Source organism: Clostridium sp. FS41 (genome assembly GCF_000954015.1).
GTDB classification, from domain to species: Bacteria; Bacillota; Clostridia; order Lachnospirales; family Lachnospiraceae; genus Enterocloster; species Enterocloster citroniae.
The window spans coordinates 1-57,671 of sequence record NZ_JYHN01000059.1 but is presented as its reverse complement, the minus strand read 5'-3'; the positions used below and the strand labels follow the sequence as shown (position 1 = coordinate 57,671).

The window sequence follows — 57,671 nt, the reverse complement described above, 5'->3', positions numbered from 1 at the left end:
GCCGATCCCGTAATCGCAGACCACACAAGCTGTCACAGCAGACAGGCTCCGCTCAATGGCTCCCCCAAGAAGCAGGGCCAGGCTGCACATTTCATGTTCATTCAGCTCCAGGTTTAATTCTTTTTCAAAATAAACCCCCACCGCGTAGATGGCTGCAAATATATTGGGGTATTTCTGCTTTACCTGTTTTAAAAGGGGATTTACAGTCTTTACATTGTATCTGAGCCTGGCGATCATGGAGCGCAGCTGAAGGAACAGGCCTTCGGAAAAGAACAGATCAGGCCTGAGATCCACATTCACAATATCGCTTACCAGGGAGATCAGCCGTATACTGAAATAACACAATTCCATATGATCCGCCTGGCACTCCAGCATCCGGTCCATGTCCTGAAAATTCTGTATATCCGAGATATCGATGATAAATTCAATAAACTCCTGTTCGCAGGGCGGAAGCTTGATCCTGTATCCGCGCTCCAGGGCCTCAATCAGCCTTCCCTTGATCCGGGCGGAAAACCTGCCCTCCACCTTGCACCGTTGCGGCTTTGGCATGGTCACAAACTGCTTTTTCCTGGACCTGACAATGCACAGTGACAGCAAAAAGAACATTTGGATATGTGCCTCATATGCAAAGGAGAAGCCGTAATACTCTTCCAGGGAATAAATTTCCTTATTGATCCCGCTGGTGTCAAAGCCCTTGAGGAAATCTTCAATTAATATGTATTCCCCCGATTGTCCGGCTCCCTGTCCCCTGTTAAACAGTTCTTTCCTGCTCTTTCGCTTCATCATCAGGAACAGGTTCCACATGGCCATACGCCACTGGTATTCCCCGTATTCGATCTGAAACCCCTTTCCCCGCTTTTTTTCAAACAGGATTCCAAATCCCCCAAACCAGTTCTGCAGTTCGGGTATCAGCCTCTCCACCGATGAGCGGCCCGTATACAATTCCTTTTGTATTTCTCCCAGTCCCAGGCTTCCCCTGGTTAAAAGAAAATATATGATCTGGCTTTTGACATCCAGCTGGTCCGTAACAGGGCTCCTGTCCTCCAGCAGCCGCTTGAGCTTTTCCCAGTCCCTGTCCTCCACCAAAAGCCGGACCCCCTCATGGGGCTTTTTTTCTAACCGTCCAAGATTCTCCTGCTCTATCGCCTCCTGTATCACGATCAACTCATTGCGTATTGTTTTTACAGACACCTGAATCACACCGGAGATATCCGAGACAGTCACAAATCCGTCCTGCTCGTGAAGATAATATAAGATATCCATCTGTCTGCTGGTCACATATATCTTCTCCTTTCTCCCATGAATTCTCTGTTTCATATCCACATTATAGCAGTCTGCCATTTTTCCTCCGTTCATCTTTTTGACACATTCCTTTTAAATATTTCTGTTTTTTTGACACATTTCCTAATCCTGATTCACAGGGAGAGCACCACTCCTTATATATCAGGGACAGATGTGAGTATCATACAGGAATCAAGAAATCCGTGCAATGTGGGGGGTCTTGCCAGGAATGGTATATACTGGTAATAGAAAAAAAAGAAGCAGATGTGTGCTGATCCAATCACTGGATCAACCTACATCTGCCTCTTTCGGTTATTGTATTATATCAATGTCTCCCGCTTCAGGGTACGGGGCACTGAACTGCCTAGAATTGTACTACATCCTTTATCTCGTCCGCCGGTTCCACACTCTCAGCATACAAGACCGGTCCCTCGCCGTGGTAATCTTTCTGGTATTCCACACCGATCCTGGCCCGGACTCGGACCCACTGTTTTGTCTTGAAATTTTCGGCATCCTTCCACTTGCACATAAATCCCAGAAAGGTCATATCCGCCTCACAGCACGTCATGGCCATACGCCCGGGCACAAACTGCTCCTTGGGGAACTTGGGTGACTTTAGCACCATGGCGGTGAATTCCACCACCTTGTCCTTATACCGCTCCGGCTGGTCCATACAGTCAATGTACCAGATACCATAATCCTCAGGTTTTATCCGGATCACACTGCTGTTGATATCATAGGGGAGGTCTTCCTCCAGCGTGGCCTGCTCGATCTCACCTTCCTTGTCCTCCAGCACGATCTCACTTTCACGGCTCATGGCGCGGATGGTTCTTCGGTATGCGGTGAGTTTCTCGTCAGGGATATCATCGCACCGGTTCATGATGACCAGCTCGGAACCGCGGAGCATGGCGCCCAACAGCGGCTTCATGTTCTGCACATACAGTTCAAAGGTGGAACCGTCAATGATAGTGATCTGCTGATAAATAGTCCAGTCGACAGGGAGTTTAAGCTCGTCCTGGTTCCACATGCCGTTCCACTCCATCAGCACCCGCTCCGGCTGGTAGATCACCTCCAGTTCATTCAGGTACTGAGGGGTCAGCTGCTCCAGGGAATCCACGTATACCAACGCTGTCTTATTCTTTTTCAGCTTTTTCTCATCATATTCCGTATCCCCTTCCTCGCACACGATAAGAAGGGTCTTTCCCTCTGCCTTAAAATAGTCCTGCTGCATGGTAAAATCCAAAAACTGGGTTTTACCTGCCTCCAGAAATCCGTTGATCAGAAACAACGGCATGATATCGTCTTCAATCTCATATGCCATAATCTTATCCTCAGCCTCTTCCAAACACGATGTTTAGTGCTTCTTCCTCCAGGCTTGCACCGATCACGCAGACCTTGCCTGTGTAATCCGGCCTTCCTTCCCGGATCTCATACTGCTCCGGAACCAGGTCAAAGTATAGCCATTCCCCGGGATTCTCAGTGGGCAGCATACCTTTGGCCCTGAGCACATCACCAAACTCCTTGGTTGTGGACAGCCTCTTTAATACATCCTCCAGCTGGTCGTATGTCACCGGTACAATGGTCTCCATTCCCCAGCTTGTAAACACCTCATCTGCATGGTGGTGATGATCGTGGCCGTGATGATCATGGTGATCGTGGTCATGGTGGTGATGGCCTTCGCATTCCTCATGGTCATGATGGTGATGGCCCCCGCACTCCTCATGGTCATGATGGTGGTGATGGCCCTCGCACTCCTCATGGTCATGATGGCGTTCCGCTCTCACTTCAGCCAAAAGGTCATCCAACATGGTGTCGTGCTTTCCAATGATCTCCAGCAGCTGGTCCCCGCTCAGATCAGACAGAGGTGTGGTAATGATCACAGCTGCGCCATTCTTCTCCCTAAGCATGTCCACATCCTTCTGGACCTTTGCGGCATCTGTGATATCCGTACGGCTGAGCACAATGGTGCCCGCATTTTCTATCTGGTTATTAAAGAACTCGCCGAAATTCTTCATATACATCTTGCACTTGGCAGCATCCACAATGGTCACTGCGCTGTTCAGCTCTACATCCATGTCAGCGGACACATCCACCACAGCCTTCATCACATCGGACAGCTTGCCTACTCCGGAAGGCTCGATGATGATGCGTTCCGGCTTATATTTAGTAAGCACCTCTGCCAGGGAGGTGCCGAAATCCCCTACCAGGGAACAGCAGATACAGCCGGAGTTCATTTCCCTGATCTCAATGCCAGAGTCCTTGAGAAATCCTCCGTCAATTCCAATCTCCCCGAATTCATTTTCAATGAGCACAACCTTTTCTCCGGCAATCGCCTCCTCAAGAAGCTTCTTAATAAACGTGGTCTTTCCCGCTCCCAGGAAACCGGAAATAATATCAATCTTTGTCATTTTCTCTTCCTTCTTTCTAAATATCCGGACCCCTGTTCCGACCGGCGGAAACAGGGCATGATTAAAACCTATCAATTGACTATTGTGGCACAATAGCCGCCTAAAGTCAAGACATCTTGTGATGAATCATTCTCACAAACAGGGCCTGCGCACAACAAAAGAAGACAGGCGGGGTGCGTTCCCCGCCTGTCCAGACAGACTGATCCGTTCAATATCTTAAGGAGGATTCCTTTGATCAGAAATCCAGATACATGTGCATCGGGTAGGACAGATACTCCACGTCCTCCAGCTTTTCAACGGTGATATATCCGGCCGGCGCATTGAGAATGCTAGGAATACGGTTTACAACCGTGGCGCAGGTGTGCTCCACAGTGGCCGGTTTCTTCACAAAGAATGTGGTCTCCGGCTCCCCTATGATCTTCCAGTCGCACAGGTCGCCGTCATCCGGCCCATATACCTTTCCGATGCACTGTGTCTCAATCACAGGTCCCTGGAAGGTCTCGGTGGTTACCACTGCGCTCATACCAATACAGTTGCCCTTTGGAATGGTGTATCCCATGGTCTCGGAATAAAGATCCGTGGGGTAAAAATAGGGTACACATTTCTGGGTCTGGGATTTAATGGTCCATCCCATCTTGTTGCACAGGGCTTCATTGGAGTTCCACACATAGCAGGGCTCCAGCGTCTCAGGATGGGCAATCTTTGCCTCAAACTCCTCCGGTGTCAGACCCACTCCATGGGCCTCTGCCAATGCCAGTCCGTAATCCTCCACATTGTAGCTGGTAGCGCCCTCAATCCGGTCAATGCGGTGCACGCCCCCGGCCACACAACCGATCATGTTGATCCAATATATATCCTGCATACCTGCGCCCACGATGGTGCAGTTATTTTCTTTTGCCAGCTTATCCAGTTTGTTTGTGATGGAGGATGCCGTGGTCCATGGATAGATCGCCTCCTCACAGGTGGTTACCACATTGATGCCCCTGGATACACATTTTTCAAAATGGGGATATACATCCTCCATGAAGCTGAACAGGGTTACCACTGCAATGTCGGCATCACACTCATCCAGGACCGCATCCGCATCATCACGGATGGTCACTCCCAGCTTGCATCCAATGCCCGCAAAATCCCCCACGTCCATTCCCACCACAGCGGGATTCACGTCAATTGCCCCTACGATCTCAGCCCCTTTTTCATACAGATAGCGCAGGATATATTTTGCCATCTTTCCACAGCCATACTGTACCACACGGATTTTTTCGCAATTCATCATGATATTTGACCCCTTTCCTGTATCTTAGCTCTCATTGCCCTCAAAGTCCAAGGGCATCAATAGTTTCTGCCATTATTATAAGGCTTATACAAGGTATGGAGTCAATAGTGGTTTTTATACGTCTTTTGCCCTCAGGGATACAGGCACCTGAAGCCGCAGGAACATCCCCCGCTCCTGCATATCCATGGGCACCTCCGCCACCACCTCGCAGATATAGTCCCCTGTGATCCGGTATTCCCTGGTTCGTATTTCCTCAAGAAGCCGCTCTATATAATCCTTCTCCTTGTCAAAACTGTTGCAGTAAATGCACAGATACGTGCTGGCCGGTATCTGGGTTATGAGACTTTCCTTTACAAATCCCTTATCCACCAGAACAAAGATTTCCGTGGAGCAGAACCGGCCGGCTAACAGGGCTTCTTTTTTCATCACAGTGCCTGCATTATAAAAGTAAATGGGGGACAGCTGGTTGGCGATCAGGTTCTTTTTCAGCTCCCTGAGTATTTTCTCATACACGTCAATCCCATAATCATAGAAGTTTACTCCGGAATCTGTCATGTAGGTCAGCCTGCGGGGAATATATTCCAGCACAATGGTGCCGTCCGGAGGGGCATTTTCATACCACTCATAGCTCTCCAGGGTGCGCTCGATGGCCCTTCTCCGGTACATCAGCTCCTGAGCCTTCTGGTCAATGGCATCCAGGTTCCGGTACAGGATATTCCTCAGCATATCCGGGTCAAAATGCTTCATCTGCTCCCTGATATCCTTAAGGGACATGCCCAGGGCTTTCATGTGCTGGATCATGTCCAGCTGGGCGCTCTGGCGGATATCGTAATAGCGGTATCCATTCTCCCTGTCCCGGTACATGGGTGAAAACAGCCCCACCTTGTCGTAAAGCCGCAATGCCTGTTCCGACACCCCGTTCAGCCTGGCCATCTGTCCTATTGACAGTTCTTTCACACTGATCACCTCTCCATAATTATGTATTATATATAACTCATCCAGACAATACCGCAAATTTATGGAATAATTATACCAAAAAAACCTTATACCAGCAATAAGGTTCTTCCCTTTTTACAGATCATGATTGTATATATTTTAACAATTATAGCGTTAAAAAACCTGCGGCATCTATTCATCAGCCTTAACCGTCCCGGATCAATACCGGCTGAAAACAGATACCGCAGGTTTCACACCGCAGCATGTTTTATGATCGTTGACCGTTTATGATCATTGATGTTTTATGATCGTTGACCGTTTCTAACAGCTGGCCTTAACCTTAACTCAGCTTTTTGACAATCCGCTCCGCATCCTCCTGGTTACCGATCACCATAAGATGAATGCCGTCCTCGATCACATAGTCGGCGCCCGGCATAAATTTCATGTGGCCGCTGCTCTGTTTTAAGGCGATGATGGAAATACCGTAGACCCGCCGTATATTCAGATCCTTGATGGATTTCCCGACCCAGGAATCCAGGGGACGGATCTCAAAGATGGATATGCCGTCAGCCAGCTCCGTATAGTCAAACACATTGTTGCCGCTGTAGCGCACAGCCGTCTTCTCAGCCACATCCCGGTCCGGATAGACCACCTGGTCGGCCCCGTTTTTAAGCAGAAGCCTTGCATGGATATTGCGGTTGGCCTTGCTCACAACGTATTTTGCTCCCATTTCCTTGATCATGCTGGTCACCTCCAGACTGTTCTGGAAATTATTCCCAATGCAGATAAAGCAGATGTCGAAATTCCCAACCCCCAGGCTCTTTAACACCGCCTCATTGGTACAGTCTCCGATCTTGGCGCTGACCACATAGGGCAGGATGGGCTCCAGCTTTTCCTCTGATATATCCACTGCCATGATCTGGTTATCATGCTTTGCCAGATTCTCACACAGATGCTGTCCAAATCTTCCGATTCCAATAATAAGAATTGATTTCATAGATAGATACCTCTCTCTTTTTCTGATGCTCCGTCCCGCCTTTACGGGACCTGTTATCCGATGGTGATCCGCTCGGCAGGCAGCTGCACATGGGGCTTACGGCTGGACCTGGTAAATGCCAGCGCAAAGGACAAACTTCCGATCCGCCCGCAGTACATCAGCAGTATAATGACGATCCTTGAAAATGTATTCAGGCTTCTGGTCACTCCCGTGCTCATGCCGGAAGTGCCGATGGCCGAACATGTCTCAAAAAACACATCGGACATGGGCAGGTTCTGGAACACCATGATCAAAATAGTGGCTGTCAGCATCAGGCTTAAATTAATGGTAAGGATGCAGGCCGACTGCCGGATGGACTCGTCCTGAAGCCTGCGGCCAAATATCTCCACACCGTAGGTCTGGCGGATATTGGAGTGTACATATAAAAGCAGGACTGCCAGCGTACTGGTCTTGATTCCGCCTGCCGTGGACCCCGGGCTTCCTCCGATAAACATCAAAATAGCTGTCATAAACTTGCTGCCGTCTGTGAGCGCAGCCGTGTCCACATTGTTAAAACCCGCTGTCCTGGGCGTTACCGCGCTGAAAAAACAGGCCCAGAACTTCTCAGACCCGCTCATGCCCACAAGGATATTATCCCGCTCCATGAGATAAAACAGCACGGTGCTCACTGCCAGAAGCGTGGCTGTTGTCACCAGAACGATCTTGGTGTGCAGCATGTAGTGGCGGAAATCCCATTTCTTCCTATACAGATCATCCCACACGATAAATCCGATACCGCCAATGATGATCAGGGCCGAGATGGTGCCTATGACCACCCAGTCCCCCGTGTAACCGCACAGGGAGCTGTACTGCTCAGCATGTCCCATCAGGTCAAAACCAGCATTACAGAAGGCTGAGATGGAGTGGAAGATCCCATACCAGATCCCGCGGAACAAGCCGTATTGCGGGATGAACCGCAGTGACAGTATAACAGCACCCGCCCCCTCAAAGATGGCCGTACCCATAATGATCCTTCTGGCCAGCTTGACCATACCGCCGATCTGCAGCGTGTTCACGCTCTCCTCCATCAGCCCCCGCTCCTTCAGGCCGATCTTACGCCTGAGCACAATGGAGAGAAAGATGCCGATACTGATGAATCCAAGTCCTCCCAGCTGGATCATGATCAGCAGCAGTACCTGTCCAAACATGCTCCACTGGGTCCACGTATCCGCCACCACCAGGCCGGTAACGCAGGACGCGCTGGTGGCGGTAAACAGACAGTTAAGAAAAGGCTCGCTCTGTCCATCCCTGCTGGATATGGGCAGCATCAGAAGAAAGGTGCCTGTCATGATGATCAGGAAAAACCCATAGGCGATAAACTGCGTCTGGGATATGTGTTTTTTTAGTCGGTAATGCTTTGGTTTTGATTCAAATAACTTCTCTTTCATGTTCCCCTCATTCAGTCTCCCATGTGCGCGTTTACAGAACATGGCAGAGGCATTTTCATGGAAATCCTTCCCACTGAACAGCATTGTATCACTTGTTCCATGGTATGTCTACCGCCAACTGTTCACACATATTATTTTCTCAGGCCCGCAGCCTGCTCAGGGACTGCCATGCCATAAACAGCATAAACACCAGAAGATTGGCCACCACCACACTGGCGCCCGCAGGTGTTGAGAACTGGTAGGATGCAGTCATCCCTATTAAAAAGCACAGTACGGAAAGGATGCCCGATGACACCACCACGCCCCCGAAGCTTTTAAACACCCGCATGGATGAGAGGCATGGGAATATGATCAGGCTGGAGATCAGCATGGCCCCCATCATACGCATCCCCAGTACAATGGTAACCGCTGTGAGCACGGCAATGACCACATTATAAAAGCCCACATTTACACCAGTGGCTTTTGCAAAATTCTCATCAAACGTCACTGCGAATATCTTGTTATAGCACACCGCAAACAGGATCAGCACCACCAGGGACAGCACTGCGCTGAGCACCACATCCTCCCGGCTCATGGCCAGGATGCTTCCGAACATATAGCTGCTCACATCCGTGGTAAGCCCTGTGGTAAGGGATGTGACGATGATACCGATGGCCAGCGCGCTGGCTGAGATCAGAGCAATGGCCGCGTCACTTTTGATCCTGCTGTTCTCCGTGATCCGAAGGAGGAAGAATGCGGCCAGCACCACCACGGGAATGGACACCTTAAGCGGTGACCAGCCCATGGCCAGGGCAATGGATAAGGCTCCAAAGGACACATGGGAAAGCCCGTCCCCGATCATGGAATACCGCTTCAGCACCAGGCTCACTCCCAAAAGGGAGGCGCACAGGGACACCAGCATTCCGCCCACAAGGGCCCGCACCAGGAAGGGGTAAGATAACATCTCGCTGATCACACTCATGACTCTTCCTCCCTGTGTACGTGAACGTTTAGAACATGGCAGCCCGCCGTGGGCTTGCATTTTCCCTGCTCCTTCTCATGGAAGAAGTGGCCTGCCGCCTTACTGTTCATATAATCATGGGCAGGTCCGTAGAACATGACCCGCTTTTGAAGGTGGAGGATCTTATTGGCCTCCTCCACCGCATTTCTCAAATCATGGGAAACCATGAGAATGGCCACCCCGTCCTCGCGGTTCAGCCTGCGCAGCATTGTATAAAACTCCTGGATCGCCATGGGATCCAGCCCGGTGATGGGTTCATCCAGGATCAGCAGTTCTGTGGTGGCGCAAAGCGCCCTGGCGATCAGCACCCTCTGCTGCTGCCCTCCCGACAATTCCCGGTAACACTGATCCCTAAGAGGGGTAATACCCAGCTTTTCCAGGTTCCGGTCCGCTATATCCTTTTCAGCTCTGGAGTAAAAGGGCAGCCGCCCCCTTTTGCTGAGGCAGCCGCTGAGCACCACCTCATATACCGTGGCCGGAAAATCCTTCTGGGCAGCGGTCTGCTGGGGCAGATAGCCGATCCCCGTGCGTTTTAAGTCATCCGCCACCTCAAGCCTTCCTGCCGTGGGCTTTAAAAGCCCCAGGAGTCCTTTCATCAGGGTACTCTTGCCTGAACCATTTTCCCCCACAATACACAGGTAATCGCCGGGGTTGACTTCCATATTCACGTCCACCACCGCATCCTGGTTATCATATCCAAAATCTACATGTTCACATTTTATCAAAGGTGTCATCTCATACCTCTTTTTTATTTCTTCCGTTGTACTGCCGGGCAGGCAGTCTGCATCCCCATGGCGCAGCTACTCCAGCCCTATGCGGAGATTCTCCACGTTCCGGTTCATCAGCTGGAGATAGGTTACCCCTTCATCAAACTGTCTTCTGGCCACATTGTGGCAGGAATGTAGAAGGAGGGGCGCTGCCCCGGTCTCCTCACTGATGATCTCCGCCGTGCGGTGGCTTGACAGTTCCAGATAGTACACTGCCCCGATCCCCTCTTCCCTCACCTTGTCTATGAGATAGGCAATGGTCTTGGCGCTGGGCTCCGTATCCGTGCTGCAGCCTGAAAATGCAGCCCTGTAGGTGAGTCCGTACTCATCTGCAAAATACCGGAAAGGGAATTTGTCCGCCACCACAATCATATGGTTTCTTGCCTGGGAAACCACCTGCCTGAACCTTCCATCCAGATCCTTCAGATCCTTGACATATGCATCTGTATTTTCCTGGTAAAAGCTGCTCCCCTGCGGATCCGCCTCCTGAAGGGTCTGGCTTATGATCTTTACAATGGCCTGGGCATTCACCGGGGAGGTCCAGATATGCTCATCATACTCTATCTCCATCTCATGGCCATCGGCTTCAAACCGGTGGGCATCCTCCATATGGATGTCTGCCTCATCCCCGTGTTCATGGTCCTCTGCTCCGTGGTCATGGGCGTCCTCCATTCCCTCCACATGCTCCTCTTCCACTGTATCCACATAATCCATCATGGTGAGCAATACCATATTGCTGGTATCCAGGGAGTCCAGGACCTGGTCCACCCAGTGCTCCATCTCCCCGCCGTTAAATACTATAACGTCCGCTTCCTGCATGGCGATCATATCGGCCGGGGTGGGTTCAAAGGAGTGGCTGTCCATGCCGGCCGGGACGATCAGCTTCAGATCCACCCTGTCCCCTGCGATCTGGCGCACAAAATCATAGTAGGGGAAAATGGTGGTGACCACACACAGCCTGTCATCCCTTTTTTCCGCCGCCTGCTCCATCCCTCTCCTGCCCCTTGCCCCCCATATCCCAAGAACTATCTCGGCGATTGTCAAAACTGCCATGATCCAGACCAGCACTTTTAGCCTGCCCGATTTATTCCTGTCCAATCCCGTTCACATCCTTTATAATCTGTATCACCTGGGATGGATGGTCCACAACAAACCTGGGAGCAAACTCCTCCAGTTCCTTCCTGTCCCTGAATCCCCAGGTAACGCCCACTGTGTCCACACCGGCATGTTTCCCGGTACGCATGTCCGTATTGGTATCTCCCAGATACAGCACCTCTTCCCCGGTCACCCCCAGCTCCTTCATAATGGCCCAGACTCCATCCGGGGCCGGTTTTTTCCTGATTCCCTTATCCTCCCTCTCCCCATACACCAGGTCAAAGCAGCCTTTTCCAAACACGCCCTCCACATTGTCCAGCGTCCTGGGGTGGGGTTTGTTGGAAAGCACTGCGGATAGGATGTTATGTTCATTTAAAAATGCCAGCATTTCCCTGATCCCGTCATAGGCGTCCACACGGTACATGCAGCACCCTTTAAAAATATCCGGATATTGTTCCAGGGCCTCCTGGTAATGATCCAGCCCTTCATCCCCGCATGCCTTCAGCGCCCGCTCCAAAAGCTTCTTATATCCATCCCCCACAAAAACCTTGCACTCCTCCACGGATACCGGCCTCATCCCCCACTGTTCCAGGGTGAGATCCACGGATTTTTGTATGGCATATATGGAATTTACCAATGTTCCATCCAGATCAAATATACAGCATTTATACATTATGATTGCCATTCCTTTCCATTCGTATACTCCAGGGTGTCACAACACAAATACGCCCTGTATCACAGCACAAAGTACATCATAGCACAATTTTCCTCGTTTTACCAGTACAAGCCCTGTCCTCTTACACATATCCTGTTTATCCGTCCGCAGCCCGCAGCCAGCTGTATTTATTTGACACTATCCCCTGCACCATGCTATACTTTGTCCATAAAACACGTCAACCATTGACTTATTAAAAGGAGCACATTATGACAACTTCATATGTAATAACCTGCTGTTCCACTGCTGACATGCCTGAGCAATACCTGGCAGAACGGGAGATCCCCTATGCCTGCTTCCATTTCCGGATGGAAGATAAAGAGTACGATGATGATCTGGGAAAGTCCATTGCCATTGAGGATTTTTATCAAAGGATCCGGGATGGCGCCATGCCCACCACCTCCCAGGTAAATCCCGAACAGTATGAGGCCATGTTTGATCCCATCCTTAGGGAGGGGAAGGATATCATCCATCTGACCCTGTCCACCGGAATCTCAGGAACCTATAATTCGGCTGTCATAGCCAGGGATGAGATGCAGGAGCGCTATCCTGACCGGCGGATCGAGGTTATTGATTCACTGCAGGCATCTGTTGGCTATGGCCTCCTTCTGGACACTGCCTGGGAAAAAATGCAGGCAGGGACCGGCTATGAGGAACTGGTCACCTGGATCAAGGAACATAAATTAAGGCTGCAGGGCTGGTTCTTCACCACGGACCTGACCCATTTAAGGAGAGGCGGAAGAATCTCAGTCTCTGCAGCCTTTTTCGGCAACATGTTGAATATCTGCCCCCTGATGAACATAGATCACGAGGGCAAGCTGATCCCCCGGGACAAGTGCCGGGGCAAGAAAAAAGTCATAAAGGAATTGGTGGAACGCATGAAGACCCATGCCCAGGACAAGACAGGTTATTCAGGGAAATGTTTCATCTGCCACTCCTCCTGCCCTGACGATGCCCAGGCCGTGGCTTCCCTGATCAAAGAGACTTTTCCCCATCTGAACGGAGCGCCGCCCATTATGGACATAGGAACCGTGATCGGCTCCCACACCGGTCCCGGAACCGTAGGCGCGTTTTTCTGGGGTGATGAGCGCGTGGACTGATGTTTAGACACGCTTTGGGAACGCGCGGACATTCCTAGGCTTCCTTCCCCGCCATCTTATACAGGGCAGCGAAGCCCAGGGCTGCACACAGGATGCTGTACGCCATATCCGAGCCTGAAGGAATGCCCGGAAACAGTTCGGGCAGGGACCCGAACATAAAACCTAAGATGATCAGATAGGTGGGCTGGGGATGGCGCTCCATCAGCTGTTCCAGCACCTTGGTGGTCAGGAAGATCCCTCCCACCACGCCTGCTCCCAGGGGAATCAGGGGCAATATGTTCAGGGTGCTTATATTTTTAATGATCCCCTCATAGATTCCCAGCATGTAGAGCATCTGGGAAACACTGATCCCGGGCAGCACCAGGCCCACCGCTATGATGATCCCCCCGGCCAGCTGAATGAGCGCTGCGCCTATGCCAAAGCTGCCGTTTGGTTCAAACAGACCGGTAGGAAGCAGGGCCAGTATCACAACGGCCAGGATCCCTATGACAGGATAGGCCACTGCTCCCAAACTGATCCTTTTAATTCCCGCTTCCTTATATATCATGGGCACTCCCCCAGCCACAGCTCCCAGAAAGAAGAACCGAAGAGGCACATCCGCCCTGGTGGTAAAAAGAAAACTGATGAACCGGGAAAATACCACCATCCCGATCCCGGCCCCCAGTACAAACCGCACCAGAAAGGACATGCTCTTTCCCGGATTGCGGAAAAAGGAACTGACCGAGGAAATGAGCCTGTCATACACGCCCATGATCATGGCCATGGAACCTCCGCTGACTCCCGGGACCGTCATGGTGCCGCCGATCCACATTCCTTTTAATATCGTAATCAGATGATCTCTATTCATTCTCAGACTCCTTTTTTTCCATTATCCGGATCATTGTAACCCATGGACCGCCAAATGGGAATTAATTTTCTGTATATATTATGCCGGAAGCCGCGTTCTTATTGCAGAAGGGCAAAAAACCCCCCCGCCGTGAAACAGACACAGGCGGGGAGATTTTATAAGGGAATATGATTATGTAGGTATATTAGTTTTGTTCGTATCTAAGTTTGTAGGTATATATAGTTTGTTGGTTTGCAGGTGTATTCGTTTACAGATACATCAGTTCCACATCAATAAGGATTGCTTAGAATCCCATTCCGTTGGAAAATCCGCTGCAGGAATTACCGGACGGTGCGCTGACACCCATCTGGGACAGAATGCAGTCCAGATCCTGGTTTCCGTGCTGGTAGCATACATTCTGAGGATTGTTGGATCCGTTGTAAAGCCCTGCATTATAATCATTCATGGTTGCCATATTCGTACCGCATGCAGAACCTAACATTGCGGCAACTGCCATTGTTGAAATTGGTAACATAGTTTGTCCTCTCTTTCTGTGCTTGTAATATTCTCTTGAATATTACAAAAGTATTTCTTTTTTGTTACAAAACCATATTATCACATTTATAACCATCTGTGTCAGGGAGTAATTGGGGACATTTCCAGAAAATGGTGACAAATTTCGCACTTCTTTACACTTTTTTAAGTTATATACATTGCGCATCGTGAATATATTTGTATTATTATGTAACCGCCGCCCTGTTTGCTGTTAAGAGGGATTTGGCAGTTAGTATTATATGACAGGGGATATTACATCATGCTAAACAATGTGAAAAAAAACATAAGTACAGCTTTTCCGCTTTTCAGATGCGAGACAACATTCAGACATGTACAGGAACTGTTTGACACGGTCCAGACCATGAACATCAGCCAGACACTGAACTTTTCCGTTCTCCTCATTGTACTGGAACTGGTGAATCTGGTCAGTTACCTGGCCGTGGACATAAGCAACAGGCTGATCTCACCCATCAGCATGGCCATCGTCCTGTTCCTATTGTTCATGGTAAGCAATCTGTTCTACTGTGAACATATATTCAAATTGGAGCGCAACCGGAGGACACGCCGTATGATACAATACCATACCTATGTGTTCACCTCACTGCTTGGCTTATTCTGTCTGTTGATCAATCATTATTGCCTGAAGAGCAGGATGACTGCGGAAAGTGTGCTTATGTTCTATATCTATATTGCAGCAGGGCCCTTCTTTACGTTTACCGAGGCAGCCGCCGCCGTATTCGTCACAGCGGGACTGGCTCTTCCTTCCTTTGTGACACAGCGGGCGCCGGTGGCCCTGTACTCCAACCTGTTCCTTTACAGCTTTATCAGCCTGTTCCTGTCCCAGGTCCGCTGCCGCATTATCGGAAACAACCTGCGTATGCTGCGGGAAGCGCGTGACGAACAGGTCTACCTTCAGAGCAGGGCTGACAATGACCCCCTGACCCATATACCTAACAGAAACGGATTTGCCCTGGGCCTGGAGGCGCTGATGCCCGGGGCCATCCGGCTTCAGATCCCTGTGGCTGTCATTATGGTGGATATTGATTACTTTAAACAGTACAATGACACATTCGGCCACGTGGCGGGGGATGAATGCCTGAAACGGGTGGCGGATGCGCTGGCCACCCACATCCATCAGGAAAAGGATCTGATCTGCCGCTTTGGCGGAGAGGAGTTTGAGATCCTCCTGTATGGGATCAAACCGGAGGACGCCGTCCAGGTGGCGGACCGTCTCAGGTTGTCTGTAACCGACTTAAGGATCCCTTCAGCCAACCACAGCATTTCTCCCTATGTGACCATCAGTGTGGGAATATGCAGCGCCATCCCCACCTCCCTGGAAACATACCCCAATATGGTACAGGCTGCTGATGATGAACTATATTATGCAAAAAACCACGGCAAAAATATGGTCTCCTTCCGCGAGCTGCCCCCTGAACAAAATAAGGACACGGCAGCACCTACTGTGGTCCAGTGTGCCGCCGCATCCTATGAACTGCCCCGTCTCTAAACCCATGGGGCTTTATTTTTGTGTTTTTACCTGACAAAAATGCTCTCCGCATAATTGACAGATGCCATGGCGTCCCGGCAGTACATGTCGGCTCCTATGGTCTGGGCATACTCTTTTGTGAGCACTGCCCCTCCCACCATCACCTTGACGTTTGGCGCTGTTGCCCTGAGCTTTTGGATGGTCTCCTCCATGCTGGGCACCGTGGTGGTCATAAGGGCGCTGAGCCCCACAAGGGGAACCTTTCCCTTTACAGCCTCCTCCACGATCCTCTCCGGAGGCACATCCTTCCCCAGATCCATTACATCATACCCGTAATTTTCCAAAAGCACCTTTACAATGTTTTTTCCGATATCATGGATATCGCCTTTAACGGTTGCCAGAATGACAGTGCCTTTTTTCTCCTGCACCTGACCGCTTTGGTCCATCCTGGTCTTAATGACCTCAAAGGCCGCCTTTGCCGCCTCAGCGCTCATAAGGAGCTGGGGAAGGAAGACGGTTCCCTTTTCAAACCCTTTGCCCACCCGGTCCAGGGCAGGGATCATGTGGTCATTGATAATGTCCAGGGCATCCCTTTTCTCCAGCAGAACACCCACTGCCTGGTGGGCCGCATCCTTCAGTCCCCGCTCAATGGCCGAGGTAAGGAGCGCTCCGGCATCTTCCCCGCCGGACAAAGCCGATGATGCGCCGGACGCCTGGCCGCCGTTGCCTGCCGCCTGGCCCGCGCCGTTCTTTCCTATGGTCCGCCCAAGGCCGGATGCCTGGCCGCTGTAGATGCTTATATACCGGCTGCACTGGGGATCCCTGTCCATCAGGGCATTAAAGCTGTAAAAAGCACGCATCATGGCCTCGGAGTTGGGATTGATAATAGCCGCATTCAGCCCGGCCTCCATGGCCATGGTAAAAAAGGCCCCATTGATGATCTCTCTCTGGGGAAGGCCAAAGGAAATGTTGGACACCCCCAGCACCGATTTGCCCCCCAGTTCATCCCGGATGCGCCGCAGGGTCTCCAGTGTGGTCAGGGCCCCCCTGCTGTCCGAACTCACAGTCATACACAGGCCGTCCAGTATGATATCTTCCGGCCCGATCCCATAATCCGCAGCTGTATCAATGATCTTACGGCCCACTGCAATACGGCCCTCTGCCGTCTCCGGGATCCCGCCCTCATCCAGGCACAATCCCACCACAACGCCGCCGTATTTTGCAACCAGAGGAAACACCTGGCTCATAACCTCCGCCTTTCCGTTGACGGAGTTGATCAGAGGCTTGCCGTTATAAACCCTCATGGCCCGCTCCATGGCTTCGATGTTGGAGGTGTCGATCTGCAGCGGAAGATCGATAATGCTTTGAAGTTCCTTTACCACCTCCTCCATCATGGAAGGCTCATCTATCTCAGGCAGACCCACATTCACATCCAGCACATCGGCTCCGTTGTCCTGCTGGCTCACCCCTTCCCTGAGGATGTATTCCAGGTTATGGTCCCGGAGAGCCTGCTTGAATTTAGATTTGCCCGTGGGGTTGATCCGCTCCCCGATAATGACCGTTTTCCTGTCCACCACCACGGCCTGGGCATAGGAGGAAATAACCGTGCGCCTTTTTTTCTCAGGCCATCTTACGGGGATGTCCTTACAGAGCTTAACAGTCTCCCGTATGTGGTCCGGAGTGGTGCCGCAGCATCCTCCCACCACGGCGGCTCCCATGTCTACGATCTCCCTCATGACCTGGGCAAACTGGTCTTCGTTGATATCATAGACCGTTTTCCCGTTCTCGCTTCTTGGAAGTCCGGCATTGGGATTCACCATAACAGGAAGGGAAGTCACTTCAAGGATATCCTTCAGGATCCCCTTCATCTGCTCCGGTCCCAGTCCGCAGTTGATTCCCAGGGCATCCACCCGCAGGCCTTCTAACAGCGCCACCGTGGATTCCACATTTCCTCCTGTGAGAAGCTTTCCCTTCTCATCAAAGGTCACTGAGGTAAACACGGGAATATTTTCACCTGTCACCGGATCCACCCCGGCTTCCTTTGCAGCCAGCACCGCCGCTTTCAGCTCATAGCTGTCGCTCATTGTGGCAATGAACACCAGGTCGGCCCCGGCCTTAACACCGTAAGCCACCACTTCCTTGTACAGACTTACCGCATCCTCAAAGTCCAGGTCTCCCAGGGGCTTTAACAGTTTTCCCGTGGGCCCCACGTCCAGGGCAACATAGCCATGTCCCGCTTCCTCCACTGCCGCCTTTGCGTGTCCCACCGCCGCAGTAATGATCTCCTCCAGGTTGTCCTTATATTTAAGCCCATTGGCTCCAAAGGTGTTGGTTTCCATGATATCAGCCCCTGCCTTCAGGTACTGCCTGTGGATATCCCTTACAATCTCAGGATGGGTCAGGTTCCACATCTCAGGCATTTCCCCTGCCTGAAGTCCCCGGGCCTGAAGCATGCTTCCCATTCCGCCGTCACAGAACAGGCGGCGTACTTTCATTTCCTCTAATAGTCTCATTGTCATTCCTCCCAAGCAGTATCCATCCCGGAGCATGTTCCAAATACACTCCAGGTGTTAGCTGTTTAATATATCCTTTACCAGGGCATCCACATGCTCCTCGCTGGTAACCCAGCTGGTACAAAGCCGGATGGCCGTGTGGGTCTCATCCACCCGGCCCTGGTTGGTATAGCTGTATTTATCCTTCCATTGCTCCAACAGGGCATCAGGCATAATGGGAAATACCTGGTTGGTGGTATTGGTCACCAGGAAGGGAATCTCTTTGTCCCGGCATGCCTTTCTGATCTTATCCGCCATCCTGTCCCCATGGCGTCCCAGTTCCATGTACAGACCGTCCCGCAGCAGTTCTCCAAACTGGATCCCCAGAAGCCTTCCCTTTGCCAGCATTCCGCCTCTCTGCTTAATGTGGTAGCGGAAATCCTTTTTCAGCTCCTCATTGGTGATCACCACCGCTTCACCGAACAGGGCGCCCACCTTGGTTCCCCCAATGTAGAACACGTCACAGTTGGAAGCCAGAACCTTAAGATCCACATCATTGCCCTCTGCCGCCAGTCCGTATGCCAGACGGGCGCCGTCCACAAACAGGTACAGGCCCCATGTTCTGCACACCCTGTAAAGAGCTTCCAGCTCAGCCCTTGTGTAGATGGTCCCCAGCTCCGTGGGATTGGATATATATACCATTCCCGGCTGCACCATATGCTCAAAGCTTTCATCGTTAATATGGGCCAGGTACAGTTCCTCCACCTGGGACGCAGTGATCTTGCCGTCAGCGGAGGGCAGCGAAAGGACCTTATGCCCGGTTGCCTCTACTGCCCCCGTCTCATGTACATTGATGTGGGCGGTCACGGCTCCCGCCACACCCTGGTGGGGTCTGAGGGCGGATGCGATTACTGTGGCATTAGCCTGGGTGCCGCCCACCAGAAAGTGGACGCCGGCATCTTCCTTTTGACAAAGCTCCCTGATGATCGCGGCAGCCTCCTCACAATAGGGGTCTTCCCCGTATCCCGGAGTCTGCTCCAGGTTTGTCTCCATCAGTTTGTTTAAAATGCGCTCATGTGCGCCCTCGCTGTAATCACAGTTAAAACGTATCATTATAATATCCCCTTTGCCTGATTCAATCTTCATGATTCCCATTCGTCCCCGGCTCACCGCCTGTAAAGACAATCCCTTTTCCCGCAGGATTCGCAGCCCTTCACATCGCAGCGGTAAGGCTTCTTGCTGACTCCCATCACTGCTGTCACTGATTTGGACGGCATCATAAGAAGGCTGTCCGTCAGCTTGATCCCGATCCTTTTGCCTGCCTCCAGGCTGTCCAACAGCCTCTGCTGGCAGTCCAGGGGAAAGTCCCCGTACCCGGGGCTGAATCTGGGCCGCAGATACCGGTCCCCGGATTCATACTCCTCCCTAATGCCCGTACACACCTGGTCGCAGTATTCCTCTATCATGGCCGTGGCAGTCGCCTGCATGATCACCGCCTTGCTCATCTGAAGTTTGTTGTATTTCTGGATCAGATGGTCCGCTCCCGTACCCAGGGTGGCGGCAAACACAATGATCTGGCCGCAGTCCCTCAGATTCCTTGACAGATTCCTGCTCACGGTCTGGAAACAGCCGCCGTCCACCGCGCCCTCCGGCCCCAGGATCAAAGGATACTCCCTGTACAGACAGCGTGGCTGGGCTTCCTTTAACAGCTGTGCGATACACTCCTCCACCAGACCCATCACGGCCTGATCCGCCTCATGTCTCCCATAACCCAGATACCGGAGCACTTCCCCCCGGTCAATGTCTTCTGTATTCATCGTTCCCTCCGACTAAAACTCCCTGCCTCTACAGTATCTCAGAAAGATTTTCCCTGATCTTCATGGCCACATCCGGCTTATTCATAGAGTAAACGTGGATTCCCCTGACGCCGTTGGCGATCAGGTCAATGATCTGGTCCGTGGCATATGCGATCCCTGCCTGCTTCATGGCTGCAGGGTTATCTCCGAATTTGTCCACAATGGCCAGGAACCTGGAAGGCAGGTAAGTGCCCGACATCTGGGTAATGCGTTTGATCTGTTTGGCGCTGGTCACCGGCATGATCCCCGCGATCACAGGAACCGTGATCCCCTTTTCCCTGATGCGGTACAGATAGCTGTAAAGGATGCTGTTGTCAAAAAACATCTGGGTGGTCACAAAATCGCAGCCGGCCTCCACCTTCTCCTTGAGATAATCCATGTCCACGGATTTGTTGGCTGATTCCACATGGCCCTCCGGGTAACAGGCGGCCCCAATACAGAAATCCCCCGACTGCTTGATCTCATGGATCAGTTCCGAAGCGTAATGGTATTCCCGCGGAGTCCGGCCGTCAGCCGGAATGTCTCCCCTCAGGGCCAGTACATTTTCAATGCCGTGGTTTTTCAGTTCCTCCAGCACGGAGTGTACCTTATCCCGCGTGGATGACACACAGGTGAGATGGGCCAGGGGTGTCACCCCTGATTTTTGTATATCGGAAGCGATCCCCACCGTATAATCGCTGGTCCCTCCGCCTGCCCCGTATGTAACACTCATAAAATCAGGCTTCAGCGTTGCAATCTTTGCAGCTGCCCGCTCCACCGTATCATAGGCATCCTCTGTTTTGGGAGGAAACACCTCAAAAGACAGGGTGGGCCTTCCCTGAGCCAGTATATCGCGTATCTTCATTTTTATCGTCCTCTCCTTCCCGTATCCTGCTTTTACAGAAATGCCCCGGCTGCCTCCATGTTTCAGGCTTGCCGGAGCATATTCAGTACCGCACAGCAGCACCGGAATGTATTACATTTCCACTGTCACCTTTTCAAGGTGCCAGATATCCCTTACATACTCCTCAATGGTTCTGTCCGAGGTAAACTTACCGCTGCCTGAAATGTTGAGGATCGCTGCCTTTGCCCACCACTTCTCGTTCCTGAATGCCTGATCCACCCTTTCGTGGGCCTGGGCGTAGGAACGGAAATCCTTCAGGATAAAGTAGGTGTCCGCCTTGTCGCTGCTCTTTGTATTCAGAAGGGAATTGTAGATATCCCGGAACAGTTCTGGGTTGTCAGGCGCATAGTAGCCGTTGATCAGCTGCATCAGCACCCTGCGGATCTCCTGGTCATTGTTGAAAATATCCATGGGGTAATATCCGCCGTTATTCTCGTAATTGATCACCTCATCTGAGGACATGCCGAAGATAAAGGCATATTCCTGGCCCACTTCCTCCACGATCTCCACATTGGCTCCGTCCATGGTGCCCAGGGTCAGGGCACCGTTGAGCATAAACTTCATGTTGCCCGTGCCGGATGCCTCCTTACTGGCCGTGGAGATCTGCTCACTTACATCAGCTGCCGCAAAGATGAGTTCTGCGTTGGATACGCGGTAATTCTCGATAAACACCACCTTGATCTTGCCCCCGATGGATTTGTCATTGTTGATCACATCCGCCACGGAGTTGATCAGCTTGATGGTGAGTTTGGCCCGCTTATAACCGGCGGCGGCCTTTGCGCCAAAGATAAAGGTCCTGGGTACCATATCCATCTCCGGGTTATCCTTTAGCTGGTTATACAGGTACATCACATGAAGTATGTTCATCAGCTGGCGCTTATACTCATGAAGTCTCTTTACCTGCACATCAAAGATGGAGCGCGGATCCACATCGATCCCGTTGTGCTCCTTGATGTATTTCGCAAGGCGTATTTTATTCTGGTACTTGATATTCAGGAATTCCTGCTGGCACTTCTCATCATCGGCATAGATCTCCAGCTTCTTGATATGCGGAAGGTCTGTGATCCACTCATCCCCGATCTTGGAGGTGACCCAGTCGGCCAGAAGGGGATTGCCGTGAAGCAGGAACCTTCTCTGTGTAATGCCGTTTGTCTTGTTATTAAACTTTTCAGGCATCATCTGGTAAAAATCCTTCAGTTCCTGGTTCTTTAAGATCTCTGTATGCAGTCTGGCAACACCGTTCACGGAAAAGCTGGCCGCAATGGCCATGTATGCCATCTTCACCTGACCGTCATAAATGATGGACATGCTGCGCAGTTTATCCTGGTTGCCCGGGTACATGGACTGGATCTGGTTCTGGAACCTGCGGTTGATCTCCTCCACGATCTGGTAAATACGCGGAAGCAGGCGTGAGAACAGCTCAATGGGCCACTTCTCCAGGGCCTCCGACATAATGGTGTGGTTGGTATAGGCACATGTCCTGGTGGTTACATCCCATGCCTCCTCCCATGTCAGCCCTTCCTCGTCCAAAAGGATACGCATCAGTTCCGGTATGGCAACTGTGGGGTGGGTATCGTTCAGCTGGAACACCACCTTTTCATGGAACTTGCGGATGTCCTCGTGTTTCTCCTTATATTTTGTAATTGCCCGCTGTACACTGGCGGAAATAAAGAAATACTGCTGTTTCAGGCGCAGCTCCTTGCCCGCGTAGTGGTTGTCATTGGGGTAGAGGACCTCCACAATGGTTTTTGCCAGATTTTCCTGCTCCACTGCCTTCTGGTAATCTCCCCGGTCAAAGGAATCCAGGTTAAATGTATTCACCGGTTCCGCATCCCAGATACGAAGGGTATTCACCACATTGTTGCCATAGCCGATCACCGGCAGGTCATAGGGCACCGCACGCACGGTCTGGTAACCGTCCTGCACAAAATGGTTCACGCCTCCCACATTCTCAATGCGCACATATCCCCCGAACTTGACCTCCTGGGCGTATTCCGGGCGGCGGATCTCAAAGGGGTTGCCGTCCTTCAGCCACTCATCCGGCACCTCGATCTGGTACCCATTCTCAATCTTCTGTTTAAACATACCGTAACGGTAACGGATCCCGCACCCGTAAGCCGGATAACCCAGAGTTGCAAGGGAATCCAGGAAACATGCGGCCAGGCGGCCCAGACCGCCGTTGCCAAGGGCTGCATCCGGTTCCTGGTCCTCGATCATATTCAGATCAAATCCCAGTTCATCCAATACTTCCTTGATTTCATCATGGGCACAGATATTGATAATATTGTTGCCCAGGGCCCGGCCCATCAAAAACTCCATGGACAGATAATACACTGTCTTAACGTCCTTTTTCTCGTATTCCTTGTGGGATGCGATCCACTCGTCTATAATGACGTCCTTTACTGCAAACGCAACCGCCTGGAACACCTGCTGCGGCGTGGCTTCATCAATGGTCCTGCGGAACATGTTCTTAACATTGTCTATGACGCTCCGCTTGAATGTGGCCTTATCGAATCCTTTATTCATCAGCATTATCCTCCATCCTCATATAGGCGGGGTGCTTAAACCCCGCCTCCCATATTACCATTATTTCATGGTCTTTTCAACACCGAGCATTACTTTTTCACCGTTAATGCTCCACTCCTTGGCATAACCTCCCATGCCTCCCAGGAAGATGGTATCGGCCATAACTTCCGCCTTTATCTCATCTGCATGGGCCTTTAAAAGCTCTGCGATCTTGTCATTGTCGTCCTGGTACACGGCGATATGATCCATCACCTCAAAGCCTGCCTCCTTGCGCATGGTCTGTACCTTGCTGATGATCTCACGGACAAAGCCCTCCTCGATCAGCTCCGGTGTCAGATTGGTATCCAGCACAACGGTCACGTAGTTGTCTTCCTCCGTCACATACCCGTCCTTTTGGGACACATCGATCAGAAGGTCATCCTTGGTAAGGACCACTTCCTGTCCGTCAAAGTCAAAGGTCAGGGCGCCTTTTTCATTCAGTGTGTCCATGGCAGCGCTGCCGTCAATGTCTGTCAGGGTCTGGCGGATCCTGTTCAGCAGTTTGCCGTACTTGGGTCCCACGGTCTTAAGCTGCGGTTTAAATGTGTAGGAGGTAAATGCCCTCACATCATCAGAGAAGATCACCTGCTTTACATTCAGTTCATCTTCTATGATCTCCACATAGAACTTAGACAGCGCATGGTCGGCCTTTACATACATTTGACCAATGGGCTGACGGTTCTTTATATTAGCCGTATTCCTTGCCGCACGGCCCATGACAACCGTCTTTAACACCTCGTCCATGTCCGCCTCCAGGCTGGCATCGATCCAGTCCTCCTTCACCTCCGGGAAATCACACAGGTGAATGCTCTCAGGCGCGTCTCCATCGATCTTTCTCACAATGTTCTGATAGATCTGCTCTGTCATAAACGGGATCATGGGAGCCGCTGCTTTGGCAGTTGTCACAAGGGCGGTATACAGTGTCATATAGGCATTGATCTTATCCTGCTCCATTCCCTTTGCCCAGAAACGCTCGCGGCTTCTGCGCACATACCAGTTGCTCATGTCATCCACAAACTCCTGGAGAGACCTTGCAGCCTCAGGGATCTGGTAGTTCATCAGGTTCTCATCCACGCATTTTACCATGGAATTCATCTTGGACAGCAGCCATTTGTCCATGACCGGCAGCTTGTCGTACTCAAGGTTGTACTTGGTGGCGTCAAAATTGTCAATGTTGGCATAGAGCACCCAGAATGCATAGGTGTTCCACAGAGTGCCCATAAATTTGCGCTGTCCCTCTGTCACAGCCTTATCCTGGTATCTCTTTGGAAGCCAGGGAGCGCTGCAGGTGTAGAAGAACCAACGGATCGCATCCGCGCCGTGGGCTGCCAGGGTATCAAAGGGATCCACCGCATTGCCCTTGGACTTGCTCATCTTCTGTCCGTTCTCATCCAGCACAAGACCCATAACAACTACATTTTCATAAGGCGCCTTGTTAAACAGCAGGGTGGATTCCGCCAGAAGGGAGTAGAACCATCCTCTTGTCTGGTCCACCGCCTCGGAGATAAACTGGGCCGGGAACTGGGACTCGAATAATTCCTTGTTCTCAAATGGATAATGATGCTGGGCAAATGGCATGGCTCCTGAGTCAAACCAGCAGTCGATCACCTCCGGCACACGCTTCATGGACTTGCCGCACTTGGGGCACCGGATGTTTACATTGTCAATGTAAGGACGGTGAAGCTCAATATCCTCCGGGCAGTTGTCGGACATGCTCTTTAACTCTTCAATGCTGCCAATGGAGTGCTGGTATCCGCACTGGCACTCCCAGATGTTAAGAGGCGTGCCCCAGTACCTGTTCCTGGAAATACCCCAGTCCTGGATGTTCTCCAGCCAGTCGCCGAAACGGCCCTTGCCAATGGAATCAGGCACCCAGTTGATCGTATTATTGTTGCGGATCAGGTCGTCCTTTACCGCCGTCATCTTGATAAACCAGGATTCTCTCGCATAGTAGATCAGAGGAGTCCCGCATCTCCAGCAATGGGGATAGCTGTGCTCAAATGCAGGAGCTGCCAGCAGAAGTCCCCTGGACTCCAGATCCTTTAACACCAGGGGATCCGCATCCTTTACAAAGGTTCCTGCAAAGGGTGTCTCAGCCGTCATATCGCCCTTGGCATCCACCAGCTGTACAAAGGGAAGGCCGTATTTGCGTCCCACATTGGCGTCATCTTCACCAAACGCAGGGGCAATGTGTACGATTCCCGTACCGTCTGTAAGGGTGACATAGGTATCGCACACCACATAGTATGCTTTCTTGTGCTGCTTCTCACACAGAGGCACCGAGCAGTCGTACAAAGGCTCATACTCCTTAAATTCCAGATCCTTGCCCTTGTAGGTTTCCAGCACTTCGTAATCCTCGCCCAACACCTGGGTTGCCAGGGCCTGGGCAATATAGTAGGTATAACCGTCACCTGTCTTAACCTTGACGTAATCCTCCACCGGATTCACGCACAGCGCCAGGTTGCTGGGAAGGGTCCACGGCGTGGTGGTCCATGCCAGGATATAGGCATCCTCCCCCTTTACCTTAAAGCGTGCAATGGCGGAGCGTTCCTTTACATCCTTATATCCCTGTGCCACCTCGTGGGAGGACAGAGGGGTGCCGCAGCGGGGACAGTAGGGAACTACCTTAAAGCCCTTGTACAAAAGGCCCTTGTCCCAGATCTGCTTTAATGCCCACCACTCGGACTCGATAAAATTATTCTCATAGGTCACATAAGGGTCATCCATGTCGGCCCAGAAACCAACGGTGTTGGAGAAATCCTCCCACATGCCCTTGTATTTCCAGACACTTTCCTTACACTGCTTAATAAAGGGCTCCAGTCCGTACTGCTCGATCTGGTCCTTGCCGTCCAGCCCCAGCTTCTTCTCCACTTCCAGCTCCACCGGAAGTCCATGGGTATCCCATCCCGCCTTGCGTGGCACCATATAGCCCTTCATAGCGCGGTATCTGGGGATCATATCCTTAATAACACGTGTTTCCACATGGCCGATATGAGGTTTGCCGTTGGCAGTTGGCGGCCCGTCATAAAACACGTAAGGCTTGCATCCCTCGCGCATCTGAATGCTCTTTTCAAAGATATGCTCATCTTCCCAAAATTTTTCTACTTCTTTTTCCCTTTCCACAAACTTCAGGTCTGTGGAGACTTTGTCATACATCTTTGTATTCCTCCGTTCCTAAATTGATCCATTTGTTCTTTGATCCAGTGATTCCGGTATGTGTTATGATGACTGAGGTCCCATGGAAGTGATATACCCATAGAACAAAAAAGCTCCCGTCCTTAACAGGACGAAAGCCATAAAACTTCCTTCGTTTAACCACCTATTACTGCATACCATCATATGAGTTCCCTTAACGCAGGAAATGCGATCCGGCTTACCAAAGGGCGGGCGCCGCAAATATCTCGGCCGGACAGCTCCGGAGTGATCTTCAGTTCTGCGCTACTTGTACCGGGATCCCACCCTCCCCGGCTCTCTGAAACGTTCCTGCAGGCCTACTGTCTCCATCACAGCTTTTGTTATTTAACTTCTTTATTATAATAATGGGCGTGAAAAATGTCAACTGAAACCGTATAACAAATAAAAATGTTATAAAACAGAAGTTTCCATCATATACTATAATATTCCCAATTCATATTTTAATCATACCGCGAGGTGCGAGTCATGACGAATCAACTGCATTAACTGGTTTGAATATTCTGTTTATCTGAATTGTTGTGTCTAATAATACATTTATAAATTACTCCCAGGCAGGAAAAACTTCTATCCCGCAATTGTATAACTCTTTATCATATTGATAATACTGTTGTTGTATTCTTTTCAATTCATCAACTGTTTTGGTAAATTTATATCCATAAGTACATCATCTGTCTTTATTTTTATATTGGCATTGGCAACACTGCCGTCTTCATTTTTGGTACGCATACCTTCTCTTTTCCAACTTGAATTCACTAATACTTTTTATACTGTCCTCATCAACTTTTTCTTCTATTAAATATTTCTTCCAGTGGTTTATTATAATTCTGCTCCAAAATGGTCAATATCTCCGATTTCAATAGATTAATCTTTTTACCTTCCGCCAAAACCATTCTCATCCTCTCTTCTCTATTATAACAGAAATTAATTTTTGTTCATAATTTTTTTACTCATTCGATTATCCTGATTCCACATAATTCATAAGGGGATCCGGTATAGTTTTTACCGTACTGCAAAAACTAAAACCAGGCGCGCATATGGGTGAAATAATCATCCCGCGGTGCTAAAATGCAATACAGGAGGTAACGTCATGGCAAAAGCAGGTATGAGAAGGCCTGATCCTTATGATCCCAAAAATCACGGCACGGAAAATCACCAGAACATGCATCACCCGGAAAACAAACAGGCCCAGGTTCCTGAGATACAGGGTGCGGCTAAAAACGGGAACGCCAAGGCCGGCCCGATCAATGCCCCCAACTGGGCCAGGGAGGATTACAAAACCGGAAACTGATCTGAGAGCAGGGAGATCCATTCCCTGCTTTTATTTTATAGATTGTTAAGAATTTAACATTTCATTTGCCTTTTGTAAAATTTGTGCTATACTACTAACCAACATACAAGCGCAGCCGCCAAAATCCAGCCGGACCGCACCAAATGCGGACAGCTCCCGGCCACGCACCAGGGAGGAACCTATATGGAACAGAGAAATCTTACATTACTTACAGACCTGTATGAGCTGACTATGATGCAGGGCTATTTTAAGGAAAAGGACGCCAACGAGACCGTTATCTTTGACATGTTCTACCGTACCAATCCCCATGGCAACGGGTTTGCCATCTGTGCAGGCCTTGAGCAGGTGATCGAATATATCCGAGACCTGCATTTTGATGAAAGCGATATCGCTTATCTGGGCAGCCTGGGGATCTTTGAGGAGGACTTCCTGGACTATCTGAGGGACTTCCGTTTTACAGGTGATATTTACGCCATTCCCGAGGGGACCATCATCTTCCCAAGAGAACCCCTTGTAAAAGTCATTGCCCCCATCATGCAGGCACAGCTGGTGGAGACAGCCCTTCTTAATATTATCAACCACCAGAGCCTGATCGCCACCAAGACGGAACGGATCGTATACGCTGCCAAGGGAGACGGGGTCATGGAGTTCGGCCTGCGCCGCGCCCAGGGGCCTGACGCAGGAACCTACGGCGCCAGGGCGGCCATGATCGCAGGGTGTATCGGCACCTCCAACGTGCTCTGCGGCAAGATGTTCGATGTTCCTGTAAAAGGCACCCATGCCCACAGCTGGATCATGAGTTTCCCGGACGAACTCACGGCCTTCCGCACCTACGCGAAGCTGTATCCAACCGCCTGCATCCTGTTGGTGGACACCTACGACACCTTAAACTCCGGCGTCCCAAATGCGATCAAGGTATTTAAGGAAATGCGCCAGGCCGGTATCCCCCTGACTTTTTACGGCATACGCCTGGACAGCGGCGATCTCGCCTACCTTTCCAAAAAGGCCAAAAAAATGCTGGATAATGCCGGCTTCCCGGACGCGGTGATCTCCGCCTCCAACGACCTGGACGAGAACCTGATCAACTCCCTGAAGATGCAGGGCGCCACCATCAACTCCTGGGGTGTGGGCACCAACCTGATCACGGCAAAGGACTGCCCCTCCTTCGGCGGTGTATACAAACTGGCGGCAGTAAAGGACAAGGCCACCGGCCAGTTTATTCCCAAGATCAAGCTTTCGGAAAATGCAGAAAAGATCACCAATCCGGGCAATAAAACCATCCAGCGCATTTACGACAAGGCCACGGGCAAGATCATAGCCGATCTGATCTGCCTGGTCGGCGAAGAGTTTAACACAGGCAACTCCCTCCTTCTCTTTGACCCCATTGAGACCTGGAAAAAGACCATGCTGGCACCGGATTCCTATACGCTCAGGGAACTGCTGGTCCCTGTGTTCCTGGAGGGCAAATGCGTCTATGATTCACCCAAGGTAATGGACATCCAGGCCTACTGCAGACGGGAGCTGGAAACCCTGTGGGATGAGTCCAAACGTCTGATCAATCCTCACGAAGTCCATGTGGACCTGTCCAATGAGCTGTGGCACATAAAAAACCAGCTGCTGGATTCCTACCACAGGAACTGAGACAGCGCAACGAACAGCAAAGCCGCAGGCCAATTGATTTACTGGCCTGCGGCTTTGTTCCTGTCCGGATTTGATTTTCAGCTTTTATCTTTTATTCTTCCTCCACCAGCAGAGGCAGTATATTCTGGGGAAGGTCATAGACCACCATGTCGGCTTTCTCATCCAGGGGCCTGGGCGCCCTGTGGATGATGATCATCTTCTTTCCCTGAAAATACCGTATGTAATGACTGTACACCTCGGATCGGAGGGATGTTCCCAGTACCAGAAGCACCTCGGCCCTGGATATCTCCTCCGCGGTCCGGCTCATCAGCCCGCTGTCCACCATCTCCCCGTAAAGGAAGGTGCCCGGGCGTATGATGTGCCCGCAGTCCTCACAAAGGGGAATGTGTTTTGAATTCTTCATGTATTCCATGGAATATTTTTTGCCGCAATGGGTACATGTGTTATCATAGATCCCTCCGTGGAGGTAGATCACATTTTCCACTCCGGCCGCCTTTGGAAGATCAAAAATACTGGTGGTCACAACACACTGAAGCCTGCCCTGCCGTTCCATCTCGGCCATGGCTTCCACTGACGGTGTCATGCTGGGAACCTTTTCCAGGATCTCCTTTTTATAAAAATCATAAAAGATTTCCGGCCTCCTGGAAAAACAGGATATGTGGAACAATTCCTCCGGGGACTCGCCATACGTTTGTTCAATCTCGTATGCCCTCCCCTCCTCCTTCAGTCCCAGTATGCCGCCCTCTTCCATCATACCGGACCCACAGACAGCCACCGTATAACTGCTGTCAGCCAATGTCTGTTTCAGGAGTTTCAATGTCTCTTTACCTATCATACAAATGCTCCCCCCTCTATCATTTTCTGACCTTATTATACCCTATTATCCTGCTGTCCGCCACCATATTTTTGGGGAAAGCAGACCCGCATCATCCCATATGGTCATTGATACAGATCGCCCCGTATGGACGGATGCTCATACGAAAAGCACTGCCCTTTCCCGTACAGTTTTCAATGTATTCAACATACTCATCCACCAGTTCATTGGGAAGCATGGCCATGATCACACCGGCAAACCCTCCGCCGTGGACACGGCAGGCGCCCTTTTGTTTCCCGGCAATAAACAATTCGGTCAATGCCAGGGTCACTGTGATGCCCTGTTCCTGGTAATTGCTGTTGGTAAAGCAGTTCTGAAGCCATTTCCAGGAAGAGTTTCCCGATGCTGTGATGTTGGCCAGAAAATCCCCAAAGCGGTTCTCCTTCAGCGCAGCCACCTCTGCTTCCACCCTCTTGTTTTCCTCAAAGAAATGAAGGGCGCGAAGCACGGAACGATCCCCCGCAAACTCCCGCACCGCTGCCAGGCTGCGGATCACCTCTTCCTCCGACACCTGGGCCAGCACTTCCTTGCCAAAATACTGGGCCACCTTCTTCATCTCGCTGGGAACGGATGAGTAGTCCGCGCTCAGGTCAGCGTGGCCCTTGCCGGTCTGGACAATGATCAGGCTGTGGTTCTGGGATCCGAAATCAAACTCGATTTTCTCCACTACCGGCGCTGAAGGCTCCACAAAATCAATGGTGATCAGGCCACCCACCGCGCAGGCCATCTGGTCCAGAAGGCCTGACGCCTTATCCCAGTAGTTGTTCTCTGAATATTTTCCAATATGGGCGTATGCCACATTGTCCATGCGTCCCTCATTAAAGAATGTGTTGAGCATGGAGCACAAAAGCATCTCAAAAGCAGCCGAGGAGCTGACGCCTGCCGCACTGATCACATTGCTGGTAATGTATGCATTAAAGCCTCCCACATCATAACCCGACTCCTCAAATCCCTTTAACAGCCCCTTTACCAGGTCCACGGTCCCTGCCTTTTTATCGCTGGGCTCCAGATGGTTTAAGTCAATGGTAAAGTCCTGATTATACGTCTCACTGACAATATGTACATAGTTGGAGCTGTTCTTTGCAGCCACTCCCACACAGTCCAGGTTAATGCTTCCCGCAAGGACCTTTCCATGGTTATGGTCCGTGTGGTTTCCGCTGATCTCCGTGCGTCCCGGTGATGAAAACAAAAGCACATCCCCGCTGTCTCCAAATGTTTTCTCATATCCTTTCAGCAGTTCCTGGTACCGTGCCATGTTCTCAGCCACTGCGTCCTCTCCGTACAGCTTAGCCAGAAGTTTTTTTGCGTTTTCACTTTCCATCAACCGGATGGTATCATTTACCTTCATGCCTTACCTCTCCTTTAATCATACACAAAATCAGGGGCTGTCCCCTGTCTGTGATCAGTTTAACACAACAGCAGCCCGGACCACAATAGAATATTTTACTGCATTGTATGAATTTTTATGGAAATGCTTTCTGCTCCCGCCTACTGCCTATTTTGATGGCCTCCAGCCACTGTCCGGCTGCGTGTGATCCTCGTTCTTCTCTTCGGAGATGATCAGGCTGCGCAGATCATGGTGCAATAGTCCCCGGTGGGCCAATAGGGCTGATCGTCATATACCGTAAGGGCATATTCCGAGAGCAGGCGCGAAAGACTGTCAAGCTGGGTTGGGTATCATTTCTGACTACCTGATTTCACAGGTTCCTAACAGTTTTTATGGAAATACTCCCTCTTTCCTGGTATAATCCAAAAAGAAAATAACCGGAAAGGCGGCGCCCTATGGACTGGAACGGTAAACCTTATCATTCCCTGGATTATGAACTGAAACAACAATTTGGACAAAAGGTATATAAGCTCTCCCTGAACGGAGGCATGACCTGTCCCAACCGGGACGGGACGCTGGGCACGGGCGGATGTATTTTCTGCAGCGCGGGGGGATCAGGGGATTTTGCATCCCCTGCCATGGAATCCGTTACAGCACAGATCGAGGCCGCCAAAGCCCAGGTACGGAGAAAAATGACGGGCAAGGGCGCATATATCGCCTACTTCCAGTCCTACACCAATACCTATGGGCCTGTCTCCCGCCTGCGCTCTGTCTTCACGGAAGCCATCTGTCATCCGGAGATCGCGGCCCTGTCCATTGCAACCCGGCCGGACTGTCTGGAACCGGAGGTGGTGGAACTGTTAAAAGAACTTGCCGCCATCAAGCCCGTGTGGGTGGAATTGGGCCTGCAGACCATCCACCAGTCCACGGCGCAGTTCATCCGCCGCGGCTATCCCCTGCCCGTGTTTGAATCAGCGGTGGACCGGCTCAAAAAGGCGGGGTTAACGGTCATTGTCCATGTGATCCTGGGACTGCCGGGCGAGACAAGGGAAATGATGCTGGACACGGTCAGATATCTGGCTGAAGGGATAACAGGCGCCGGCCAGGCCAATTCCGGGCTGGCAGGCATTGGTCCAGCCGTTTCCGGGCGGCCAGGCGCCGGCCAGGCCGCCGCCATTGACGGCATCAAACTACAGCTGCTCCACATACTGGAGGGCACGGACCTGTCCCAGCTTTACCGCAGCGCCCCCTTTCCGGTCCTGGAAATGAGTGAATATATTGATCTTGTCATAGACTGCGTGGAACTTCTTCCGCCTGAGATGACCATACACCGCATCACCGGTGACGGCCCGAAAAAGCTTTTGATCGCCCCGTTGTGGAGCGGCAACAAGCGCCTTGTGCTCAACACCCTTCATCAGCGTTTTAGGGAAAGGGACACATGGCAGGGGAAAAACAGGTGAAAACAAGCTTAAAAATTTTAGAGTTTTAAACTTGTTCTAACCTGTAATTCGTTGTATACTATAACATAATGCAAAAAATCAGGAGGACATAGTATGGACAAAATTAAGATGACCACCCCCATTGTAGAGATGGACGGCGATGAGATGACGAGGATTCTCTGGCAGATGATCAAAGACAACCTGATCCTGCCGTACATAGATCTGAAGACAGAGTACTACGACCTGGGTTTGGAATACAGGGATGAGACAAATGATCAGGTAACCATCGATTCCGCCAACGCCACCAAAAAGTACGGTGTGGCTGTCAAGTGTGCTACCATCACCCCCAACGCAGCCCGCGTGGAGGAGTATCATCTGAAGGATATGTGGAAAAGCCCCAATGCCACCATTCGTGCCATCCTGGACGGGACCGTGTTCCGCGCCCCCATTGTGGTAAAAGGGATCGAGCCCTGTGTAAAATGCTGGAAAAAGCCCATCACCATTGCAAGACATGCCTACGGTGACGTGTATAAGGCTTCTGAAATGAAAATCCCCGGCCCCGGCAAGGTGGAACTGGTATACACGGCAGAGGACGGGACTGAAAGCCGCGAGCTGATCCACAGCTTTAACTGCCCCGGAATCGTACAGGGTATGCACAATGTTAACAAGTCCATTGAAAGCTTTGCCAGAAGCTGCTTTAACTATGCCCTTGATACCAAGCAGGATCTTTGGTTTGCCACCAAGGATACCATTTCCAAACAGTATGACCATACCTTTAAGGACATTTTCCAGGAGATCTTTGACAGTGAATATACAAAGAAGTTTGAGGATGCGGACATTACTTACTTCTACACTCTGATCGATGATGCCGTTGCCCGCGTTATGAAATCTGAGGGCGGCTATATCTGGGCCTGCAAGAACTATGACGGTGATGTGATGAGCGACATGATCTCCTCGGCCTTTGGTTCCCTGGCCATGATGACCTCTGTTCTGGTATCCCCGGACGGTAACTTCGAGTACGAAGCAGCCCACGGAACAGTACAGCGCCATTACTATAAGCACTTAAAGGGCGAGGAAACCTCCACCAACTCAGTGGCAACCATCTTTGCATGGACCGGCGCACTGAGGAAACGGGGCGAACTGGACGGCAATCAAGATCTGATGGAATTTGCCGACAAACTGGAGAAGGCCACCCTGGATACCATTGAGGGCGGCGAAATGACCAAGGATCTGGCCCTTATCACTTCCCTGCCGGATCCGGTTGTGTTAAACAGCGAGGACTTTATCAAGGCCATTGCACGCAGGCTTTAATACTAAAATAAGCATATATACAAAAACACCGCCCGGCCGCTGGAATCCAGTGACCGGGCGGTATTCTTAAGCCCCGTATATCGCTTTTTACAGTTTAACTGATAAATATGTGCCGTCCCCTGTCTCCACATGGATTACTTCCAGGCCCTTGCTTTCTTTGATCACATCCAGGCATTCTTCCAGCACCATAAGGATATGATCTTTTGTAACCAGGCCGCCATATGGCTCCGGTATATTGGCCCTGATATCCTCCATGATCCTTTCAGGCATCCATCTCATGGCCAAACCCATAAATTTCACCGGCACAGGCAGAAACAGGCGCATCCCCTTTGTCCTGATCTTAACAATCATATCTTCGGCCCCTATTTGTCAACATATACCCTTACAGTGGAGCCGTCCGCAGCCTCCACATTGACAAAGTCCCCTTCCAGCTCATCATCCAGACATTCGGAAATGGCTTCCATCATACTGGCAAGATCCACACCCTGAAGATCCTTTTCCGGTATGGGAAGTTTGCCCGTTGCCTTCAGTACCTTCTTAATGGCTCCAACAGGAAACTGGACCTTGACCTTGTCCCCGGAAACGCTGTCCACAATAATGCGAAACATCTTCTTATCATAGTTGATCCGTTCGATCCCTGTCTCCGGTGCCTGTGAATCCAGATTCATGGCCGCGATCAGCTCCGCTCCCTGCTCCGCCGTGATGGTGCCTTCCTCTATCATCTTTAATATTCTTAGTTTTTCATCCATAATGAATGCTCCTTATTCTTGAAATCGTGGTTTCTGGCTGCTACTTTAATTGGGCAATGGCCTGTTCTGCTGTTATCTCCCCATTCTCCAGCGCCCTTAGGATCTCTTCCTTTCTGGCCGCCTGATCATCGGTTCCCGTCTCATATCCCAGCTTCTTGATCACTGCTTCCAGCTTGGAGCGTACCGTGGGATACGATATCCCCATGGCCTTTTCCACTTCCTTGATATTCCCCCTGCACCGGATAAATGTCTCTGTAAAATACAGTTCCTCATCGGAGAGATAATCAAATTTACTGAGTTTAAAATTGTTCTCAATCACCGTATCGCAGGAATCACACTTAAGCCTTGCCACGGTCAGCTCACTGTTGCATACCGGACAACGGCTGATAACCTTTTTCATCTCATCACTTCCCTTCTTTTCCCTGCTGCCTGATGTCAGTATACTACCACAATCTCATAAATGTCAATATAAATATTAATATTTTTAATTATTTTATTGATTATATTAATATTTATACTGAATTTCATTCACTCTTGGTTTTATTTATTTATAATCTGCTCTCAATCTTATCCATCTATAATTTCCTTTACCAAGGCCCTGACATGTATCTTCATGGTGTCCAGGCAGGGAACAGGGGAAATATGGTCATTAAGGATCAACGGCAGCTCCGTACATCCAAGAACGATAGCCTGGATCCCATCCTCCTCCTTCATTCTGCGCACAATGGACAAAAATTCCTGCCGGGTATCCTCCCTGACATCTGCAAATTCCAGCTCGGTATAGATTTTTCTGTTTATGTACTCCATCTCATCTTCCCTGGGAATTGCGATCTGGATCCCCTTATCTGTAAATGGCTTTTTAAAAAAGTCCTCCTCCATGGTAAATATGGTTCCCATTAAACCGATTTTCGTCAGATTCCGCCTGACCGCCTCCCCGCAGGCAGCCCCCACAATACTGATCAACGGAATGGGCGACTGCTTTTGTACCTGGTCAAATACAATATGAGGCGTATTGGCTGACAGGGCGGCAAAGTCAGCCCCTGCCGCGGCCAGGTTCCCGATCGCCTTTGACAGATATTCAGCCAGGTCATCATATCGCTTCTCCCTGCAGAATACCAGGATATCAAACACGTTTACACTTTCCATGGACAAAAACGGCATTACATTTTCCCCCATCCGTTCACGGACGCCATAGACGATCCCACGGTAATAAGGGATCGTGGACTCCGGCCCCATGCCCCCTACCAGACCCAGTTTTTTCATATAAAAACACCTCCTGAAAATGATTTTTTAAAATGTTTCCCTGAATATCAGGATACTACAAATAATATGGATTGAAAAGCCCGTCCATTAAAGATATAATGGGATTCATAACGATTTGAAAAAGGAGAAATTTATGGACTACAGAACATACCTAAAAAACTATCCGGACAAAGACGGGCGTTTTGGCGCTTACGGCGGCGCCTACCTGACCCCGGAACTGATTCCCGCATTTGAGGAAATTGCAGACGCCTACCAGACCATCTGCCATTCTTCCCAGTTTATCAATGAACTGCGCAGGATCCGCAGGGAATTCCAGGGAAGGCCTACCCCTGTGTACCATTGCGAGCGTCTCTCCAAGAAGATCGGCAACTGCCAGATCTATCTGAAACGCGAGGATCTAAACCACACCGGGGCCCACAAGCTGAATCACTGTATGGGCGAGGGACTTCTGGCAAAGTTCATGGGAAAGAAGCGCCTGATCGCGGAAACAGGAGCCGGACAGCACGGGGTGGCCCTGGCTACCGCCGCCGCGTTTTTCGGACTGGAGTGCGAGATCCACATGGGTGAAGTGGATATTGCAAAACAGGCCCCCAATGTGACCAGGATGAAGATACTGGGCGCCAAGGTGGTTCCGGTTACCCATGGGCTTAAGACTCTGAAGGAGGCAGTGGATTCCGCATTTGAATCCTATGCAAAAAACTATAAGGACTCTATCTACTGCATCGGCTCTGCCCTGGGTCCCCATCCGTTCCCACTGATGGTGCGGGATTTTCAATCCGTGATGGGCTATGAGGCAAGGGACCAGTTCTACGAGATGACAGGAATGTTCCCGGATGAGGTCTGCGCCTGTGTGGGAGGAGGAAGCAACTCCATCGGGATGTTCATACCCTTCTTAGATGACCCGGTGGACATCACCGGAGTGGAACCCCTTGGCAAGGGAGAACATCTGGGTGACCACGCGGCATCCATGAAGTTTGGTGAAAAAGGCGTCATGCATGGATTTGAGAGCATTATGCTCAAGGATGAAAATGGTGAGCCGGCCCCGGTCTACTCCATTGCCAGCGGCCTGGACTATCCTTCCGTGGGCCCGGAGCACGCCTTCCTTCATGATCTTGGAAGGGTCAAATACGATACGGTCAGCGATGAGGAAGCCATGGACGCCTTCTTTAAGCTGTCCCGGTATGAGGGGATCATCCCTGCCATTGAGAGTGCGCATGCGGTTGCTTATGCCATGCGCAGGGCCAGGGAAATGCGCCAGGGTGCCATCCTGGTCTGCTTAAGCGGCAGAGGCGATAAGGATATCGACTATGTGGTTGAGCATTACGGCTATGGGGAGCAGTTTGTGGATTGATCCTGATCGGACTCAGGATACCGCACCGGCCATCTATGACAAAAGGGCGTGCACACGATGGGATTCGTGCTGCACGCCCTTAATATATCCATATATGATCAAATCTTTTTACTCCTGCCTGCACCCTTCCCCATCGATCACTACCCCATAAGAGAGTCCCGTGAGATACTGGTAAAATGCCTGTTTTTCATCTTCTCCCGTCAATGGGCGCGTGTAGCCGCCCGAGGATGTCCCGGGTACGAACGCAAGGGACAGGTTCTCTCCATCCCAGTCAGCTGTGAGAAGGGCTGTCTTAGGGATGCTGCTTCCAAATACAAAATTGCCCAGGCTGTACACAATGGGTTTACTATTGTAGTATTCCATGCCCTGAAGCACATGGGGATGGCTGCCGATCACCATGTCCGCCCCCGCGTCAATATACTGCTTTCCCATGGTGCGCTGGTAATCCTGGGGATACTCGTCCCGCTCAATTCCCCAATGCACGTACACAATCACAAAATCACATGTTTCCTTTGCGCTCTTGATATCCTCTAGCAGCATGGCGGGATCGTAGGTGGTCAGCATGCCCGGGCTTGTGGCCGTGGCGTTCCAGGAACCCACGGGTATCACCCTGGATGCGCCCAGAAATCCTATGGTCTTTCCCTTGATCTCCATGATCACAGGTTTCCTGGCTTCCTCCAGGTTTGCGCCTGCCCCTACCCGGTATATTCCCGCCTCATCCAGCGTGTCGCAGGTGTCCAGCAGGGCATCCGTACCAAAATCCAGGGCATGGTTATTGGCAAGGGTTACAATGTCAATCCCCATCTCCTTTAGCAGGGACACCTTCTCCGGAGGCAGGCGGAAGGTAAACTGCTTATCTGCGGCAGCGCTTCCCCTGTTGCTGAACGGAAACTCCTGGTTTGCCATAAACACATCGCTGCCATCGATCACGTCCCTCAAGCCCTGGTCCACAACACTGCCAATGGTCCCGGTTTTGTTATAGGCTGCCAGCACATGGTCTGATAAAAGGATATCGCCGGCAAACACAAAACGGATGGTGGAATCCTCCGGCTCTGGATCCGCTCCGCCATCCTCTGTCATACTGCCTTCTTCACCACCATTGTCAAGGCCTTCCACTCCCTGTCCGGCGTCCTGCCGGCCATCCTGAAAACCTTCCGGTCCGCCGAGGCCCCGGGATCCTTCTCCCTGTCCGCCCGCGCCCTGGTTGCCGTGAAGGCCGGCGCTGTCCTGGCCGGCGCCGTCCTGACCGGCGCCGTCTGCCGGACCGGCATTGCCTGATGCCCCCGGACCGCCATCCATCACTTCGGCCTTCACATAGCTGTTATGCACCGTATGCCATATCAGGTATCCTGTTATTCCCGACAGCAGCACTCCCAGTACAAGCACCACTGCCAATATCCAGCTTCTTCTCATTCACAACTTCCTGTCATCTCAAGTTATATTGCCAGGATAATGCCGCCGTCATTGGCATACACAGTAGCCACTCCGGCTGCTGTGGTAATCACAATATCCTTAAAAGTCCCTCGCTTCTCCAGCTCTGATTTCATGTACTCTGCCCGCTGGGGGTGGTTTACATGACATACCACTGCGATCTTATCCACGGTGTTCCCGGCTTCCTTCACCGCAATATCGCACATTCTCTGAATCGCCTTATTGATTCCTCTGGCCTGGTCCAGCTTGATGATAGTTCCTGAATCAGCGCCCATCACAGGCTTAATGTTCAGGGCCGTGGCAAAAAATGCCTGAAGCCCTGAAAGCCTTCCGTTCTTGCGGAGCGTATCCAGGCTTTCCAGAACAAAATATGTTTTCATACTGTCCCTGTACGCAAGAGCCTTTTCCAGCACCTGGTCAAATTCCAGACCAGCTTCGCACAGGGCCTGGATATACATGGCAATGTTCAGTTCACCTGAGGATGCGGACAGTGAATCGATCACAGCCACCCTCTTCTCCTGATCCCCATGACCCTTTTCAGCCCGCTCCTCCTCAAACAGCTTCCTGGCCAGCTCCGCCGAATTATAGCTTCCGCTGAGATGGCCTGAAAGAGTGATCACAAACACTCCCTCTGCATCTGCTTCCTCATATGCTTCCTTAAATGTCTCCGGTGAAGGGCATGCCGTCTTCGGGCATTCCGGGCAGGCCTTTACCAAATCTATAAATTTCTTCTGGTCAAATGTCTCGTCATCCACTACCAGCGCGCTTCCAACCTGCAATGTCAGCGGTATCATCTGGAATCTTGGATCCTTCTTTAACTCATCAGTCAAATCAAGACAACTGTCCCCAATAATCTTGTAGGTCATACAAAAGTCCTCCGGTTTCTTATCCATGCATTTTAACATGTAGTATTGATTACTACTTATTATAACAGTATGTATTATAAAATGCAATCCTTAATATATGTAATCAGAGACCGGAGCACGGACAGGACAGCTGCCGGATCCTTGCGGCCCGGAGGAACCCTGCGCCATCCCTGTTCCAGCGTTATATAGGCTGCGCCGGAGAGTGTGGACTCATGGCAGACCCGAAAGCCATGTGCGTCCATCTGGACCATCCAGGATGTGCCGTGGCACCAGCAGTTGATGTCCGGCAGGCAGATATGGTCCGTGCCGTCTGTGAGGAACAGGCGGCAGAAAGGATACCGCTCCATGCGGCCGGCTAATTCCTCCAGCCCCCTGGCACAGTGGATCGGGGAGATCACCACCTGCTTTTTGCAAATCAGCGACAGGCTGGTGCTTATATAGCGGGTGCGGATCCGGCGCTGCATCTCATCCAGCTGCAGGATCTGTATGATCTCCTCCCCTGCCGCCAGATGCCGCTCCGTCATTGCCCTGAGAAGCCGGTTGATCTCCCTGCACCGGGAAGCTGCCTGGCCTGTGACTTCATTTTCCTGCAGGATATCATTTAACAGCGTTTCCTCCACTGTCATAAATGCAGGCGCCGGCAGATAGGAAAGAAGCTTTTCGCCCTGGCGCACAGAACTGTTTAACCTGCTTACAGCCTCCCGTCCCATATCGGTGGAGAGATCCATGAACATGGGCCGGCAGCTGGTCAGCACCATATGGAACACATTCCTGTGCTGGAGTATGGAATACGCATCCGTGTAGACCGTGGTGGAGGTCTGTTCCGTGGACATGGACATCCCAGAAACGCTCATGGCATGTTCCAGGATAAAAAAGGAAAACCAGTATATATTTTCATCATAATACTGGTGGTAAAACCAGCGGGCATTGCGGTGGAAGATCAGAGGGCTGCACAGGTGGAAAAATGATACAAATCCGTCCACTGACACGGAAAAGTGAAGGGCCGCCCGGAAGATAAATCCCCGGTCCAAAAGCCCCAGCATCCGCCCGACCCACTCCTGTGCATAGACCGGATCCTCCAGCAGCCACCTGCTCTGCTCGGAATCCACATAAAGCATCTCTCCCGGCATCTCCATGGCCTCAGCCACATCCAACAGGTCTGATATGGCCTGCCGCCGCCCTTCGCCGCTGGTATACACTGCGATCTCCGCCGTACACACCGCCTCTGTCCTCAGGGTAAATGCCCTGGGAACCGTAAAATGCCGGTCGGTGAGGACCCGCCGAAGGAGCACCGCGGTGTCCGGGGAATCCTCACTGTCCTTAAGCAGGACCAGGGAATGCAGGGCATCATCTAAGGCCGTGCCGTCCTGCTCTAAAAGCATGGCGCATATCTCCTCAAAATATACGGACTTCACATTGAGGCGGCGGCTGCCGCTGCGCCATTTGCTCACCAGGCTGGCATCCACATGGAGCCTGCGGGCCAGTCCCGCTGTGGAAAGGCCCAGCCTGTCCATAAGATAACCCAGGGTGGACAGCTTCTTCTCTGTCATGGCAGATCTCCTTCCAATCATTAAATGCTTGTTTCACATGACAGGCAGCTGTCACGGTACAGTATCTGACAAAGGTCCAAAATCCCTTTTCAAATTGAAATGACATTGTTATACTATAGTTACGACAGCAAAGTGCACAAAAACATTATGATAATAGGCTTATTATTGGTTATCTTCACTATTTCATGGATCTGATCCGGAACAGATTCCATACCCGTCAGCGTTTCGTTAAGAAAGGAGTACATATTTCATGGCAGAGAACAAGGATTATAAATTTGTGGATCATTATGAGTTTGATGAGGAACTTCTTAAAAAAGCATTTGCAGAGGCGCGCAAGATCTATAAAGAACGCGGATTCATGCGTAAAATGGGTTTTGGAAAAGCTCCGGCCATCACCACCGTGGATATGGCCAAGGCATGGATGAGTGAAGGACACCCCTTTACCTGTGACCATTCCGAGGAAGTATGCGCCAATGCCCTGAAGGTGCTGGAAGCAGGCCGCAAGGCAGGGGTTCCTATTTTCCATACCACCACAGGATATGTAGGCAAGCAGCAGTGGGATCTTCCCCGCTGGGATGAAAAGATCCCTATGAGCGCCCTGGATATCAACTCTGAGTGGCTGGAGATCGATCCAAAGCTGAAACCACTTCCGGAGGAGCCGGTCATCCATAAAAAATATGCGTCCAATTTCTTTGGAACCCATCTTGCCCAGACCCTGAATTTCCTGGGTGTGGATACCCTCATTGTCATGGGCGCCACCTCCTGTGCATGTGTACGCCATACGGTCATGGATTCCACCGGTTACGGGTTTAAGACCATCGTACCCGAGGGTACTGTGGGCGACCGTGTACCGGGCGTGATCGAGTGGAACCTGTTTGATATGGAAGCCAAGTTTGCCGATGTGGTTCCTGTAGATGAAGTGGTTGAATATCTGGAAGGGATCGATTCTAACGTTTACACCAAGCATGAAAGGTCCATGGATCAGTAATCATCCAATCCGGCCAAGTAAGCTGTCTGATCATGATACGCCGGTCCCGCGCCTGGGACCCGGGCGCATCATGTATCCATGAAAGGAGTTATCATGAGCCTTCTGATTAAAAATGGAACGATTCTCACAGCTACCAGTGAATTCACCGGCGACCTCTACATTGAAGGAGAGACCATCCGCCAGATTGGATCCAATCTTAATATGGATGCAGACCGTACCGTGGACGCCGCGGGCAAATACATCCTGCCGGGAGGCGTGGATGAGCACGTCCATTACGGCTCCTTCGGAGGCCGGCTTTTTGAAACCGCTGAAGCTGCGGCCGTGGGCGGGACCACAACCATTGTGGACTTTGCCCCCCAGGAAAAAGACGTGCCCCTGCTAGATGCCATCCGCCAACAGGCCGCCAAGGCAGAAGACATTTCCTCTGTGGATTTTGCATTCCATGCAGTGATCATGGACCCCAAGGAATCCGTATTTGAGGAAGTCAGGCATCTGCCTGAAGTGGGGGTGGCCACCCTGAAGCTTTTCATGGCATATAAGGGAACTGCTTTTTACTGTGATGACGAGGCGATCTTAAACGCCATGATGAACGCCAAAGAGGCAGGCGTTACCATGATGGTCCATGCGGAAAATGCAGATATCATAACCATCCTGACTAACCATTATCTGAGCCAGGGAAAGACCGCCCCAGTGTATCACTACCATGCCCGTCCTCCCATTGCCGAGGAGGAGGCCACCGGCCGCGCCATCGCCCTGGCCAAGGCCGCGGACTGCCCTCTTTTTGTGGTCCATGTGAGCGCAAAGGAAGCCATGGAGGCGATCCGCAAAGCGCACAGCCAGGGATGGCCTGTCTTTGGCGAAACATGCACCCATTACCTGACCCTTACCACCGACTATCTTGACCAGCCCGGTTTTGAGGGAGCCAAGTACATTTGCTCGCCGCCGCTGAGGCCCCAGGAACACGTGGACGCCCTGTGGCAGGCGGTGCGGGAAGGATGGCTCACTGCCGTGGGTTCCGACCACTGCGCCCTGGACGGCGGGTTTGAAGGAGCCAAAAAGAAAGGAACCAACTTTTCCAACATACCCAACGGCTGCCCCGGCGTCCAGGACCGTCTGGCCCTGCTGTGGACCTACGGCGTGTGCACGGGAACGATCACCCGGCAGAAATTTGTGGAACTGTTTGCCACCAATCCTGCCAAGGTGGTGGGCCTGCCCGGCAAAGGGGAACTGCGCATTGGCGCTGATGCGGATATTGTCATATTCGACCCTGAGTGGAAAGGTGTCATTACCAACAAGGACAGCCTTCATGGAATTGATTACGAACCATTTGAAGGATTTAAGATCCAGGGGCGCCCGGAACAGGTATACCTGCGCGGCCGCCTGGTAGCTGAAAACGGTGTTTTCGTAGGCGAGCGCGGCAAGGGAAAATGGCAGAAATGCCAGCCTTACGGATTGTGTTACGATTATTACCACAAATAAACGACCCCTGCATAAATCCATATGTCTAAAATAGGGTGTTGCAAAACGCGGCTTCCCACACTGCGCAGTATCTGCCGTTTCGCTGGTAAATATTCCGCTGTGGAGTCCGTCATCCTGCAACACCCCGTTTTATGTCCTGTGATCATCCTCCCCTTTCCCGTATTATGTTATCGCGTTCACATTCAACTGTATCCATTATAGCAAATATCCTGTACTGCTGCAACCATAATCGGAAATACGTTGTTTTTCCCCTTGTTTTTATGGACATCCCCCTGCTGCGGTGCTATAATGATACTGGTTTTTTGCGTCTCCACATTCAACTAAAAACAGATCATTCTATGATCAAAATCTCACGAGGTGCTTAAAATGACAGATACAAACCAAACAGCAAAATCACTTCCGCACTATCACATTGACCATACCTTATATCAGGGCCGCCCGTCTGATCTCACCGGCAGGCTCGCGAAGGAGATCCGCACATACGACCTGCTGGATTCCCTGGGGGTGTCCTATACCCGGGTGGACCACGATGCCCTTCCCACCATTGAAGCCTGCCTGGAAGTGGACCGGCTTTTAGGCTCCGAGATCTGCAAGAACCTTTTTCTGCGCAATGCGCAGAAAACGGACTTTTACCTGCTTCTCATGCCTGGAAATAAAAAGTTCAAGACAGCCCTGCTCTCCAAACAGATCGGAAGCGCCCGGCTTTCCTTTGGTGAGCCTGAATTCATGGAGGAATTTATGGACCTCACCCCCGGCTCCGTCACAGTCATGGGACTGATGAATGACAAGGCAGGCAGGGTCAGGCTTTTGATCGACAAGGATATACTGGACGGCAAATCCTTTGGCTGCCATCCCTGTATAAATACCTCCAGCCTGATGTTCTCCGTCAGGGATCTGATCGATAAAATACTGCCCGCCATGGGCCACCCCTATACGGTGGTGGATCTGCCTTATGCGGAGTGACCGATCTGTGTGATACAAAATAAAAATGACCGGCAGATACGATTCCTGATCAGCCCGTCATTTTTTATGGATCATGTTCTTTTTTCATGGACCATGTTCTTAAATCAGATACGTTCCCATGGTCTGATAGCCCAGTTCCTGAACTCCCATGAGTTCCAGGATCCTTTTCCGCCATCCCTCAGGCATGCTCCAGGACAGGCCGCAGCCCGCTGAAATCTGTCGTGGGACCGGGATCAGACGCCCGGGGATCTCCATTTTACGGCACACCGTCTCCATGGCTATGGCTTCCGCTGTTGTATGAAAGGTTATCACCAGTTTCAGTTCTTTTTTCCTCATAGCATCCTTTCCCGCTCCCTACTCAATGGTAAGCCTGATAGATATTTGTTATACGGCCAGCTCCCTCACTGCCTGTACTGCCTGGTCTATCTCTTCTTCCGTGTTGTAGTAGGACATGGAAAACCGGACCGCCCCCTGGCCGACAGTGCCCAGGGCCTGGTGCATCAGAGGCGCGCAGTGGGCTCCCGCTCTGGTATAGATCCCATAGTTTGCCGCCAGTTCATCTGATACCTCCCCGGAATCATAATTCCCTATATTCAGGGCCACCACCGGCGCATGGCGGTCCATATCGGAAAAATCACCGTATACAGTAACTCCGGGGATACCCAAAACCCCTTCATAAAAACGTCTCATGAGCATCAGCTCCCGGCAGCGGATGGTCTCCATCCCGGTGCTCCGTATAAACTCCAGGGCCGCATGAAGCCCCGCTATGCCGTGGCCGTTGACCGTGCCCGCCTCCAGGGCTTCCGGCATTTCCCCGGGATGGAATTCCTGATAGCTGTGGGTTCCGCTTCCCCCGGCCATCAGAGGCCGTACGGCAACGCCCTCCCTCAGGCATATCCCCCCTGTCCCCTGAGGTCCCATAAGGCTTTTGTGGCCGGTAAAGCAGAGGACGTCAATACCCATGTGTTCCATATGGATGTCAAATACCCCCGCTGTCTGGGACGCATCCAGGACAAACAGCAGGGATGCCTTTGTGCAGATCCGTCCCACCCGTTCAATATCCACCACATTTCCCGTAAGGTTGGATGCATGGGTACATACGATCCCCTTTGTGTTGGGCCTGATGGCTCTTTCCAGGTCCTCATACCGTATATTCCCCCGGCCATCGGCCCTGACAATGGTCAGCTCCACTCCCCTCTCCCTCATCATATACAGGGGGCGGAGGACGGAATTGTGCTCCATCATGGTGGTGATCACATGATCACCAGGTGAAAAGAGCCCCTGTATGGCCATGTTAAGGCTTGTTGTGGAGTTTGCAGTAAATGCAGCCCGGCAGGGATTTCCCAGGCCAAACAGGTCCGACACCAGGACCCTTGTGTCATAAATGGTCCTGGCAGCCCCCAGGGATGCCTCATGGCTCCCTCTCCCGGAGTTGCCCATATGTCGCATGGCATCAGCCACTGCCTGTATCACTGCCTCCGGCTTATGGAAGGTCGTGGCCCCGTTATCCAGATAGATCATATTCTTTTCCCCTTTCAATGCAGATGTTATAAGGTGTTTCAAAGACCATGCTCCCTTTGGTATGTCAGTGGATCAGGACCCGCTTATCTCCCACCATTTTCGTAATCTTTTTCTTATCCATGAACTCCAGCAGCTGTACCGCGTATTTGCGGGAAGTGCCGCACAGATCCCTGAACTCTCCCAGTGAGATCTCCCCGTGCACGGCCAGGTAACCCTTCAGGTCTGCAAGTACCTGATCATAGGCCCGGCTGTCCATGTAGGAGGCCGGATTCAGTTTGATCAGTCTGCCGTTTTTATGCATGTCGGCAATGATCTGCCTGGCCCTGTTCTTATCCTTAAACCGGTCCGCCACCTCTGCGGTGAGAGGAGCCTCGATCCCCGCCCGGGCATACAGGGTCCCTATCTGTTCCAGCATGCCCTTAAGTTCCCGGGAATACGTGGTGGAAAAATCCTTTCCCGACACATACGCCCCCTGGGTCCTGACCACCATCCGCTTCACCAGCTCCGCCAGAAGAGCGGCGCCCTTCCTTATATCCTTTATACGGAATTGCTCGCTGAGCCTGGATTTAAACTCCTCCTTGTCCATGCCCTCGTTGATGGGGTTTTCCCTGTGGTATTCTGCCAGCAGTGCCTCCCCATAATCAGATATCTTCTTCCAGTGATCCATATGGATCACCGAGTCATCGGACAGGATCAGGATCCGCTTGCTTTCCTTTAATGAGTCCATAAGCTGGACAACCCGGGATTTGGGCAGATCCATATTTGCCGCGATCCGGCCTGCGCATGGAAAGTTCCTGCTCTCCTCCTTTATCATCAGCTCCATGACTTCCAGGTCCGTCCCCTTCTCCTTGATGCCCAGGGATTCCATCACCTGCGGATCCCCCCGCCTGTGTTTGCAGGGAGATGCGTCCAGCACAATGCCTCCCCCAAAGGTTTCAACCGGCGAGAGGAAACGGATGATGAACCGGTCGTTCCTTTTAAGCACAACGGGTTCGTCAAACCTGAGCTGGGCGTAAGCGCTCTCGCCGCGGGCGATGCGGTCCTGGTCCATGAGCACTGCCTTTGCAATGGTCTGGGCGGAACCGTAGTTGAGATGGATCCTGTCCCCGGACTTAAGTTCCCTGTCACTGGTCTGAAAAATGGACAGTTTCACATCCACCAGGGCGGATGGGACAAGGGAGCCTGGATATGCCAGAACGTCCCCTCGTTTCAGGTCCTCCTTTTTTACATTCAAAAGGTTCAGGGCCGTGCGCTGTCCTGCAATCGCCGCATCCTCCTTCCGTCCGTGGGACTGGATGCCCCTTATCTTAATGGGGCGCTCCCGTGGATATACCATGACTTCCGCTCCTGCCTGAACCATTCCTTCCTGCAGGGTTCCTGTGATCACGGTGCCAAACCCTTCTGTTGTAAATACCCGGTCCACCGGAAGCCGGAACAGTTCCGGCTCCTCACACCTGGTTCCCAGATCGGAAACCATCTGGATGATCCTGTCATGGAGAAGATCTATGTTTTCGCCCGTGAAGGAAGATACGCGGATCACCGGCGCATGCTCCAGGAAACTGCCCTGCACCAGGTCCTCCACATCCGCCTCCACCAGTTGTGCCCACTCCTCATCCACCAGATCGCTTTTTGTCAGCACCAGGATCCCCTGCCTGATGTGAAGCATTTTTAGGATCTCAAAATGTTCCGTGGTCTGGGGCATGACCCCCTCATCCAGCGCAATGACCATCAGTACCAGGTCTATGCCCCCTATGCCCGCAAGCATGTTCTTCACAAACTTTTCATGTCCCGGCACATCGATGATCCCTATGTGCAGTCCGGCATCATTGGGCAAATTGGCAAATCCCAGATCAATGGTGATCCCCCTCTTTTTCTCCTCCTTCAGACGGTCTGTGTCAAAACCGGAAAGCGCTTTGATCAGGCAGGTCTTTCCGTGGTCCACGTGGCCCGCTGTTCCCACAATGATATTCTGCATCAGGACTCACCGCCTTCCATGCCGGAAAATGCCTCCACTGCCGGCAGGAATTCCTCGTCTGAAAGGGTCCTCACATCCACCAGGACCCGGTCATGGTTTACCCGCACGATCAGCGGGACCGGCGCCTTTCTCAGCTTCCGCTCCATCCTCTGCGCGGACAGCCCTTCCTTCCACACCGCAACCCCGTACCCCTCCAGCTCACAGGTAGGCGCGCTTCCCCCGCCCACCTGGTCCCTGCAGGACTCTACCTGTACCCTCAGATCCGGGCAGGCAGCTTTCAGCATAACACCCAGCATTTCGGCCCTTTCCTTCAGTTCCAGGGGACTAGCGCAGATCATCTTCAGCACCGGTATCTCCTTTAAGGCCGCCTCCTGGTCAATGTACTGTAAAAATGTCGCTTCCAGCGCCGCCAGGGTCATCTTATCCACCCGGAACGCCCTGGCCAGGGGGTGCTCTTTCATTTTGTCTATATATTCCTTTTTTCCTATGAGGATACCGGCCTGGGGGCCGCCAAGCAGCTTGTCGCCGGAAAACAGGACCACATCAGCCCCTGATTTCAGGGCGTCTGTCACAGTCGGTTCATCCAGCCCATACCGTTTTAGGTCCGCCATGAGCCCATTTCCCATATCATAGATCACAGGCAGGCCCAGTTCCCTGCCCAACTGTGCCATCTGCTCCAGCTTCACATCCTCGGTAAATCCCACAATGCGGTAATTGGATGTGTGGACCTTCATAAAACAGCCCGTCATCCCTTCCTTATACGCACTTCGGTAGTCGGAGATCCTGGTCTTATTGGTGGTTCCCACCTCCTTTAAAAAGGCTCCGGACTCGCTCATCACATCCGGGATCCGGAAGGATCCTCCCACTTCCACCAGTTCCCCCCTGGAGACCACCACCTCTTTTCCCCTGGCCAGTGCTGCCAGGGCCAGCATTGTGGCGGCGGCATTGTTGTTCACTGCCATGGCAGCCTCGGCCCCTGTCACCTTTTTTATGATGCCCTCCACAATGGCATGGCGGCTTCCCCTGGTCCCTGACTTCAGATCGTATTCCAGGGTACAGTATGCGTCCATGATCTCCCAAACCGCGCCGGATGCATTGCTGCTGAGCCTGGCCCGCCCTAAATTGGTATGGAGCACCACCCCGGTGGCATTGAGTACCCTTCTCATTGTTCTTTTCTTTTTTTCACTTAAAATACCGGTTATCCTGTCCATGATCTCATCCCGGGACAATCCCCTGTCCACGGTACCTTCCAGGATCCCGTTCCTTACATCCCCCACTGCTTCCCTTACCGTGTCCACGATCAGCGGTCTGGGCATGGTTTCATAAAATAAAACGAGGCGCTCATCCTGCAGCACCTCGTCCACTTTAGGAAGCCCGCGCAGAAGCACCTGTTTGTCTCCCATTGGTCTACCTCCTTGTTTGTACCGAAAGGCAGGCTCACTGCCTGGCCTTTCACAATACTTGCCGCATCATTCACAAAACGGAGGTGGTGGGAATCGAACCCACCCGTGAAGCTCTTAACTCCACACAACGGTTTTGAAGACCGCGGGGCGCACCAGCTACCCAGCTCCCTCCCGATTATAAAGCGAAACGATTCAATTGTATGTGTTCGCCGAAACGGAGATGGTGGGAATCGAACCCACCCGTGAAGCTCCTAACCCCACACAACGGTTTTGAAGACCGCGGGGCGCACCAGCTGCCCAACTCTCTCCCTGATATTCCATATTCAGTGCCGGATCCCTTTCAGTGCCGGATCCCTTTTACCGCCGCCGGACAGATACCGGCGGCAGGTTTGCTTAAACTTGACTTGCGTTTATTGATCAGCCGGTGTATCCGGCTTTTTTCAAAATCTCGGCTGCCTTTTCCAGATTGGCTTCCGATATCTGGACAATGGGGCCAGTGCATCCCATGCCGCTTTCCGCGTAGATGCCTTCCTTCCAAAGCGTTTTAACCGCCTCGTCCAGGTCCATGACTTCGATCCCGGGAATGGCTGCTGTCACCACTTCCTTGGGGGGACAGGTAACTTCTTCCGCTGTCTCCTGCCCGGCAGGGGTATTCTTTGCCAGAAGCTCATCCAGGCCCGCCCTTCGGGCTGCCTCGTATTCCTTTGCCGCAACCGCCTTCCAGTCTCCTGCGATCAGGCTGGCCGCATATTCCATGGCTCCTGCGATCACAGGCGCTCCCGAAGCCCTGGACACGATCATCACCAGTTTGTCATATCCTTCGCCGATCCCCGGCCCGTATCCGTACCCTGTGGCCTCGTACTGGCCGCCGGTAGTGTAGGAGGAGAATAGTTTCATCATCAGGTTTCCTGTAAGGGAATCCATCACCACCACATCCGCGGTGCCCATTAACAGGTCATTGCCCCTCATCTCCACGCCTTTGTCCGCTCTGGCAGATTCCGCAAAGGTTATGTCATATCCGTTTTCCTTCAGGGCTTTCAGGATCTTTTCACAGGACCTGGCCCCGTCTATGTTGGCAATCCCCACCGTGGGGTTTAATACCCCGTCAGCCTTGGCGGCAATGATCCCTGCAATGGCATTCTTCACCAGGGCGGATACCCTGTCCGTATGGGAAGTGCCCGTGGTGTTGGCAATGTACATGGCCTTTCCCCTGGCAGGTGTGATCACCTTGCCCACGGTGGATACCCCGATGGGGAATGGATAATGCATGGTCACTCCTGCCTGGGCGCTCCCGGATTCCAGGGCAAACTCCATGGCCCTGTGGGCATCTGCCCCATGGCATACGTTTACCTCGATCCCCTTTCTGGCAGCCAGTCCAAGGGCCAGATCCGTATCCTCCTGTCCCTGCTCGCTTCCCTCCAGGGCAAATACGATCCTGGCTCCATGACAGGGCGCTGTGACCATTGGATGGGAGGGGCTGTGTTCCGGTATCACATGCGCTGTCTGCTGACCTGCATCCGGCCCTGCGTCCTGACCTGCATCCTGGTATACATCCGGCCCTGCATCCTGACCTGCCTTTCCTCCTGTCTTTCTTTCTCCCTCATTGGCCTCCACCACAAAGGATACTCCATCGAACAGGTTGGTCATACGTCCCAGGAACAGTGAGCCTTTGCCCACGATCATGGCCCGTTTGGTCTTTCCCTCCATACATTCTTTTACAAGCGGCCCCAGATAAGGGACGCCGGAAGGAATATGGCCCTGGGTGGGAGCCCAGCCGGTCATTCCATGCTCTTTAACAAAGGATGGGATATCCGCCCGCTGGATCTGCTTTTTCATCACGGCCAGGGCCGCGATCATCTTATAATTGGCTTCCGGCACATCTCCCGCTCCCGCGGGTTTGGTAATGTCCGGGTTCTGAAGCTCCGGCGCGTACTTGTCAATGTCCGTAAACGTAAGCCCTGCTTTTTCAAGAGGCTCCGCCACCAGGGAACTGATCACCATCTGAGGGGCTGAACCGGTCCCGATCTTATGGCATCCCACAATATCCGTGCGGATCATGGGATGGATGCCGTCATCCTCAGAGACCAGGACTGAAAATCCTGCAATACAGTCTTCCAGCACCGGAAGTCCTTTCTTTACATGGTCCTTGCCGTTCATTCCCAGTTTGGCCGTACAGCCTCCGGCCGTGACGATCACATGTTTAAATGTTCCTGACTTCACCAGGGCCGCCGCATGGATCATGGCATGGGCCGGGCCTGCACAGAAACCGCGCACGTCAGAACCGGTGGCGTTTTTATAACCGGCTATCTCAGCCGATGCCTTGGCAAAATTGCCTCCGCCCCTCTGGTTCATGTCCCCGCAGGCTTCCTCACAGCAGTCGATCACATATTCCACCTCATCGGGATCAAAGTTGTTCTTTCGTTTCAGTTCGATCAGCGAGATGACATTGGATGCCTTGGATACCAGATTTTCCAGCATCACATGGGCCGACAGGTTCACATCCACATCATGGGCGCGTTTTACCACTCCCACCAGCTCATCCCGGCGGATGTAAAGCCCCTCGGAATGCTCCTGGGTCACAAGGCGCTCCAGCTCCTCCCCTGTCCCGTTATTCTTCAGAAGTCCTTCCAGCTGCTGCTGTGTGAACATTCCGCGCTTCTCCAGCTTATCCTTAACGGTCTGCGCAAAACCATGTTCCAGCATCACCAGCTCGAACACGTCACAGATGTGCATAACCCCGTAAAATTCATCTTCAGGAAGGATACATCCAAAGGGTCCTTCTTCCTTTGGCTCTTTCCATTTTTTGTCATAGTATGGGAATTGTGTATCCCTCAGTTCCTCGTGGGTGGCATTCCCTATGTAAACCTGGTTTGGGATATAGGAAAGCACATCCTCATATCCCCTCAGGTGTCCCGGCAGTTCCACCAGGTAATCGGAATCCGGGTTTACAACCCGCTCCGTTGTCTGTGTGGTGCCGTTATATAAAACCATATCCGGGGTGGCAGCCAATGTGTAGCTGGTCCCCTTGATTACCGGATAACCTTTCATTCTGTTGATCTCCCAATATTCGTGAATGACATGTGTCTTGTGCTGCAGATCCCGAGAAGGGGAACAGGAGGGGCTTAAGATGGTTTCACCCGCCCCAGCCTGTTTGGATCCTCACCCGGACCATGCTCTAGAGTGTGTTTGAAAATTGCTTTCTGGCAGCTGTACGTTGCACTTTGTGGGAGATTTGGCCCCGATGAAGGAGGCGTAGTGGGCTACGCTGACTGAATTGGGGCCAAATATGCCGCGAAGTGGGGCGTGCTTTGTCCTAAGGGGTACCGGGCAGAGCCTGGGGGATTCCTTAGGGCAGATGGCGGGAATGAATTTTCAAACATGCTCTAATACTTGCCGTAGTCCTTGCGGATCTTCTCCACTTCCTCATGGATGGCCGGAACATCCATGACCATCTCCATCATTCCCACCTGTTCATCATAAACAGAAGGGTCTGCCTCTGCCTTTACTTCATCTTCGCAAATGTGATATACATTTAGTCCCAACTGGACTCCTGCTAAAGGACCTGCGTAAGTAGGATCCCCTGCTGTCACGGTTTCTGCGGCCAGGCCGGCGGCTTCCGCTTCAGCAGCTCCCAGAAGAACAACGATGTTCTCCGGTCCGTACTCCTTACTTAACTTTAAAACCCTTTTCTGGTTTTCCAGATCCATAGCACCCGCGGACGTTCAGACAAAGCATTCCGTTGAGGAGTAAGCTATCTTTGCGCCGGCTGTCTTTGCGCACTCTTCTATGGCCGGTCCCGGTACGCCGTCACGGTCACCGATAATGATCGCATACTTGTCTTTTAAAACTGCCATATCATTTCCTCCTATTCCATTTTATTTATGCGTAAGCGCTTATGGCTTTAAGCATACGTTTTGATCATTTCCTCACATGCGTCAGGTGTGGCGTCCTCTTTCACCCTGGAATCGATCATTAAACCGTCTTTGTAAACGGCAATGACCGGAAGCCCCAGAACCTTCTGGGAAATGGCAAGCCTTCTTGCCTTTGTAGTGTTTAAGGAGCAGAACTTCATTGTCTTTCCATACACCTCTTCAAAACCATGGATATGGGGCGTAAGGGCTGCGCAGGGCACACATCCGTCACCGTAAAAATCCACCAGGATATATCCCTGGGCCTTCAGCACTTCTTCCTCAAAGTTTTCCTTTGTCAAATCGATCACTTTTATGTCCTCCTGTCTCACATAACATATTTATAAATAAAACCAACCTCTGTTTCCCGTAATGTAATCGCGATAACTTTTGTCTATATTATACATGGTAATCCCGATTTAATCAAGCGCTATCTTATAATATTTACCAATTCCCTGACGGTACACCGACATTTTTTTAATCACTGCAGATCAGCCACATAATGCTCGGCCTGGCACGCGGCAATGGCTCCGTCAGCAGCAGCCGTCACCACCTGGCGCAGGGATTTGACCCTGACATCACCGGCCGCATACACGCCTGATATATTGGTGCGCATGTCTTCATCTGTCCTTATGTACCCGCCCTCCATGGCAAGGCCGGTGCCCTCAAGCAGGCCGGTATTAGGCAGGTATCCGATAAACCCAAAGAGTCCGAACATGCCGTCATCCGGGTCAGCGTTCACCTGGGTCAGTTCCCCTGTCTTAACATTTCTCACAACCATGGCGTCCAGTATTCCGTCACCCCTTACCTCATCCACCACGCTGTCCCACATAAAATGCAGTTTTTCATTTCTGAACGCCTTTTCCTGGATGGACTGGGCCGCCCTTAACTGGTCCCTTCTGTGGATCACCGTTACCTTTCTGGCAAATTTGGTGAGATAAATGGCTTCCTCTATGGCGGAGTCCCCGCCTCCCACCACATAGACCTCCATGTCCTCATAGAAATTGGCGTCACAGGTGGCGCAAAAGGAAATGCCTCTGCCCAGAAACTCCTTTTCATTTTTACATCCAATGGGTCTTGGATGGGCGCCCGTGGCTATGATCACGGTCTTTCCCTCATAAACATTGCCCTTTGTGTCCGTAAGCCGTTTCACCGGGCCTTCCAGCTCCACCTTTTCAATGGAGGCACTTACCCGGTGTACGCCGAACTTATCCACCTGCTTTGTCATGCGGGCAATGAGGGTGGCGCCGGATTCCTCCGCCTCCACCATCTGGCCCGGATAATTCTCAATATCCGAGGTGATGGCGATCTGCCCGCCATCCTGTCCTCTCTCGACCAAAAGGGTGTTCAAACGGTACCTGCCTCCGTAAAGTCCTGCTGCAAGCCCTGCCGGTCCCGCCCCCAGAATGATCAGATCATATATGGTTTCCATTTTCTCCGCCTCCTGAAACTTAATGTAATCTCCGCACAAGTATCCTTGATCAACTGCGGAATTAAATATGATAAAAATAGAATCTGCCAATTTTTTACAATGCCAATGCCGCCCTACACTTCCCGGCAGCAGTCCAGCAGGCCTCCAAGGAAGTTCTTGATCCGCACATTTCCGTGCTTCTCACTTCTGCCCCGTATAAAGTTCATTTCCTTTTTCATCTGTTCAAAGCTGTAAAGCCTGCCCCCATATTCGTTAAACACAGGATCCGCATAGTCATCCAGGCCTCTGGCAGCCAGATGATACATGCCGTCCGAGGCCGCCCTCCGGATACGCTGCTCCACACTCTTGGGATTTTGTTTCATCCTCCTGCACAGTTCCCGCACCGTAATGTCGCTCAGATCCAGCTCCTGTTCAATGAGATAACTGATGATCCGGATAATATCCTTGCTTCCGGCCTCATTGAGGATCCCGATCTCCTGCAGGATCCCCTTAAGGTGCCTGATGGACAGGCTGAGGCTTACGCTGTTATCCATCTCCTCGTCCCGGTTTTGGCTTACTTCCCGGTCCGGTGTACCCATGGTCCCGCTCCTGGCCTGTTTCAGGATCCACTGCATGTTTTGAACCATTTCCATGCTGCGCAGGACGTTCCTGATCTCCGTCATGTTCACAGGCTTGTGAAGGAGCAGCTGTGCTCCCCCCTCATACGCCCTCTGTACCGTTTCCGTATCGTGGGCCGGGGACAGCATGATGATGGATGACTCCGGCAGCTTCTCCTTGATCCTGCGTATGCAGGTGATGACCTTGAGCTCCGGAAGGGGCAGGTCCGCCAGGATCACATCCGGGCGTATGCCGGGAATCCGCCTGCAGGCATCGTCCCATCCGGCCGACACCCCGGATACCTCACCCAGTTCCTCTGCTTCGATCATGCCAGTCAGTTCTGTGCGTGAGATACTGTCACAATCTATGAGATAGATTTTCATTTTTTATGTATAAACGTATCCTTTATATTCTTCCACAACATAAATAAGATCAATACGGCTCCCACATATCCGTTGAGCACATAGATCACATTGACCAGGACCCTGAAGGGAAGGAATAGTCCCACCAAAAGCCCCGCAATGCCTAAAACAACGGTTAAGATCTTAAACCGGGGGGTTCCCTCTTTGGCAAACCTGGCACAGGGATTGTACAAAAGAGGCACTGCCGTTGTGTAGATGCCTGCAAATACCACCACCGCAAATATAGATGCAAATGGTTTCCATATACGCTCTGCCAGGATCAGGTTGGGTATATCTGCATTCCACACAAAGATCCCGTTGTTGCTGACACCGGCCGTATTGATATTGGCGATCTGGGCAAGCATGATTAATATTATGGCCACGCACACAGCCACTGTTCCCAGATAAACTCCATATTCCACGTCTTTTTTCCGATTATTAGCTCCCAATGCTGCTGTAAAGCTGGCAAACCACAGCAGCACGAATCCCGCATAGGACAAACTGGAGATCACCCAGTTGGGTCCTGCATTTTTTATGGTCTCACTGCCTGCCTGTGCGAATGCGCCGCTGTGTATGATCTCCAGCCCCGCGCCGATCTGTCCGCCGTCCCTTGCCAGGGTCACCGCACCGATTCCAATGCACAGTATTACAATGGCAGGCCCTACCAGACCGATCTTATCTACCAGTGAATTCAGCCCGCCTACCACGGTTAGGATGGCAAGGGCTGCCAGGATCACGCCTCCCACCACAAAGGGAAGGCCGTACTGCTGGTTTAAGGTGGATGCTGCTCCCCCTACCATGACAAAGAATGACATATAGCAGAACACGGTTGAATAATAGTCCATAAATGTTCCGATATAGGTTCCGCAGTAGAACTTGTAAACGTCATTCCCCTTTTCAAAATGTTCCTCTGCGCCTGCTTTGGCAAAATTGTAATTGTAGTAGATAAAGCAGACCGCAAACAGTAATATTGTCAGGATCCCCTGCACGCCATATGCATCAGGATCCCCTGCACGCCATATGCAGTAAAATATTGAATAATTTCCTGTCCTGT

Annotated in this window: 49 protein-coding genes and 1 tRNA gene (1 of these 50 running past the window's edge); 10 read left to right on the top strand and 40 right to left on the bottom strand. The window is 51.6% G+C overall.

Annotated elements, in window-relative coordinates; all coding sequences use genetic code 11:
• From CLFS41_RS12390 to CLFS41_RS12340, 11 genes are all read right to left on the bottom strand, one after another.
• Positions 1-1,341: the 5' portion of a PTS sugar transporter subunit IIA gene (locus CLFS41_RS12390; protein WP_007858756.1), read on the bottom strand. 750 nt of this gene lie to the left of the window's left edge; only the first 1,341 of its 2,091 coding nucleotides appear in the window; its start codon is at positions 1,339-1,341; the stop codon falls past the left edge of the window.
• Positions 1,342-1,645: 304 nt separating this feature from the next.
• Positions 1,646-2,602 (bottom strand): GTP-binding protein, encoded by a 957-nt coding sequence (locus CLFS41_RS12385; RefSeq protein WP_045092655.1) that lies wholly within the window; start codon positions 2,600-2,602, stop codon positions 1,646-1,648.
• 10 nt (positions 2,603-2,612) lie between these two features.
• Positions 2,613-3,689, bottom strand: a complete 1,077-nt coding sequence (locus CLFS41_RS12380; RefSeq protein WP_045092465.1) for a CobW family GTP-binding protein — start codon at positions 3,687-3,689, stop codon at positions 2,613-2,615.
• Between the two features lie 235 nt (positions 3,690-3,924).
• On the bottom strand, positions 3,925-4,962 hold the full coding sequence (locus tag CLFS41_RS12375) for a dihydrodipicolinate reductase (RefSeq protein ID WP_347468428.1): 1,038 nt from the start codon (positions 4,960-4,962) through the stop codon (positions 3,925-3,927).
• A gap of 117 nt (positions 4,963-5,079) precedes the next feature.
• Positions 5,080-5,922 carry a helix-turn-helix domain-containing protein gene (locus CLFS41_RS12370; protein ID WP_007858773.1) on the bottom strand — a complete coding sequence of 281 codons (843 nt, stop codon included), beginning with the start codon at positions 5,920-5,922 and terminating at the stop codon, positions 5,080-5,082.
• Between the two features lie 319 nt (positions 5,923-6,241).
• The gene (locus tag CLFS41_RS12365) at positions 6,242-6,898 is read right to left on the bottom strand and encodes a TrkA family potassium uptake protein (RefSeq protein WP_007858776.1); all 657 of its coding nucleotides are present in this window, start codon (positions 6,896-6,898) and stop codon (positions 6,242-6,244) included.
• A 53-nt stretch (positions 6,899-6,951) separates the two neighbouring features.
• On the bottom strand, positions 6,952-8,325 hold the full coding sequence (locus tag CLFS41_RS12360) for a TrkH family potassium uptake protein (RefSeq protein ID WP_045092654.1): 1,374 nt from the start codon (positions 8,323-8,325) through the stop codon (positions 6,952-6,954).
• A gap of 139 nt (positions 8,326-8,464) precedes the next feature.
• A complete protein-coding gene (locus CLFS41_RS12355; protein ID WP_045092463.1) occupies positions 8,465-9,286 on the bottom strand; it encodes a metal ABC transporter permease in 822 nt (273 codons plus the stop codon).
• Positions 9,283-10,059 carry a metal ABC transporter ATP-binding protein gene (locus tag CLFS41_RS12350; protein ID WP_007858782.1) on the bottom strand — a complete coding sequence of 259 codons (777 nt, stop codon included), beginning with the start codon at positions 10,057-10,059 and terminating at the stop codon, positions 9,283-9,285. Before CLFS41_RS12350 ends, CLFS41_RS12355 begins: the two co-directional genes overlap by 4 nt.
• Before the next feature lie 66 nt (positions 10,060-10,125).
• On the bottom strand, positions 10,126-11,190 hold the full coding sequence (locus CLFS41_RS12345; RefSeq protein WP_007858783.1) for a metal ABC transporter substrate-binding protein: 1,065 nt from the start codon (positions 11,188-11,190) through the stop codon (positions 10,126-10,128).
• Complete coding sequence (locus CLFS41_RS12340; protein ID WP_330363637.1) at positions 11,177-11,872, bottom strand: HAD family hydrolase; 696 nt, start codon at positions 11,870-11,872, stop codon at positions 11,177-11,179. Before CLFS41_RS12340 ends, CLFS41_RS12345 begins: the two co-directional genes overlap by 14 nt.
• Before the next feature lie 239 nt (positions 11,873-12,111).
• On the opposite strand from CLFS41_RS12340, the gene CLFS41_RS12335 reads away from it, so the two are divergent.
• Positions 12,112-13,002 (top strand): DegV family protein, encoded by an 891-nt coding sequence (locus tag CLFS41_RS12335; protein WP_045092462.1) that lies wholly within the window; start codon positions 12,112-12,114, stop codon positions 13,000-13,002.
• 34 nt (positions 13,003-13,036) lie between these two features.
• Here CLFS41_RS12335 and CLFS41_RS12330 read toward each other — a convergent pair whose 3' ends face one another.
• Positions 13,037-13,849 carry a DUF368 domain-containing protein gene (locus CLFS41_RS12330; RefSeq protein ID WP_045092461.1) on the bottom strand — a complete coding sequence of 271 codons (813 nt, stop codon included), beginning with the start codon at positions 13,847-13,849 and terminating at the stop codon, positions 13,037-13,039.
• Between the two features lie 283 nt (positions 13,850-14,132).
• Positions 14,133-14,363, bottom strand: coding sequence for a hypothetical protein (locus tag CLFS41_RS12325; protein WP_007858791.1), 231 nt, complete (start codon positions 14,361-14,363; stop codon positions 14,133-14,135).
• Positions 14,364-14,642: 279 nt separating this feature from the next.
• Between CLFS41_RS12325 and CLFS41_RS12320 the strand changes: the two genes are divergently transcribed.
• Complete coding sequence (locus CLFS41_RS12320) at positions 14,643-15,890, top strand: diguanylate cyclase (protein ID WP_045092460.1); 1,248 nt, start codon at positions 14,643-14,645, stop codon at positions 15,888-15,890.
• A 26-nt stretch (positions 15,891-15,916) separates the two neighbouring features.
• On the opposite strand, the gene CLFS41_RS12315 is transcribed toward CLFS41_RS12320, so the two are convergent.
• From CLFS41_RS12315 to ileS, 6 genes are all read right to left on the bottom strand, one after another.
• Positions 15,917-18,382 (bottom strand): homocysteine S-methyltransferase family protein, encoded by a 2,466-nt coding sequence (locus tag CLFS41_RS12315; RefSeq protein ID WP_045092459.1) that lies wholly within the window; start codon positions 18,380-18,382, stop codon positions 15,917-15,919.
• A 57-nt stretch (positions 18,383-18,439) separates the two neighbouring features.
• The gene (locus CLFS41_RS12310) at positions 18,440-19,474 is read right to left on the bottom strand and encodes an aminotransferase class I/II-fold pyridoxal phosphate-dependent enzyme (RefSeq protein WP_040415384.1); all 1,035 of its coding nucleotides are present in this window, start codon (positions 19,472-19,474) and stop codon (positions 18,440-18,442) included.
• Between the two features lie 53 nt (positions 19,475-19,527).
• A complete protein-coding gene (locus CLFS41_RS12305) occupies positions 19,528-20,178 on the bottom strand; it encodes a vitamin B12 dependent-methionine synthase activation domain-containing protein (RefSeq protein WP_045092458.1) in 651 nt (216 codons plus the stop codon).
• Positions 20,179-20,206: 28 nt separating this feature from the next.
• The gene (gene metF, locus CLFS41_RS12300; RefSeq protein WP_007858801.1) at positions 20,207-21,061 is read right to left on the bottom strand and encodes a methylenetetrahydrofolate reductase [NAD(P)H]; all 855 of its coding nucleotides are present in this window, start codon (positions 21,059-21,061) and stop codon (positions 20,207-20,209) included.
• A 111-nt stretch (positions 21,062-21,172) separates the two neighbouring features.
• The gene (locus tag CLFS41_RS12295) at positions 21,173-23,626 is read right to left on the bottom strand and encodes a glycogen/starch/alpha-glucan phosphorylase (protein ID WP_007858803.1); all 2,454 of its coding nucleotides are present in this window, start codon (positions 23,624-23,626) and stop codon (positions 21,173-21,175) included.
• Between the two features lie 60 nt (positions 23,627-23,686).
• Positions 23,687-26,821 carry an isoleucine--tRNA ligase gene (gene ileS / locus CLFS41_RS12290; protein ID WP_007858805.1) on the bottom strand — a complete coding sequence of 1,045 codons (3,135 nt, stop codon included), beginning with the start codon at positions 26,819-26,821 and terminating at the stop codon, positions 23,687-23,689.
• A gap of 1,126 nt (positions 26,822-27,947) precedes the next feature.
• Between ileS and CLFS41_RS12285 the strand changes: the two genes are divergently transcribed.
• Together CLFS41_RS12285 and CLFS41_RS12280 are read left to right on the top strand one after the other, a co-directional pair.
• Positions 27,948-28,148 (top strand): hypothetical protein, encoded by a 201-nt coding sequence (locus tag CLFS41_RS12285; protein WP_007858809.1) that lies wholly within the window; start codon positions 27,948-27,950, stop codon positions 28,146-28,148.
• A gap of 183 nt (positions 28,149-28,331) precedes the next feature.
• The gene (locus tag CLFS41_RS12280; RefSeq protein ID WP_045092457.1) at positions 28,332-29,789 is read left to right on the top strand and encodes a nicotinate phosphoribosyltransferase; all 1,458 of its coding nucleotides are present in this window, start codon (positions 28,332-28,334) and stop codon (positions 29,787-29,789) included.
• A 91-nt stretch (positions 29,790-29,880) separates the two neighbouring features.
• Here CLFS41_RS12280 and CLFS41_RS12275 read toward each other — a convergent pair whose 3' ends face one another.
• A complete protein-coding gene (locus CLFS41_RS12275) occupies positions 29,881-30,624 on the bottom strand; it encodes a Sir2 family NAD-dependent protein deacetylase (RefSeq protein WP_007858811.1) in 744 nt (247 codons plus the stop codon).
• A gap of 91 nt (positions 30,625-30,715) precedes the next feature.
• On the bottom strand, positions 30,716-32,011 hold the full coding sequence (locus CLFS41_RS12270; protein ID WP_045092456.1) for a galactokinase family protein: 1,296 nt from the start codon (positions 32,009-32,011) through the stop codon (positions 30,716-30,718).
• Between the two features lie 434 nt (positions 32,012-32,445).
• Here CLFS41_RS12270 and CLFS41_RS12265 point away from each other — a divergent pair, with 434 nt between their 5' ends.
• Positions 32,446-33,450: a TIGR01212 family radical SAM protein gene (locus CLFS41_RS12265; protein ID WP_007858813.1), complete on the top strand. Its 1,005-nt coding sequence runs from the start codon at positions 32,446-32,448 to the stop codon at positions 33,448-33,450.
• Positions 33,451-33,543: 93 nt separating this feature from the next.
• Positions 33,544-34,740 carry an NADP-dependent isocitrate dehydrogenase gene (locus tag CLFS41_RS12260; RefSeq protein WP_045092455.1) on the top strand — a complete coding sequence of 399 codons (1,197 nt, stop codon included), beginning with the start codon at positions 33,544-33,546 and terminating at the stop codon, positions 34,738-34,740.
• Positions 34,741-34,827: 87 nt separating this feature from the next.
• Here the strand turns inward: CLFS41_RS12260 and CLFS41_RS12255 are convergent, their stop codons facing one another.
• The 4 genes from CLFS41_RS12255 to CLFS41_RS12240 form a co-directional block, all read right to left on the bottom strand.
• On the bottom strand, positions 34,828-35,091 hold the full coding sequence (locus CLFS41_RS12255; protein WP_007858816.1) for a hypothetical protein: 264 nt from the start codon (positions 35,089-35,091) through the stop codon (positions 34,828-34,830).
• A gap of 11 nt (positions 35,092-35,102) precedes the next feature.
• Complete coding sequence (locus tag CLFS41_RS12250) at positions 35,103-35,489, bottom strand: hypothetical protein (protein WP_007858818.1); 387 nt, start codon at positions 35,487-35,489, stop codon at positions 35,103-35,105.
• A 40-nt stretch (positions 35,490-35,529) separates the two neighbouring features.
• Positions 35,530-35,889, bottom strand: a complete 360-nt coding sequence (locus tag CLFS41_RS12245; protein ID WP_007858820.1) for a DUF2089 domain-containing protein — start codon at positions 35,887-35,889, stop codon at positions 35,530-35,532.
• A 167-nt stretch (positions 35,890-36,056) separates the two neighbouring features.
• Positions 36,057-36,752 (bottom strand): amino acid racemase, encoded by a 696-nt coding sequence (locus CLFS41_RS12240; RefSeq protein ID WP_045092454.1) that lies wholly within the window; start codon positions 36,750-36,752, stop codon positions 36,057-36,059.
• 133 nt (positions 36,753-36,885) lie between these two features.
• On the opposite strand from CLFS41_RS12240, the gene trpB reads away from it, so the two are divergent.
• Positions 36,886-38,103, top strand: a complete 1,218-nt coding sequence (trpB, locus tag CLFS41_RS12235; protein ID WP_045092453.1) for a tryptophan synthase subunit beta — start codon at positions 36,886-36,888, stop codon at positions 38,101-38,103.
• Positions 38,104-38,211: 108 nt separating this feature from the next.
• Here trpB and CLFS41_RS12230 read toward each other — a convergent pair whose 3' ends face one another.
• From CLFS41_RS12230 to CLFS41_RS12220, 3 genes are all read right to left on the bottom strand, one after another.
• Complete coding sequence (locus tag CLFS41_RS12230; protein WP_045092452.1) at positions 38,212-39,516, bottom strand: CapA family protein; 1,305 nt, start codon at positions 39,514-39,516, stop codon at positions 38,212-38,214.
• Between the two features lie 23 nt (positions 39,517-39,539).
• A complete protein-coding gene (locus tag CLFS41_RS12225) occupies positions 39,540-40,400 on the bottom strand; it encodes a DegV family protein (protein WP_007858825.1) in 861 nt (286 codons plus the stop codon).
• A gap of 74 nt (positions 40,401-40,474) precedes the next feature.
• A complete protein-coding gene (locus tag CLFS41_RS12220) occupies positions 40,475-41,950 on the bottom strand; it encodes a hypothetical protein (protein ID WP_045092451.1) in 1,476 nt (491 codons plus the stop codon).
• 250 nt (positions 41,951-42,200) lie between these two features.
• Here CLFS41_RS12220 and CLFS41_RS12215 point away from each other — a divergent pair, with 250 nt between their 5' ends.
• From CLFS41_RS12215 to CLFS41_RS12205, 3 genes are all read left to right on the top strand, one after another.
• Positions 42,201-42,938: an isochorismatase family protein gene (locus CLFS41_RS12215; RefSeq protein WP_007858829.1), complete on the top strand. Its 738-nt coding sequence runs from the start codon at positions 42,201-42,203 to the stop codon at positions 42,936-42,938.
• A 93-nt stretch (positions 42,939-43,031) separates the two neighbouring features.
• Complete coding sequence (gene hydA, locus CLFS41_RS12210; RefSeq protein ID WP_007858831.1) at positions 43,032-44,417, top strand: dihydropyrimidinase; 1,386 nt, start codon at positions 43,032-43,034, stop codon at positions 44,415-44,417.
• A gap of 366 nt (positions 44,418-44,783) precedes the next feature.
• Positions 44,784-45,380 carry a prolyl-tRNA synthetase associated domain-containing protein gene (locus tag CLFS41_RS12205; protein WP_007858834.1) on the top strand — a complete coding sequence of 199 codons (597 nt, stop codon included), beginning with the start codon at positions 44,784-44,786 and terminating at the stop codon, positions 45,378-45,380.
• Positions 45,381-45,479: 99 nt separating this feature from the next.
• Here CLFS41_RS12205 and CLFS41_RS12200 read toward each other — a convergent pair whose 3' ends face one another.
• The 12 genes from CLFS41_RS12200 to CLFS41_RS12145 form a co-directional block, all read right to left on the bottom strand.
• Complete coding sequence (locus tag CLFS41_RS12200) at positions 45,480-45,716, bottom strand: DUF3343 domain-containing protein (protein ID WP_007858836.1); 237 nt, start codon at positions 45,714-45,716, stop codon at positions 45,480-45,482.
• 48 nt (positions 45,717-45,764) lie between these two features.
• Complete coding sequence (locus tag CLFS41_RS12195) at positions 45,765-46,901, bottom strand: aminotransferase class V-fold PLP-dependent enzyme (protein WP_045092450.1); 1,137 nt, start codon at positions 46,899-46,901, stop codon at positions 45,765-45,767.
• Between the two features lie 64 nt (positions 46,902-46,965).
• Positions 46,966-48,876 carry a selenocysteine-specific translation elongation factor gene (gene selB / locus CLFS41_RS12190; RefSeq protein WP_045092449.1) on the bottom strand — a complete coding sequence of 637 codons (1,911 nt, stop codon included), beginning with the start codon at positions 48,874-48,876 and terminating at the stop codon, positions 46,966-46,968.
• Entirely contained in the window at positions 48,876-50,279 is a 1,404-nt protein-coding gene (selA, locus tag CLFS41_RS12185; protein ID WP_045092448.1) for an L-seryl-tRNA(Sec) selenium transferase, read from the bottom strand. The genes selB and selA overlap by 1 nt, the downstream gene beginning before the upstream one ends.
• Positions 50,280-50,357: 78 nt before the next feature.
• Positions 50,358-50,451, bottom strand: a tRNA-Sec gene (locus CLFS41_RS12180).
• A 245-nt stretch (positions 50,452-50,696) separates the two neighbouring features.
• Positions 50,697-53,327 (bottom strand): glycine/sarcosine/betaine reductase complex component C subunit beta, encoded by a 2,631-nt coding sequence (gene grdC, locus CLFS41_RS12170; protein WP_045092447.1) that lies wholly within the window; start codon positions 53,325-53,327, stop codon positions 50,697-50,699.
• A gap of 111 nt (positions 53,328-53,438) precedes the next feature.
• Positions 53,439-53,567, bottom strand: a complete 129-nt coding sequence (locus CLFS41_RS31155) for a DUF6783 domain-containing protein (protein WP_329809242.1) — start codon at positions 53,565-53,567, stop codon at positions 53,439-53,441.
• 95 nt (positions 53,568-53,662) lie between these two features.
• Positions 53,663-54,133, bottom strand: a complete 471-nt coding sequence (gene grdA, locus CLFS41_RS12165; protein WP_082082570.1) for a glycine/sarcosine/betaine reductase complex selenoprotein A — start codon at positions 54,131-54,133, stop codon at positions 53,663-53,665.
• 47 nt (positions 54,134-54,180) lie between these two features.
• Entirely contained in the window at positions 54,181-54,498 is a 318-nt protein-coding gene (locus CLFS41_RS12160; RefSeq protein WP_007858851.1) for a thioredoxin domain-containing protein, read from the bottom strand.
• Between the two features lie 170 nt (positions 54,499-54,668).
• On the bottom strand, positions 54,669-55,619 hold the full coding sequence (gene trxB, locus CLFS41_RS12155; protein WP_045092445.1) for a thioredoxin-disulfide reductase: 951 nt from the start codon (positions 55,617-55,619) through the stop codon (positions 54,669-54,671).
• A gap of 113 nt (positions 55,620-55,732) precedes the next feature.
• Positions 55,733-56,599, bottom strand: a complete 867-nt coding sequence (locus CLFS41_RS12150; RefSeq protein ID WP_045092444.1) for a DNA-binding domain-containing protein — start codon at positions 56,597-56,599, stop codon at positions 55,733-55,735.
• On the bottom strand, positions 56,596-57,671 hold a 1,076-nt coding region (locus CLFS41_RS12145; protein WP_242856836.1), incomplete at its 5' end, for a hypothetical protein. The genes CLFS41_RS12150 and CLFS41_RS12145, both read right to left, overlap by 4 nt.

Excerpts from the sequence above, each read along its gene's own strand:
- CLFS41_RS12220 (WP_045092451.1), bottom strand. The coding sequence starts at position 41,950 with ATGACAGAGAAGAAGCTGTCCACCCTGGGTTATCTTATGGACAGGCTG.
- CLFS41_RS12245 (WP_007858820.1), bottom strand. The coding sequence starts at position 35,889 with ATGAAAAAGGTTATCAGCCGTTGTCCGGTATGCAACAGTGAGCTGACC.
- CLFS41_RS12230 (WP_045092452.1), bottom strand. The coding sequence starts at position 39,516 with ATGAGAAGAAGCTGGATATTGGCAGTGGTGCTTGTACTGGGAGTGCTG.
- CLFS41_RS12255 (WP_007858816.1), bottom strand. The coding sequence starts at position 35,091 with ATGATTGTTAAGATCAGGACAAAGGGGATGCGCCTGTTTCTGCCTGTG.
- CLFS41_RS12310 (WP_040415384.1), bottom strand. The coding sequence starts at position 19,474 with ATGATACGTTTTAACTGTGATTACAGCGAGGGCGCACATGAGCGCATT.
- CLFS41_RS12325 (WP_007858791.1), bottom strand. The coding sequence starts at position 14,363 with ATGTTACCAATTTCAACAATGGCAGTTGCCGCAATGTTAGGTTCTGCA.
- CLFS41_RS12385 (WP_045092655.1), bottom strand. The coding sequence starts at position 2,602 with ATGGCATATGAGATTGAAGACGATATCATGCCGTTGTTTCTGATCAAC.
- selA (WP_045092448.1), bottom strand. The coding sequence starts at position 50,279 with ATGGGAGACAAACAGGTGCTTCTGCGCGGGCTTCCTAAAGTGGACGAG.
- CLFS41_RS12360 (WP_045092654.1), bottom strand. The coding sequence starts at position 8,325 with ATGAAAGAGAAGTTATTTGAATCAAAACCAAAGCATTACCGACTAAAA.
- ileS (WP_007858805.1), bottom strand. The coding sequence starts at position 26,821 with ATGTATGACAAAGTCTCCACAGACCTGAAGTTTGTGGAAAGGGAAAAA.
- CLFS41_RS12305 (WP_045092458.1), bottom strand. The coding sequence starts at position 20,178 with ATGAATACAGAAGACATTGACCGGGGGGAAGTGCTCCGGTATCTGGGT.
- CLFS41_RS12285 (WP_007858809.1), top strand. The coding sequence starts at position 27,948 with ATGGCAAAAGCAGGTATGAGAAGGCCTGATCCTTATGATCCCAAAAAT.
- CLFS41_RS12355 (WP_045092463.1), bottom strand. The coding sequence starts at position 9,286 with ATGAGTGTGATCAGCGAGATGTTATCTTACCCCTTCCTGGTGCGGGCC.
- CLFS41_RS12335 (WP_045092462.1), top strand. The coding sequence starts at position 12,112 with ATGACAACTTCATATGTAATAACCTGCTGTTCCACTGCTGACATGCCT.
- CLFS41_RS12260 (WP_045092455.1), top strand. The coding sequence starts at position 33,544 with ATGGACAAAATTAAGATGACCACCCCCATTGTAGAGATGGACGGCGAT.
- CLFS41_RS12275 (WP_007858811.1), bottom strand. The coding sequence starts at position 30,624 with ATGATAGGTAAAGAGACATTGAAACTCCTGAAACAGACATTGGCTGAC.
- CLFS41_RS12380 (WP_045092465.1), bottom strand. The coding sequence starts at position 3,689 with ATGACAAAGATTGATATTATTTCCGGTTTCCTGGGAGCGGGAAAGACC.
- CLFS41_RS12225 (WP_007858825.1), bottom strand. The coding sequence starts at position 40,400 with ATGACCTACAAGATTATTGGGGACAGTTGTCTTGATTTGACTGATGAG.
- CLFS41_RS12195 (WP_045092450.1), bottom strand. The coding sequence starts at position 46,901 with ATGATCTATCTGGATAACGGGGCCACGACCTTCCATAAGCCGGAGGCA.
- CLFS41_RS12215 (WP_007858829.1), top strand. The coding sequence starts at position 42,201 with ATGGCAGAGAACAAGGATTATAAATTTGTGGATCATTATGAGTTTGAT.
- selB (WP_045092449.1), bottom strand. The coding sequence starts at position 48,876 with ATGCAGAATATCATTGTGGGAACAGCGGGCCACGTGGACCACGGAAAG.
- CLFS41_RS12280 (WP_045092457.1), top strand. The coding sequence starts at position 28,332 with ATGGAACAGAGAAATCTTACATTACTTACAGACCTGTATGAGCTGACT.
- CLFS41_RS12375 (WP_347468428.1), bottom strand. The coding sequence starts at position 4,962 with ATGAATTGCGAAAAAATCCGTGTGGTACAGTATGGCTGTGGAAAGATG.
- metF (WP_007858801.1), bottom strand. The coding sequence starts at position 21,061 with ATGAAGATACGCGATATACTGGCTCAGGGAAGGCCCACCCTGTCTTTT.
- CLFS41_RS12320 (WP_045092460.1), top strand. The coding sequence starts at position 14,643 with ATGCTAAACAATGTGAAAAAAAACATAAGTACAGCTTTTCCGCTTTTC.
- CLFS41_RS12330 (WP_045092461.1), bottom strand. The coding sequence starts at position 13,849 with ATGAATAGAGATCATCTGATTACGATATTAAAAGGAATGTGGATCGGC.
- CLFS41_RS12365 (WP_007858776.1), bottom strand. The coding sequence starts at position 6,898 with ATGAAATCAATTCTTATTATTGGAATCGGAAGATTTGGACAGCATCTG.
- CLFS41_RS12315 (WP_045092459.1), bottom strand. The coding sequence starts at position 18,382 with ATGAGACTATTAGAGGAAATGAAAGTACGCCGCCTGTTCTGTGACGGC.
- trpB (WP_045092453.1), top strand. The coding sequence starts at position 36,886 with ATGGACTACAGAACATACCTAAAAAACTATCCGGACAAAGACGGGCGT.
- CLFS41_RS12270 (WP_045092456.1), bottom strand. The coding sequence starts at position 32,011 with ATGAAGGTAAATGATACCATCCGGTTGATGGAAAGTGAAAACGCAAAA.
- CLFS41_RS12265 (WP_007858813.1), top strand. The coding sequence starts at position 32,446 with ATGGACTGGAACGGTAAACCTTATCATTCCCTGGATTATGAACTGAAA.
- CLFS41_RS12200 (WP_007858836.1), bottom strand. The coding sequence starts at position 45,716 with ATGAGGAAAAAAGAACTGAAACTGGTGATAACCTTTCATACAACAGCG.
- trxB (WP_045092445.1), bottom strand. The coding sequence starts at position 55,619 with ATGGAAACCATATATGATCTGATCATTCTGGGGGCGGGACCGGCAGGG.
- CLFS41_RS12205 (WP_007858834.1), top strand. The coding sequence starts at position 44,784 with ATGACAGATACAAACCAAACAGCAAAATCACTTCCGCACTATCACATT.
- CLFS41_RS12340 (WP_330363637.1), bottom strand. The coding sequence starts at position 11,872 with ATGGCAATCATAATGTATAAATGCTGTATATTTGATCTGGATGGAACA.
- CLFS41_RS12350 (WP_007858782.1), bottom strand. The coding sequence starts at position 10,059 with ATGACACCTTTGATAAAATGTGAACATGTAGATTTTGGATATGATAAC.
- CLFS41_RS12295 (WP_007858803.1), bottom strand. The coding sequence starts at position 23,626 with ATGAATAAAGGATTCGATAAGGCCACATTCAAGCGGAGCGTCATAGAC.
- grdC (WP_045092447.1), bottom strand. The coding sequence starts at position 53,327 with ATGAAAGGTTATCCGGTAATCAAGGGGACCAGCTACACATTGGCTGCC.
- hydA (WP_007858831.1), top strand. The coding sequence starts at position 43,032 with ATGAGCCTTCTGATTAAAAATGGAACGATTCTCACAGCTACCAGTGAA.
- CLFS41_RS12150 (WP_045092444.1), bottom strand. The coding sequence starts at position 56,599 with ATGAAAATCTATCTCATAGATTGTGACAGTATCTCACGCACAGAACTG.
- CLFS41_RS12250 (WP_007858818.1), bottom strand. The coding sequence starts at position 35,489 with ATGGATGAAAAACTAAGAATATTAAAGATGATAGAGGAAGGCACCATC.
- CLFS41_RS12240 (WP_045092454.1), bottom strand. The coding sequence starts at position 36,752 with ATGAAAAAACTGGGTCTGGTAGGGGGCATGGGGCCGGAGTCCACGATC.